This is a genomic window from Ochrobactrum sp. AP1BH01-1 (genome assembly GCF_018066705.1).
Taxonomy (GTDB): Bacteria; Pseudomonadota; Alphaproteobacteria; order Rhizobiales; family Rhizobiaceae; genus Brucella.
In genome coordinates this window covers 461374-518698 of record NZ_JAGPOU010000003.1, presented here as the reverse complement: position 1 = coordinate 518698, position 57325 = coordinate 461374, and the positions used below count along the sequence as shown (strand labels likewise).

Here is a 57325-nt window from a genome sequence, read left to right as displayed (position 1 = left end):
GATTTCTCCCGTTTCGTGCTGGACCTGAAGCGCTGCAAATCCTTCACAGGCGATGATCAGCGTTGCCGGAGAAAACGGATCGTCCTCATGCAGACGGCGCGGCCAGATAATGCGCAGCGGGCGCGAGGTTGCGCCAATGGCGGGACCGACAATGTCTTCCCAGGATTGAAGCAAAGCGAGATTGATACCGGCGCGTTTCTGCAGCATCGGATCGACCAAACCCGAAGCCATATCTGCGAGCGGCCTGAAGCCACGCTTGGACGTTTTTTCGCTCATCGCGCTCCATTGTAGCCGCGAAACCACTCCACGAACAAAGGAATACCCTGATCGAGCGTGGTTTTCGGACTAAAGCCAAGATCGCGGGCAGCGAGCGTGATGTCGGCATAGGTGCGCGGCACATCGGCGGCGGGCATAGGTTCGAGCTTGCGGATCGCTTCCTTTCCGGTCGCCTTTTCGATTGCGGCGATGAAATCGTTGAGCATCACGGGCCGGTTGTTGCCGAGATTATAGACGGGTGCCGTAACTTCCGGTTTGTCAAGTATACGCCGCACCGCGCCGACCACCCCACTGACGATATCGTCCACGAAGGTAAAATCCCGCTGCATCTCGCCATTGTTGAACACGCGGATCGGCTCGCCCTTAAGGATCGCCGAGGTGAACAGCCACGGCGCCATGTCAGGACGTCCATAGGGACCGTAAACCGTGAAGAAGCGCAAACCGGCGGAGTGGAGCTTATGCACGTGACGGTAGGAGTAAGCCAGCAATTCGCCAGAGCGCTTTGTTGCGGCATAGATCGATACAGGATGATCGACGGGATCGCTTTCGGAAAACGGCACCTTTTCGTTGGCACCATACACCGACGACGAACTGGCATAGACTACAGGCGGCCGCTTCTCCAGTCTCAGCGCGGTTTCGAAAACCGTGACCTGTCCCTGAACATTGGCAGAAATATAGGCCGATGGGTTCTCAATGGAATAACGCACACCTGCCTGTGCAGCGAGATGCACGATGACATCCGCATCACGGTCAGTTCCAATCGCAGCACTGAATGCCTCTGCGTCGGAAATATCTGCCTTCGCGAACCGGAACCCGTCACGCATGTGAAGCTTGGAAAGACGGGTTTCCTTCAACGCGACCGGATAATAATCGTTTACATTGTCGATGCCTACAACCTGCCAGCCCTCGTCCAGCAGTCGTTGCGCGGTATGAAAACCGATGAACCCGGCGGCACCCGTTACAATCGCTTTCATGCAGGTGATTTCTTTCCCAAAACATATGAGGTAAGCCCGGCGCGTCGTGCCGCCATGATGCGCCTTGATGCAGCCGCGTTCAGCGCAGCAAGGAAGAACATGGTCGAGGATATCGTCACTTCGTGCAACAACGGATTATGCAACATGCCATAGCTGCCGCACACGAGGGCGAAGTAGATCAAGGCTCGCCGCATTGCCCAGCTATCGGCGGTTCGCCACAAATAGACGAAGATGGAGATAAAGGCACAGGCCATGAAGGTGAGACCGACAATACCGTCGTTCAGCAACTCGTCGAGTACCGTGTTATGAACGTGGCGGAAGCCATCAAGCATTCCGGCCTTGTCTCCCGCTGCGGCCCTCACATAGTCCATCTTTGAATAGGAACCAACACCCGTCAACGGATGTGCCGCGATAACATCAGACGCACTTCTCCACATGACCTCGCGAATATCGGCGGAAACTTTATCCTCCCAATCAGCGGCGTGCCCCGTATCGTAATATTCGATCATTCCAGAAAAACGTTTGGATATGATACTGCCAACCGGCCCCACCACGACGAGAGCGGCTATTGCTGCAAACAGTACCGCATAAGCGGCTCCCTGCTGCTTGATACTGAAACGCTTCAGGAAGACGAGAATTTCCACGGCTGCGAAAATCGGCAACACCACGATGACTGCCCGGGTTTCCGACGTCAGAACCGCCGCGAACCCCAATACCAACCACTGCGGACCGTTCGGCAAGTAACGCGAAGCGTTACGCAAAGGAATGGCAGCGGATATCGCCGCTACCCCGGCCACGAATGCAAAGACGGCCTGATTGCCACCGACACCTATACGGCCACCATCTGTCACAGAAAGATAGAGCGCGACAATAACGGCGAGCAGTGTTCCAACGCGCGCACCAAGGACATAGGCTCGCAGAGGGTCCCGGACAAGCACCATTCCCGAACCGGCGAAAGCGAAAATCGCGATCAGCAGGGTATAACCGATCTGCCGGTTATCGTTGAAAGGCTCTCCCCGAAACAAGATCAGGCCCAGCGACCAGACAGCATATAAAATTATGAACAAATAGAATTTCTTAGCGAACATGCGTGTAGTCGCATGACGTCCGCAGGCGAGATAAATACCGATGCAAGAAAATACGAAAAGTATCAGTGGTCCAAGGCCGACGCGAATGGGCATGGCCGCCGATGCGACGGCAAGTACCCCAGAATCTATCCGGCGCCGCAGGAGAAAAGACTTCTTAAAAAAACTCAACCGTCTGCCTCTTTCAGCCTCTTCTTTTTTAAAGCGTAAGCGATTCGTCGGACATAGTCAGTTGCTCGAAAGACAAGCGTGCTAATCCTTTTGTATATCGGCAAACGCCTCTCGGCATAAGCCGAACGCCCTTGGGCGATTGTCGACTCCGTGGCAAAAAAAGAGACCAACGGAACATTCGTCGTAAATATCTGGTGTCCTCCTGACCATCCTCGTTCGAGCTCAACATCATACGGCAAGCGCATTGTACGGATAGATTTGCTAAGTCTTCTCGCCGCCTGCTTTGTGACCAGATATGCAGCCGCACTTCCCATCGGTCCATGTAGACTACGACCAACAGTAATTTCATCGTTTACCTGCAAGAATGGACGAAAGGCCGAAAGGCGGTGATTGACCAACTTGATCACATCCCAACCCAAAATACGCGTCAATTGGTTTACGGAGGCAATAAAAGCGGGAGGCAACACTACGTCGTCCTCCACAATTACAGCGAAAGGCTCTGGACCGTCTGCTACGGTTTCCAATGCTCGGATATGACTGAAATAACATCCAATTTCGGCCGGCATTGCGATTTTGCCGTGCCAACGACGGAACCTCGCCTCGTCAAAATCTGCAAGTTCTTCCGGAGACAGCAGCTTACCCTCAACGGCTTCCACGCGGCGCAGTTCGACCGAAAGCGCATCCGCATTCGACTTCAACCTGTCCCAACGATCACGGGATCGCGCAAGATTGATGACATAGACAGGTACGGAATGGTCCACTTATTCTCTTTCCAAGGGAGCAGGTTCTGGAGACTCACGGGCAACTTCTAAATGCTGGCCTTTAATATGCACAGCAATGTTTCTATCAATTGTAAAAATAAGGCATTACCGCGGCTCCAGTTAAAACGGAATCGTGGAACCGTTCTATCTCTTTGCTTTACGCATTATCCGACGCAAAACTGCTTCGCACTTTTGCTGGAAATGCTCTAATCAGAATGTTGCCCAACTGTTAGCCGATGCCATTCTCATGCCGAATTCCGCCATTTCCGATCGAAGCTCGAAGCTTCTAAGCTGGTATGACCGGCATCATCGCGTCTTGCCGTGGCGCGTCAGCCCATCCGAACAGGCCTATGGCGTCAGTCCCGATCCCTATCGCGTCTGGCTGTCCGAGATCATGCTGCAGCAGACAACGGTCGAAGCGGTCAAATCCTATTTCACAAAGTTTGTGGAACGCTGGCCTACCGTCCAAGCCATGGCGCAGGCGAGTGAAGACGATATCCTGCGTGCGTGGGCCGGGCTTGGCTACTATTCGCGGGCTCGCAATCTGAAAAAATGCGCAGACGCCATAGCTGGTGAGCATGATGGGAAGTTTCCGGACAATGCCGAGAAGTTGAAGGAACTGCCGGGTATCGGCGACTACACTTCGGCGGCGATCGCTGCAATTGCCTTTGGCGAAGCGGTCGCGGTTGTCGATGGCAATGTGGAACGTGTGATTTCACGGCTTCATACAATCGATACGCCGCTGCCCGCAGCAAAACCGGAGATCCGCGCACTCATGGGTCAGCTGACTCCCATCGACAGGCCCGGAGACTTTGCGCAGGCCATGATGGATCTGGGAGCGACCATATGCACGCCGTGGCGTCCGGCTTGTGCGATCTGTCCGCTTAATGATGACTGCATGGCACTCAAATCGCGCGACCCGGAGGAGTTTCCGGTAAAGGCGCCCAAAGCCGCCAAGCCAGTTCGCACTGGAGCAGCATTCATCGCCATCGCGGAGGATGGTTCAGTTTTCCTCCGCAAGCGGAAAGATGAAGGCCTGCTAGCCGGGATGACAGAGGTTCCGGGCAGCCCATGGACCGCTCGCATTGATGGCGATACGACTATCGATGCGGCTCCGTTCCCCGCACAGTGGACAGCTTCCGGTTCGATTACGCATGTTTTCACGCATTTCGAACTGCGGCTTTCCGTCTATCGTTCGGAAAATGTCAGCAAGGCTGCGTCTACGGATGGCTGGTGGTCCCGCCCAAACGAGCTTCCGGACGAGGCATTGCCAACAGTCATGAAAAAGGCGATCACCGCTGCCATACCAGAAGCTTTCAAAGGGAAGAGGAAAAACCGTTGAGGAGTTCCGTCAGACACATCGTCTTCGACATCGGCAAGGTTCTCATTCATTACGATCCAGAACTCGCCTATCTCGATATCATTCCCGACCCCTCGGAACGACGTTGGTTTCTGGAGAATGTCTGTACAGGTGCATGGAATATTGAACAGGATCGCGGTCGGACCTGGCAGGAGGCCGAAGCGCTGCTGATCAATGCACATCCTGAGAAAAGCGATCACATTCGTGCTTTTCGGAAAAACTGGAACCGCATGGTGCCGCACGCCTATGAGGATAGTGTCGAAATTCTGCGCGGTCTCATCGCGAACGGCCACGATGTCACCATGCTGACGAATTTTGCTTCAGATACTTTCCGCGAAGCGCAGGGCCGGTTTCCGTTTCTCGCCGAAAGCCGGGGCGTCACCGTATCAGGCGACATCCGCATGCTGAAACCGGACCGGGAGATCTACGATCATCACGTCGCATCGTTTGATCTCGATCCGGCGGCTACGCTTTTCATCGATGACACGATGCACAATGTCGAAGGTGCCAGGCAGGCTGGCTGGCAGGCCGTGCATTTTACGGGTGCGAACAAGCTGGGCGCTGATTTGAAAGCGCTGGATCTCACTTTCTGAGCTTAGCTCCGGACCAAAAACAGCGAGGGCGCCCGAAGCCGATGCTTCGAGCGCCTCACTATCAGACTATGCTGGAGGCCGTCCGATAAAGAATAAGAGCGCCGATCAGCCAGATCGAACCGCGCTCTAAGCGCCTGCTGCTGCCATCTGGTCACGAATGACCTTGCGCAAGGCGTCGATTGGCTTCAGCGTGCCGTTTTCCTCATAGTGCCAGAAAGTCCATCCATTGCAGGCGTCAAAGCCCTGGACTTTTGCACCGATACGATGGATCGAACCGGCTTCACCGTTGGCAGCCAGCGTACCATCGGCGCGAACAATGGCAGCAAAACGGCGACGTTCATCAGAAAGTACCGTGCCAGGGCGAAGAAGACCGGCTTCTATAACGCTGGTGAATGCCACGCGCGGTTCGGCCCGCTTGCCGGTCATTACAGTAAGTTCGGCCTTGCCGAGCGGTTCGACAGCATCGATGCGCGCCGTCGCCGCATCGATATAGCTCTGTTCGCGCTCGATGCCGACGAAATGACGTCCCAGACGCTTTGCAACGGCGCCGGTCGTGCCGGAACCGAAGAATGGATCAAGAATGACATCGCCCGGCTTGCTGGATGCCATCATGATGCGGGCAAGCAGTGCTTCCGGCTTTTGGGTTGGATGAACCTTGTCACCATTCTCGTCCTTGAGGCGCTCTGTGCCGGTGCAGATCGGAAACAGCCAGTCCGAGCGCATCTGCACATCATCATTTGCGGCCTTCATCGCTTCATAGTTGAAAGTATAGCCCTTGCCCTTCTGGTCGCGCGAGGCCCAGATCAGCGTTTCATGGGCGTTCTGGAAGCGACGGCCCCGGAAATTCGGCATGGGATTGGTCTTGCGCCAGATGATGTCGTTCAGGAGCCAGAAACCGAGGTCCTGCAACTGCGAGCCGACGCGGAAAATATTGTGGTAGGAACCGATAACCCAGATGGTGCCATTCGGCTTCAGGACACGACGGCACGCCATAAGCCAGGCGCGTGTGAACGCATCATAAGCCTGGAAACTTTCGAACTGGTCCCAATGATCGTCAACCGCGTTCACCATCGACTGGTCGGGACGATGCAGATCGCCGCCAAGCTGGAGGTTATACGGAGGATCGGCAAAAATCACATCCACGGAATGATCCGGCAGGCGTTCCAGAGCCGCGACGCAATCACCTTTGATGATAGAGTCAAGCCAGGCGGTACGCGGCGCCTCGATAGGCAACTCATGGGCAAGACGTACTAGAGACATGGGATACTCGATTACCTGTGGACGCAAAAAACTTGTCCTTATGGTTACCGGGCAGGGTAAATATGCAGTTAACGCCAAGTGATTGAAATCGTAAATCTTTTCTTAAACGAGAGGGAAAGTCCGCAGTTCCGGGCTTTTCATGCCCTGGCGTCCTTCAACATTTTGCCGTCTGTCATCTTAACGCCGTGATCGCTGTGCAATGCTGGTTTCCGACCGCTTGCCCTTGATAAGGCTTGGTTATTCCTTTTTGCCTATAATCGGCAGTCAATTTCTGAATTTGCGCGGCGGGCATGCGTGCCGCCCGCTTGTCCGGTGTTTGTATGATGAATATCGCTGAACTGCGACATAACCGGTATTTGCGGGTTTTATTTGTACCCTTTCGCATGCGTGCACTGGTTCGCGGCAGCGAAATAGGTCTCGTGATTGCCGGTTCCGTGATCGGCATCATTTCAGGGCTGATGGTTGCCGCCATAGGCAGCATTTCGCAATGGATGCACCAGGCGATCTTCGCTCTTGAGCCCGGTGAGAAACTCAGCTCGGCTGCATCGTTGCAATCGAGTGCCTATATTGCCCCGCTCGCGGGCGGCATTTTGATGGGGATAGTGATATGGGTTCTAGCGCGTTGGCGCAAGCGTCCCATCGTTGACCCCATCGAAGCGAATGCACTCCACGGTGGACGCCTGTCGCTCACGGACAGCTTTATTCTGGTGGGTCAAAATCTGATTTCCAACGGTTTCGGTGCATCGGTCGGGCTGGAAGCAGCTTATACGCAGCTTGCGAGCGGCTTCGCCTCCCGCATAGGCCGGGCGCTCAAGCTTCGCCGCGCGGATCTGCGAACCTTGGTCGGCTGCGGTGCGGCGGCCGCCATCGCCAGTGCCTTCAATGCGCCCCTGACGGGGGCATTTTACGCATTCGAACTCATCATCGGCGTCTATTCGATTGCCACGCTGACGCCCGTCGTTGTGGCGGCGATCATCGGCGCTCTGGTGACACAGGCAATCGGCGGCGCGCCCTTCATCATCGATATTGGCCAGATCGATGATATCACGCCGCGGGATTACGTTCCTGCGCTCGTGCTCGGTTTCTTCTCGGCGGGCATTGCCATCCTCATCATGCGCGGTGTGACCTTTGTGGAAAAAGTCGCCCGGCGTAGCGTGGTGCCCAATGTAATGGCACCGGCAATTGGCGGCGCCGTCGTTGGAATGATTGCATTCTTTTCACCGCAGGTTCTGGCCTCGGGTCATGGAGCGCTCCACCTCGACCTGAATGCGAACATCACCATTCCTGCTCTTCTAGTTCTGATCTTCGCCAAATCACTCGCTTCTGCCGTCTCCATCGGGTCGGGCTTTCGCGGTGGCCTGTTCTTCGCGTCACTGTTTCTCGGCGCGCTGACGGGCAAGCTGTTTGCAGCCACGGCCGGCGCGATGCTGCCAGCCGGTCTGGCACTCGCGCCGGAAGTCTACGCCGTCATCGGCATGAGCTCGCTTGCGGTCGCAGTGGTTGGTGGTCCGATGACCATGACCTTCCTTGCGCTGGAACTTACCGGCGACTTTCCCATTTCCATGTTGGTGCTCGGCGCTGTTGTATCGTCCTCGCTGATGGTGCGGAAGACCTTCGGTTACTCCTTCGCAACGTGGCGTTTCCACTTGCGCGGCGAAGCCATCCGGTCCGCCCATGATATCGGGTGGATACGCGATTTGACCGTCGCCAGGATGATGCGCCACGATGTGCGAACCGTGCCAATCGACACCGACATCGAAACATTCCGCCACGATTTCCCACTCGGATCGACCCAGCGGGTGATTGCTGTGGATGCTGACGGGCGTTATGTCGGTATGATCCCGGTGCCTGAAGTATATGCCGACAGCTTCGACACATCCAACGATGAGCACAGCATCAGCGAACTTCTCAAATATCAGGATCAGTTTCTGCTGCCTCAGATGAACGCCAAGGAAGCCGTTGTCCGTTTCGACAGGGCGGAAAGCGAAGCTCTGGCCGTCGTGAACAACGCCCAGGAGCGCAAAGTGCTCGGCCTTCTGAGTGAAGCACACACCCTGCGCCGCTACAGTGAAGAACTGGACCGGCGCCGCCGCGAAGTGTCCGGCGAGGTCTGAGCCGGACATACCGCGATTTGACGGCTCTTCCATAAAGGTGTAGCTCAACGCCGGTGTTCCGGCTGCTGTCGGCGCCCACTCCTCCCAATAAAGAAGGCTATGATCATGGCGGCACCATCCCTCATCATTTTCGATTGCGATGGCGTTTTGGTAGATTCTGAAATCATCGCAGCCGAAGTCGAATCCACTCTTCTGACCGAAGCTGGCTATCAGATTGCCGCCGATGAGATGGCCGAACGTTTTGCCGGTCTGACGTGGCAGGATATTCTTCTGACTGTAGAGCGCGAAGCGGGTATCCCGCTTTCAGCGTCACTTCTCGATAAGTCCGAAAAGATTCTGGACGAGAAACTGAAAAACGAAGTTCAGGCGGTTGAAGATATCGTGGAGGTGGTATCGGCTCTGAAGCTGCCGAAGTGCATCTGCTCCAATTCGACCAGTCATCGGCTGGAAAGCATGTTGCAGCGTGTTGGTCTTTACGAGTTGTTTGCACCCAACATCTTTTCCGCGAAGGAAGTAGGCACCCAAAAGACCAAGCCCGCGCCAGATGTGTTTCTGTATGCGGCCAAGCAATTCGGCGTTGATCCGAAAGACGTCATCGTGATTGAAGATTCTGCGCATGGCATTCAGGGCGCACGCGCTGCCGGCATGCGTGTGATCGGCTTTACGGGCGGCGCTCACACCTATCCGGGACATGCGGACAAGCTCACCGACGCCGGTGCAGAAACCGTCATCCATCGCCACAAGGATTTGCCGAGCGTCATCGAAGCCCTGTCCATCTGGACCGATGCCTGAATGAAATAATCCGACGCCTGGCTTCTGTCAGGCGGCGGATTGCTTGTTGCGCCCCCGGGGTGGAGCGTTGAGAATTGCCAGAAGCTCTTCAGCCTCGCCCTGAGACAGGCCGATCAGCAAACGGGTTCCCATGATGACGGGTTCGCCCGTGGACGTATCGAAGATTGCCCAGGTGTCCGTCGGTTCAAGAATGCGTTCATATTTCTGTTTCATGAGAACACACTAGCGCAAACCTGTTGCCATTCATTTCACGTAGGCAGTTGCATTTAAGTCGAATTTTATCGATCCGAATTATCCACAGCATCGGCAGAATCAGACCGTTCTATATAAAGCTTTGCTGCGTTTCCGGCCGGTGGCGGGCGAGCCGGTCGTTACCAGCGCTATAGCATCGCGTGGGTTCAGAGGCTTGCCATAGAACCAGCCCTGCGCAGTCATCGGAGTCGACATCCTGCGAAAATAATCAGCCTGGGCTTCGGTCTCTATGCCTTCGACCACGATGCCAAGATTATGCTGCCGTGCCATCGATATGATTTGCGGAACAATCGACACCGTATCTCCGTCGGCGCACACCGTACGCGTGAACGCTTTGTCGATCTTGATGGCATCAATCTGCAGTTCACCAAGATAGGAAAGGCTGGAATAGCCCGTTCCAAAATCGTCAATGTAGACCTTGTGCCCCTGCTCACGAAGCTGCCTTATGCCCTCCGACGCCTTGGCGAAATCCACCGCGGTACGCTCGGTCAGTTCAAAACCAATCTGTCCGGGGCTGATGCGGGCGCTGGTCAATTTCCTTCGAATGTCTTGCTGAAAAGCGGGCGCCTGAACGTCGCTTGCAGTAACGTTGACATTAATCTGGATATTCCGGTTGCGGCGCAATAAGTCCCCCATGTCGTCGATAACCCGATCCGCGACATAGGCCGTTACCCGGCCTGCCATGCCTTTCTCCTCCGCCTCGGCGATAAATACGTCGGGCGGTATCATGTCACCAGTATGCAGCTGCCAGCGCAGGAGTGCCTCAAAACCGGTCAGTTTGGCATCCTCCACATTGACCACCGGCTGATAGACCACTTCAAGCTCTCTGGCGTTCAGCGCCTGACGAAGCATGGAAGCCAAAGGCCGTTCGCGATTGTGGTAGGCGAACCAACCCAGGCCGAGGGTCGCTCCCGCGAACAATCCGAGACTTGTCGCAATAAATGATTTCCACCGGGCGGAAGTGCTGGAACTATCCAGTTGCGCCCTGAGAGCGATGCAAATACCCACTTCGTCGTCGCAACGGTATTCCTTGACGACATCGCTGAACACCTCGTATTCACCCCGGTGATTATTGAAATCCGGAACCGGGAAATCGTCTGACCGATAGGCGTACAGGCGCGCGAAGTGCTTGCGTTGGGCATCCCGCATATAGACGGCAAAGCTGTATTGAGGCGTGTGCAGCAGATCGAATGCAGCCGAACTCAAAACAACGTTCGCCGTGCCCCTGCCTATCACGAAACCTCGGCTTCCTGGCGTAATCAGCGGTCTTTCGCCATATACATAAGTGCCGTCGCTCAAATGAACGTCGGCAGGCGAACGCTTTGAGTGCTCATGAACATCGCTGAGAAGCGTCGAGCACATCAGGCGATCATCACGGAGCCGACCTATATCCTTGACATGATACGCAGAAAAAACCAGTTTGCGCAGATAGGCCATATCTTGCGACGAACACATTTCATAAGGTGAGCGGTTGGCTGCTTCTATTGTTTCGCGGGCCGAAACAGCCAGACGATTTGTATGAAGAAGCAATGCGGACATATAGATGTTCATATGCCGCTCCTCATCCATCATCCGAAATCTGTTTCCTATCCACTGGCCGAAAGCTGCACCCAGAAACAGCAAAATAAGCAAAATAAGCGGAATAGGCTTTACTAATTTACTGCGATCAAATCGCATATGATCCTCGCCCTAAATAAATCGCGGCGTCGTTGAGGAGTTATCACTTCTGTCCGATTACGGCGCGACAAACCCGGATGCCAGAAAACCATAACACGAGACAAACATTTGCATGAATACATGTGAAACTGTCATTAATGACATATTAAAAACAAAACCCATCATGAAACTATCTACAATTAAGCGTGGCCTAAAATAAAAACCCGCGCAATTTACATTAATATATAAAAATTACAGATACCAATCAAATAGCGCGCCGGAATATATTCCGACGCGCCGCTTCAGACAAGTCTTCCATCAGAAACCGTCTGCCGACAGGGCTTTACTTGGTATTGTAGGGCCCCTCGTCAAAACCCACGAAAATCTGGATATTCTTCTGATCCGTCAGCGGTACCGTAATCGCCTTGTCGTTGAACACGAACTGCGTCGCGCTACCTGCATTCGCTATCGTCACCGCTTGCTTGTGCAGCTTGGAATAAATCACCTGATCGCCCTGACGGACGGCCACACGGATCGGCATGGTGATGGTTCCGTTCTTGTATTTTGGTCCGGGAACAACCTTGCCGGCTGCGGCGACATCAATCGTCATTGTCCCGGCGCCATACTGGCAGGCGCGGGTGGCGTCTGTCAGCGCCGCCTGATAGATCACACGTGCCGGGTCCTTATCGCCACCTTTTTCATATGTATTGAAGAAGGCGGTGCCGTCGCGGAGCGTGACCGAGGGACAGAAGGCGCGCAGCTCCGATTCCTTGACACGCTGATCGCCGGAAGCAGCGGGCGCGGTCAGCGATGAGCCTGAAGCTCCGTCGGCGGCCTTGTCAGTGCCACTGGTTGTGCAGCCTGCAAGGGCTGCGAGCAAAACCGTTGCAAAGACTGGAAACAACGATGAACGATTCTGTGGTGCTATTTGCATAAACCGGGCTTCCCTGCACTGATCAACCTGTCTTCTACATCACGCATGCGTGTAGCGCGATGACGTTTTCCCGTTTTTTGCTCCCGAGAGCAACCCCCATCCATGCCAACATGCTTTAAAACCTTGCGGCTTTTTTAGGGAGGCTCTATTGCATTACGCGGCTCAAAACCGCGTCGATCTGAAATGAAGGCCCAAGAAATGAAATATGTAAGCACGCGTGGGGAAGCGCCAGTCCTGGGGTTCAGCGATGCATTGCTCGCCGGCCTTGCCCGGGATGGCGGTCTCTATCTGCCGCAGGATTACCCCCAGTTTTCGCTGGAACAGATCCGCGAACTGCGCGGAAAATCCTATGTGGATATTGCGCTGGCGGTGCTCACTCCGTTTGTCGATGGCGAAATTCCGCATTCGGATTTCCGCCGCATGGTGCATGAAGCCTACGGCACTTTCCGTCACGATGCGGTCTGCCCGCTGGTCCAGACAGGCGCAAATGAATTCGTGCTTGAGCTTTTCCATGGTCCGACGCTCGCCTTCAAGGACGTCGCCATGCAGCTTCTTGCTCGCATGATGGATTATGTTCTGGCGCAGCGCGGCGAGCGTGCAACCATCGTCGGCGCAACATCGGGCGATACGGGCGGCGCGGCAATCGAGGCCTTCGGCGGCCGCGACAACACCGATATCTTTATCCTGTTTCCGAACGGCCGCGTTTCGCCGGTGCAGCAGCGCCAGATGACCTCGTCCGGCTTTTCCAACGTCCATGCTCTTTCCATCGAAGGCAATTTCGACGATTGCCAGAACCTGGTGAAAGGCATGTTCAACGACCTCAAGTTCCGTGATGCACTGTCGCTATCGGGTGTGAACTCGATCAACTGGGCGCGCATCATGCCGCAGGTCGTCTATTATTTTACGGCGGCCCTCAGTCTCGGCGCGCCGGATCGTGCCGTATCCTTTACAGTTCCTACCGGCAACTTCGGTGATATTTTCGCTGGCTACGTGGCCAAGCGCATGGGGTTGCCCATCGACCGGCTGGTTATCGCCACCAACGATAACGACATCCTCTCGCGCACCCTCGAAACCGGTGCTTACGAAATGCGCGGCGTCGCACAGACCACCTCTCCCTCGATGGACATCCAGATTTCCTCAAATTTTGAGCGCCTCCTGTTTGAGGCGCATGGACGCGACGCAGCCGCATTGCGCGGCCTGATGTCGGGCTTGAAACAATCGGGCGGTTTCTCGATTTCCGAAAAGCCGCTGTCGGTGATCCGCGGCGAATTCTCTGCGGGCCGTTCAACTGTCGATGAAACTGCGGAAACCATCAAATCCGTGCTTGAGGCAGACGGCTATCTGCTTGATCCGCACTCGGCAATCGGCCTCAAGGTGGCTCGCGAAAACCAGTCCGGTGCAGCGCCAATGGTTGTCCTTGCGACGGCGCATCCAGCCAAATTCCCCGATGCCGTAAAGGCTGCCAGCGGTGTCGAGCCACAGCTTCCGGCATGGCTTTCGGACTTGATGCAGCGAAAAGAAAGCTTCACGGTTCTTCACAACGACCTGAAAATCGTGGAAGAATACGTTCGTCGCCATTCGAGAGCTTAAAAAAACCGGCTCCGAGACGAGAGCCAGAGCGGGAATGCAGGGAGCAGTTTGCTTATGGGTGTTGAAGTAACGCGTCTTTCCAACGGGTTGACGATAGCCACCGATACGATGTCCCACGTGGAAAGCGTAGCGCTTGGAATCTGGGTCAAGGCTGGCGCACGAAACGAAGCGAATGACAGGCACGGCATTGCTCATCTTCTTGAGCATATGGCGTTCAAGGGAACCGAAAACCGCTCTGCCTGGCAAATTGCATCGGATATCGAAAATGTCGGCGGCGAAATCAACGCTGCCACCAGCGTCGAGACCACCTCCTATTACGCGCGCGTTCTGCGCAATGACATGCCGCTGGCCATCGATATTCTTTCCGATATTCTGACCGCTTCCAAGTTCGATGAAGCTGAACTGGAACGCGAGAAACAGGTCATCATGCAGGAGATCGGCGCGGCGCACGACACACCCGACGATATCGTCTTCGACCGTTTTACAGAAACAGCCTATCGCCATCAGCCGATCGGACGCGCCATTCTCGGCGAGCCCGAAACGGTCATGTCTTTTACCTCCGACGACCTGCGTCAATATATGGACGAGCAGTACAGCGCCGACCGTATGGTGGTGACGGCTGCAGGCGGCGTCGATCACGATGCCTTCGTGAAGGAAGTCGAAAAACGTCTTGGCGGTTTCCGCGCCCACAATACGGCGCCTACGCTCGACCTCGCCCATTATGTGGGCGGCGATTTCCGTGAAAATCGCGAACTGATGGATGCTCAGGTCCTGATAGGCTTCGAGGGACGCGCCTACCATGTGCGCGATTTCTATGCTTCGCAGCTTCTTTCCATGGTTCTTGGCGGCGGCATGTCCTCACGTCTTTTCCAGGAAGTACGCGAAAAGCGCGGGCTCTGCTATTCCGTCTACGCTTTTCATTGGGGCTTTTCGGATACGGGCCTGTTCGGCATTCACGCCGCAACGGGCCGCGACGAACTGGTCGAACTCGTCCCGGTTCTGATCGACGAACTGCACAAGGCTGCCGACTCCATCAGCCTGGAAGAAGTGGACCGCGCCCGCGCGCAGTATCGTGCAAGCCTTCTTATGTCACAGGAAAGTGCTGCAAGCCGTGCCGGACAGATCGCACGCCAGTTCCTTCTCTACGGTCGTCCCGTCGAAAACAGCGAACTGATGGACCGTCTCTCATTGATTACACCTCAACGGCTGACCGATCTGGCCGGACGTCTGTTCCTCGACAGCAAGCCCACCATTGCCGGTGTCGGCCCGGTCGGGCGACTGATGAGCTTTGATCGGCTGTCGGATGCTCTTTCGACGAGCGCTCATGCGAGGAAGATCGCTGTTTAATTAAGGCAATAGGGCATTAGGGGAGTAGGGTAGTATGTTTAGCTCGGCGAATGCGTCCGCTCTTCCCTACTGCCCTACTGCCTTACTGCCGTATTGCCTTGTCCTGTCATGATCGGCCTGCCATTCCGTAGAAGCAATCCGAACATACTGCGTGGGCAGCGCATTTATCTGCGCGAGCCGATGATGAGCGATTTTGCAAGCTGGGCCAATTTGCGCGAGCAAAGCCGTGCCTTTCTTACGCCGTGGGAGCCGACCTGGCCCGATGACGACCTTACCAAGAGTGCCTTTCGCCATCGGATGAAGCGCTTTCAGGAGGAAATCGGAGCCGGAACCGGTTATCCGTTTTTTGTGTTCCGCAACTCCGACAACAAGCTGGTCGGTGGCATTACGCTCGGCAATATCCGGCGTGGCGTCGGACAGAACGGCATGATCGGCTACTGGAGTGGCGCCCCCTATGCGGGCAAAGGCTATATGACCGAAGCCCTATCGCTGGTTATCCCCTTCGCATTCGACCGACTGCGGTTGCACCGGATTGAAGCAGCCTGTATCCCTCATAATGTGCGCTCGATACGGCTTCTCGAAAAAGCCGGATTTGAGAGAGAAGGACTGTTGCGTTCCTATCTCAAGATAAACGGCTTCTGGCAGGATCACCTGCTTTTTGCCCTTTTAGAAAGCGACAAACGTATGACGGATAGCCGCATGATCAATGGCAAGGTTGGACGCTCGTGACGGGTTTTGCGGATAAGTGGTTTGTTGCTGGTGCGCGGTTTCTTGCGCTCATGGTTTTTCTGACCGTCTCGGTCGTCCAGGCATCTGCCATTGAACCGATCAAGATTTCCAAGGAAGATACTGCCCTAGACCTGTCTCGCGCTGTCGAACTTCTGCGCAACAAGGGCGAAAGCGTGCAGGTATCGACCGCCCCCGGTCCCGATGGCATTGTTCGCCGCATCGAAGTGCAGGCCGATCAGAACAGCAAGGCATCCGGTGACTGGGCCGCTTTCTCGATTGCCAACCCCACCGACGAACAGATCGACCGCCTGATTGTGGCCCCGCATTTCCGTCTCGTCGGTTCGGGCGTGATCTGGCCCGATCTTGGTTCCCCGCGCATTGCATCGATCACGCCCAGCGAGGGCTTCACGCTCGACCGCCAGCCAAGTGCCGATGCGGATGTTTTCCGCATCACGCTCAATCCGGGCAGCGTCGTGACCTTCGTAGCCGAACTGTCCTCGCACAACCTGCCCCAGCTCTATCTGTGGGAGCCGGAAGCCTACAAGGATGCGGTTAACTCCTACACGCTCTATCGCGGTATCCTGCTTGGTATTTCCGGCCTGCTGGCGCTGTTTCTGACCATCCTTTTCGTCGTCAAGGGCACTTCACTATTTCCAGCCACCGCCGCTCTTGCGTGGGCGGTTCTGGCCTATATCTGCGTCGACTTCGGCTTCTGGAACAAGCTGATGGAGATAACGCCCGGCAATGAGCAAATCTGGCGCGCGGGGACCGAGGTGGCGCTTGCTGCCTCGCTTGTGATTTTCCTGTTTACCTATCTCAATCTCAACCGTTGGCACGATCATTTCAGCTATGGCGCCGTAACCTGGGTATTGGGCCTGCTGGCTCTGGCGGGGGTTGCCGTTTTCGATCCGCCAGTGGCTTCCGGTATTGCGCGCATCTCGCTGGCGCTTACCGTTCTGTCCGGCGTCGCTATCATCGGCTATCTCGCGGTCAAAGGATATGATCGTGCGGTCATGCTGATACCGGCCTGGCTTCTTACCCTCATATGGTTGCTGGGTGCCTGGATGACGGTTTCCGGCAGACTCGATAATGATATCGTTCAGCCCGCTCTTGGTGGCGGTCTTGTCCTTATCGTTCTTCTGATCGGCTTTACCGTCATGCAGCATGCCTTTGCTGGCGGCGCGCTGCAACAGGGGCTTCTGTCCGATATGGAACGGCAGGCTCTCGCCGTCATCGGTGCGGGGGACATCGTATGGGATTGGGACGTGCCGCGTGATCGTGTGGTGACTACGCCCGACATTGCCAATTATCTTGGCAATACGGCCAGCAGCCTGCAAGGCCCCGTGCGCAACTGGCTCCCTGTCATGCATGCCGATGACCGCGACCGCTTCCGTTCCACACTTGATGCCATTCTGGAAAACCGGCGCGGGCGGATCGGCCAGATCTTTCGGCTGCGTGCCAATGACGGCCACTATCACTGGTACGCGCTGCGCGCGCGCCCGGTCATCGGTTCCGATGGCGAAGTGGTGCGCTGTGTTGGTACGCTCGTCAATGTGACGGAGCAGAAAAAGGCAGAAGAGCGCCTGCTGCACGATGCCGTGCACGACAATCTGACCGGCCTTCCAAACCGTGAGTTGTTCCTCGACCGTCTCAGCAATGTCATGAACATGGCCCGCGGCGAAAGCAACCTGCACCCGACGGTGTTCATCATCGACATTGACCGTTTCAAGCAGGTCAACGACAGCCTTGGCATGTCGGCAGGCGACACGATTCTCCTGACGATCTCGCGTCGTCTGGCGCGCCTCATGAAGCCGCAGGATACGCTCTCGCGCCTCTCGTCCGACCAGTTCGGCCTGCTGCTTGCGTCTGAAAGTGACCCGGGGCGCATCGCTTCCTTCGCCGAGGCTCTGCGTCAGGCCGTGCGGGCTCCGATTGCCTATGCAAAGCGCGAAATCGTTCTGACGTCATCCGTGGGCCTGATTACATGGACTAAAACGGCCACAACGGCCGAGGACTTCGTGAAGGATGCCGAACTTGCCATGTATCAGGCAAAGCGTTTTGGCGGTGATCGGATCGAACCATTCCGTCCGGCATTCAGAGCCATCGGCAGCGACAAGTTGCAGCTGGAATCCGATCTGCGGCGTGCGCTTGAACGCGACGAAATCAGCCTTGTCTACCAGCCTATCGTCAAGCTTGATGAAGGTACCATTGCCGGTTTTGAAGCCCTTATGCGCTGGGAACATCCGCGGCGCGGCGCCATTTCACCATCCGAGTTCATTCCGATTGCCGAGAATTCCGGCCTTATCATCCAGCTTGGCCTGTTTGCGATGCAACGGGCTGCGGAAGATCTGTTCGCGTGGCAGGAGCTGTTCCCGAAACTCGACCTTTTCGTTTCGGTCAATCTGTCATCAACGCAACTCATCCGTCAGGATCTCATCAATGATGTTCGCTCGGTGCTTTCCCGCATTCACCTCAATCCGGGCAGCCTCAAGCTCGAACTGACCGAATCCGTCCTCATGGAAAATCCGGAACAGTCCACGCATGTCCTTGCCCGCCTGAAGGCGATGGGCATCGGCTTGTCGCTTGACGATTTCGGAACCGGCTATTCCTCGCTCGCCTATCTGACGCGCTTCCCGTTCGATATCATCAAGATCGACCGGTCCTTCGTAAAAGGGGACCAGCCGCAGAAAGCCACGCTGCTACGCTCGATTGTGAGCATGGCGCATGATCTCGGCCTCGCTGTCGTGACCGAAGGTGTGGAAAGCGAAAGCGACGCGCTTCAACTTCGCCAGATGGGTTGTGAATATGTGCAGAGCTTCATGTTCGGCCAGCCCACGAGCCGGGATGAGGCGACCCGCATGATCCGCGAACAGCTGGACGCGGCAGCGGCTTGATTAAGGCAGTAAGGCAGTAAGGCAGTAAGGGTATGATTGTCGCCTTCATTCGCAATCAAACATATTCCCCTACTCCCCTAAATCACGCATGTCCCGCGTCGGAAACCAGCCGCGCCATATCGATGCCCATATGGAGCATGAGACGCGAATACTTGCCTTCGATATCGCTGTCGAAGAGCATATCGACCGGCGCATCGCAGGTTAGCCAGCCATTTTCAGCAAGTTCCACCTCGATCTGGCCCGGCGCCCAGCCGGAATAACCAAGCGCCATCAGTGCTCGTGATGGCCCCCCGCCTCCGTAAATGGCGCGCAGAATATCGACTGTTGCCGTGAGGCAGACATCCTCCGAAACAGGCATGGTGGAATCGACCATGTAATCGTCGGAGTGCAGCACGAAACCCCGCGTACGGTCCACCGGACCGCCATTGCGCACCATCATATGCTGCGCGCGGTCAGGCAGAATAATCAGTTCATCCTCTTCTATGACCCCGATCTGTCGCAGAAGGTCAGGAAATTCGACCGGCTGAAGCTGGTTGATGATGAAACCCATCGCGCCCTCGTCGGAATGGGCACAGATATAGACCACCGATCGGGCAAAACGCTCGTCGCTCATTCCAGGCATGGCAAGCAGGAATTGCCCGTTCAGAAAACCCTGCTCCTTGTTCGGCGTCTTGAAAATTGTCATGAACATGAAGGTAGCAAGACTGCGTAAAATAACAATGGCCATTTATTTCGTACCCTGGATTGGGAGTCGGGGGCCACAGGGACGAGCCACCGCGACGCAACCAGCCAACCGGTCCAACGGACTCGGCAATATTGGACTTGAAGCGACCATGGTTTCATTCCATCTTTGGTCCATGAACATCCGCACTCTCGCCCTCGCACCGCTTCTGCTGAGCTCGCTGGCGCTTCCGGCACCGGCTTCCACGTCCGACTGGACCGAGACGCCCGGCGGGCGCGTGCGTGTCATCATCGAAGATAAAGGCACCGGCAACGCGACCGGCGAAGAGCGGCGCGGCGCCCTGCAGATTGAGTTGCAGCCTGGCTGGAAAACCTACTGGCGTAATCCCGGCGATGCGGGCGTTCCGCCCCAGATCAACATTGACGGCGACACAAAAGCGCAGATCGATTTCCCTGCACCGGTCCGGTTCGGTGGCGAGGATGAAGGCGGTATCGGATATAAACAGCCCGTTTCGCTGCCGATCATGTTTCACTTGGGCCCCGCCGACACGCGGTTGAAAGGTCATGTTTTTCTCGGTGTTTGCGAGAAAATCTGCATTCCGGTGCAGGCTACCTTCGACTTTCCTCTTGATGAAAACGGAGAACAGGCATCGCCCCAAGCGATAGCTGCCCGCACGATAATTGAGACCGCATTCGACCGGCTGCCTAAACCGGCAACAGCCGTGTTCGGCATAAGCGATGCAAAGCGTGAAGGCGACAAAGCCATCTTTCATCTCACCGTTCCCGACCCCACCGCGCCTGCCGAACTGTTTGTTGCCAGCGATAAGATCAGGCTTTCCGAGCCCGTTGCATTGGAAAAAGGCCGCTTCGCAGCAAAGGTGCATGGGAAGGCAGACAATGCCGCCATCGACTACACCATTGTGCAGAATGGAAGAGCCGTTTCGGGTCAGGTGACGCTGGATTAGCTCTTTGCTCCGGTTTTGAAATTGTCCGGCGATCTGTTATCGGTTTAATTATGCGCCCGCCCTTTCGCGGAGAAGCTTAGAATCTGACAATAGGCAGCGGAACAAACGCCCCTGCCCCGAGGAGAGATTAAATGACGATCAAAGTTGGCGACAAGCTGCCCACAGCGACTTTCAAGGTAAAGACCGCAGATGGCGTCAAGGAAATGACGACCGATGAGGTCTTCAAGGGCAAGAAAGTCGTTCTCTTTGCCGTTCCCGGTGCCTTCACGCCGACCTGCAGCCTCAACCATCTGCCTGGCTATCTCGATAACCGCGACGCGATCCTCGCCAAGGGCGTCGATCAGATCGCTGTTGTTGCCGTGAACGACGCCTTCGTCATGGGCGCATGGGCGCAGAGCACGGGCGGCGAAGGCAAAATCCTTTATCTGGCCGACGGTTCTGCGACTTTCACTAAGGCAGCAGGTCTTGAGCTCGACGCCACTGCTGGCGGGCTCGGCATTCGATCCAAGCGTTATTCAGCAATTGTGGAAGACGGTGTCGTCAAGACCCTCAACATCGAAGAACAGGCTGGCCAAGCTGTAACATCAGCTGCATCGGCCATTCTCGAACAGCTTTGATCTGGAGCATCGGCTCGAAAACCTTAATAAATTTCGGGCCGATGCAAATACTTAATGAGCTACAGTCTATAAATATTACTTTAAGTTATTTTATTCACACATGTATTTAAATAGGAATAATCATGATGATTGCATTTCGTCATGCATTAACCGCAATAACGATCCTTATAAATACGTCAACTATATTTGCCGCGGATACTTTCAACGGCGGCTCGGTACAGCGTGAGACCATCGATTCTATATGCTCGATCCTGCGGACGGAATATTTTGATCCGGAAATGGCCGGGCTCGATTGGGACAAGGTGTGCCAGGAAGCCAACGTTAAAGCGCGAAATGCCAAAGATGAGAAAGAATTTCGGGCCATCGCAGCGAGCCTTCCCGCGGCGCTGAAAACATCCCACACCGCTTACTACGCACAGAACGAATCCAATTTCGCTATCCTCTATTCGGTGTACGGCAATCTCGATCGCTTCAAGAAGGTCACTGCACAGCACGGTGGACCACCGCTCCTGCGCGGAGCAGGCATTTTCGCAAAGGAGATAGACGGCCGCATATTCATCGACAATATCCTTAACGGCAGCCCGGCAGAGAATGCAGGGCTCAAGGAAGGCGACGAGCTTTTAGGGCCAAGTGACGCTATATTTGCGGCCCGCTGGCCGGATAACAAGACTGTAGATGAGGCAAACACAGCGATTGTGCGGTACCGCCGGACGCCCAGTGGGCCCGTCGAAAGCCGCATGGTGGAACTGGTCAGTGGCGATGCCCTGCGCATTTTGAACACTGCCACCGGAAAAAGCTTGCGAGTTATTGAACGCAATGGTGTCAAGATCGGCTATTTGCGTGGCTGGGCCATGCTGACACGTAATGCGACCGGTGGGCCGGCAGATGTCTTGAGATCGGCTTTGAATGGTGAGTTCGGGGACGTCAGCGCAGTTGTTTTCGATGCGCGGGGACGCGTCGGCGGAGGCGGCCTCGATATTCTCGAAACCTATTATGGACCGCGTGTAGCCGTCAGCTTCAAAGGACAAAAGAACCAGCGGTGGACTGACCAACCGGTCATGCGGGCTCGCACGCCGCTTATCATCGTCGTTGACGAGCATACGCGAAGTGCAGCAGAGATCATGGCCTACGTCGCCAAACGGGATAAATTGGCATTGCTGGTGGGAAGCCGGACGGCCGGGGCGGTAGCTGGCGGATCGCTCTTTCCGCTTCCAGACGGGGGCGGTCTCTATGTCGCTGTTGAGGCACTCCGCGTCGACGGGCATGTTTTGGAAGGGCAAGGCGTCATGCCCGACGTGGTAGTCGAGCGTTCTCTGCCCTATGCCAATGGAGTTGATCCGCAGTTGGACCGGGCACTCGACGAAGCGGAGAGAAAAGCACGGGAGCGGTGATCGGATCGAGGCGCGGGGCGCTGGAGCGGCTCCGCTTAAAACGGAGTCGCCGGAACCGCTCTATCCATTTGTTTTTCCGCGCATCTTGTTCCCAAAACCGCTTCGCACTTTTCTGGATGCGCTCTAGACGGCCCTGCGTAAATTTACTGCACTTTCAGCGATTTATGTCCGGCATATTTGAATGGTTCCATGCCTGCCCTGGCAAGTTCGTCAGCGCGTTCGTTTTCCGGATGCCCGGCGTGCCCCTTGATCCAATGCCAGTTGACCTTGTGCGGCTTGCGCGCTTCATCAAGCGCCTGCCACAGTTCGGCATTCTTGACCGGCTTCTTGGCTGCGGTTTTCCAGCCATTGCGCTTCCAGCCCTCGATCCAGCCGGAAATGCCGTCGCGCACATAGACGGAGTCCGTATAGAGATCGACTTCACACGGTTCCTTCAGTGCCGAAAGCGCCGAGATGGCCGCCATCAGTTCCATGCGGTTGTTGGTCGTGTCGGCTTCGCCGCCCTTCAGTTCCTTGACATTGCCATTCCAGCGCAGGATTGCACCCCAGCCGCCGGGGCCAGGATTGCCGGAGCACGCACCGTCCGTAAAAGCCTCAATCCGCTTCACGCCGCGGCTCCCTGTTGTTCAAGGCCATATTCAGCGGCGGTCTCGATCTGCCGGTGGAAGCGCATCTTACGCACGTATTCCATCGGGTCCTTCTTGACCACGAAGCTGCCTTCAGGAACGTTCAGCCAATCGTAAAGCCGGGTGAGCATGAAACGAATAGCCGCGCCGCGTGCCAGGACCGGCAGCGCATTAGCTTCCGGCACAGAAAGTGGCCGAACGGCATTGTAGCCACGCAGAAGTGCCGCGCCCTTGGTGCGATTATAGGAAAAATCCTTCTCAAAGCACCATGCGTTCAGACAGACGGCGACGTCATAAGCCAGAATATCGGTGCAGGCGAAATAGAAGTCGATAAATCCAGAAAGCCTGTCGCCCAGGAAAAAGACATTATCCGGGAAAAGATCGGCATGGATCACGCCCTGCGGCAGATCGGCTGGCCAGTTCTTCTCCAGAAAATCCAGATCAGCTTCCGCCTCGCGAACAAGGCCGGGCTCCACCGTATCCGCGCGTTCACACGAGAGGCTCCACAAAGGACGCCAATCCGAAAGCGTCAGGCCATTGCGGCGGCGCAGTGAAAAATCAGCACCCGCCAGATGCATATGAGCCAGTCCTTCGCCAACCGCTTCGCAATGCTCGACCGTTGGGCGGCGCATCCACATGCCTTCAAGGAAAGTAACGATCGCAGCAGGCCGTCCGGCGAGTTCGCCGATGGTCGAGCCGTCGCGACGGACCACCGGCTGCGGACATTCAAGGCCGCGGCTTGCCAGATGCTGCATCAAGCCGAGAAAGAACGGCAGGTCTTCCCGATTGGTGCGCTTTTCATAAAGCGTCAGGATGAACGAACCTGAAGAGGTGTGCAGAAGATAGTTGGAGTTCTCCACCCCTTCCGCAATGCCTTTGTAAGATGTCAGTGTGCCAATATCGTACTGCTGCAGGAAGGCGCCGAGTTCGATTTCATTGATATCCGTATAGACGGCCATGCCGCTTATTTTCCTTATATGTCCTTGGGCATCAATTTCGGAATGCCGGCCACCCGATGTTCCCCGTTGACGAATGCCATATCCTGCACCGTCAGCTCTACATCGCGAATTTCGCGATTGACGAGAAAGTTCTCCGTTTCGACCGTGGTTTCAGCCAATTCGATCTTCACATCGTAGCGGGCCTTGAAGGCATCGATAATTTCATCGACGATGATTTCAGGTGCAGAAGCCCCCGCCGACAGTCCCACGACCGACACATTGCCGATCCGGTCCCATTCGATGTCGGCCGCGCGCTGGACAAGCATCGACATATGCGCCCCAGCCTTCTCCGCAACTTCAACCAGACGCTTGGAATTGGAAGAGTTCGGCGCGCCGACGATCAGAAACAGATCACAACCCGGAGCTGCAGACCGCACCGCATCCTGCCGGTTGGTCGTGGCATAACAGATCGATTCCGCCGCGGGAGCCGAAAGGTTCGGAAAGCGCGCCTGCAATTCCTCAATAATGCCTGCCGTATCATCCACCGAAAGCGTCGTCTGCGTCACGAAACCGAGATTGTCCTCGTCATCGAAATGACAGTTCCGCGCATCCTCGACCGTTTCAATGAGTGTTACCGCACCGTCCGGCAATTGCCCCATGGTGCCGATCACTTCCGGGTGGCCGGAATGTCCGATCAAAATGACATGGCGGCCAAGGCGCTGATGACGCATGGCCTGTTTGTGCACCTTGGAAACCAGAGGACAGGTAGCGTCGAGATAAAAAAGGTTCTTGGCCTCGGCATCGGCGGGCACCGATTTCGGCACGCCATGAGCGGAAAATACAACAGGCTGGTCGCGGTGTTCTGCGGGAATCTCGTCCAACTCCTCGACAAAGATTGCGCCGCGAGACTGCAAGCCCTCGACCACATAGCGGTTATGTACGATTTCATGGCGCACATAGACCGGAGCGCCATATTTCTTCAGCGCCAGCACGACGATCTGGATTGCCCGATCCACACCGGCGCAAAAGCCGCGTGGGCCGCAAAGGCGGATTTCCAGTGGTGGTCGCTGATCGGTCATGAAGTATGCTCGCTAGGTTCGGCGTGGCTTAACATCTAGTCTCGGAGTTGGGCTGCAACGAGGCCAATGTCAACCCCTGCTGGACTTTCGATAACGCCACAGCCACGTCCCGACAACCCCTATCAGGGCCAGGGCAAGACCGTACCATGTCGCGGCATATTGCAGATGGTTGTTGGGAAAATCGATGATCGTCACACCGCCGATCGGCAGTCCACCCGGATTGGGCTTGCTGTCGGCGTCGATAAAGAAAGGCACGACCTCGTCCAGATTTGGCAGGTCTGCGCTTTCCGCCATGGCTCCCCAATCTTTCCAGTAGAAAATATTCTTGGACGGATCATTGTCGGGAAGAAAGAAGCCGGGCTTCGCCGACAAGGGATCGCGCGCCAGCCCGGTCACATTTACCGGACCGTCAACCTGTCCCTCGGCACGCGTCGACGGGTCTTTCTTCTCATAGGGAACGAAGCCGCGATTGACGAGAACGAAACGCCCGTCTTCCAGCATCAGCGGCGTATAGACATTATAGCCCGCAGCCCCCTCATATGTTGCCAGAAAATGCCGTTCGCCCTGATGCATGAAAGTGCCGGAGACCGTTACCGGACGATATTCGACAGAACCTTCCTGCTTGTAGACCTTTTCCATCTCCGACAACGGCAATGGCGGCTCATGAATGCGCTGCTCGGTCGATGCAATCAGTGCTTCCTTCCACTGCAAACGCTCTACCTGCCATGTGCCGAGCGCCAGCAGAATGACGAGCGCTATGGCGGATGCAATCACTACACCCCAGGGAAAGCGGCGTGACTGTTGTACTGTCGTCATTTGCCGTCATCCTGTCGGCTGTCTATGCGGCCCGGAGCTGCCTTGTTGCGGTATTGCATGTTGATAAGGATACCCTTCGCCCATCGCATGGCGACAAGGCTGAGAATGATCGCAAGCGGCACCCACAGAACGAAATGCACCCAGAGCGGCGGTCCAAAGTTGACTTCCATCCATAGTGCAAGACCGACGACGATGAAGCCGATGATGAGAATCACGAAGGCCGCCGGGCCGTCGCCGGAATCGGCAAAAGAATAATCCAGCCCACAACTCGAGCAGCGCGGAGCCACTTTCAGGAAACCGTCGAAAAGCTTCCCCTCGCCGCAACGCGGGCAGCGGCCCGCGATACCGCTCTTTATGGGATCGACCATAGGATAAGCATTCTGGTCCGGCATCCGATTTCCCCCTGCTTCATTCGATAAACAAAAGGCGGCCATGTTGCCAGGGCCGCCTCCAAAACAGATGAATCCTACGGATTAACCGCCGTGCATCGGCGCGCCCCAGCCACCCCATACGTAGATGGCAAAGAACAGGAACAGCCAGACTACGTCAACGAAGTGCCAGTACCAGGCAGCAGCCTCAAAACCGAAATGCTGCTTCGGCGTGAAGTCACCCCCGATAGCGCGGAAAAGGCAGACCAGAAGGAAGATCGTGCCGATGATAACGTGGAAACCGTGGAAACCAGTCGCCATGAAGAACGTCGCGCCGTAGATCGAGTCCTTGAACGCAAACGGTGCGTGAATGTACTCATATGCCTGCACGAAGGAGAACAAGACACCGAGAGCAACAGTAATCGCCAGACCGGTAATCATGCCCTTGCGATCGTTGTGCAGCAGCGCATGATGCGCCCAGGTCAAGGTCGTGCCCGACAGAAGCAGGATCACGGTGTTATACAGCGGCAGATGGAGCGGATCGAGAACTTCGATGCCCTTCGGAGGCCAGACGCCGCCGGTGAAGGTGGCGCGGGCAACCTGATGTACTTCGTTCGGGAAGAGGCTCGCATCGAAGAATGCCCAGAACCAGGCGACGAAGAACATGACTTCCGAAGCGATGAACATGATCATGCCGTAACGCAGATGCAGCGACACGACACGGGTATGGTGCCCCTCATGCCCTTCCTTGATCGTATCGGACCACCAGCCATACATGCAGTAAAGCACGATCGCGAGCCCGATGAAGAAAATCCATGGCGTCACCACGTTGAGGCCAAAGAATGGCAGCTCGCCGGCATTGATGTAACGCATCCAGGCAATACCGCCGACGGCAAGCACGAATGCACCCACGGAGCTCAGGAACGGCCAAGGGCTGGGCGCGATGATATGATAGTCGTGATTTTTCTGATGAACGTCGGCCATGTCTCTCCCCGTAAATCCCCTTAGGGGCTCCTCTCTCGTACCTTCATGCTTAAACCCCTAAAGAGGTGTCATGCAAGTCTGTCTGCCACAAGCGGTATCTCGTATCAGAATAAAACCGCTTCATCCTTTTGTCTTTGCGGCATTGTGTGCCGCCAGAGCATCGTATTCATGCATGTCTTTATCCCGAAACCGGCATCCACTTTCGGGAGACATGCGCTAGGCTTCAGCTTCCGTTGGTTGGCGTCTCGGCCTTGGCATTCGCCACCGGCTTCGGCTTCTCGATCGGAAAAAATGTATAGGACAGCGTGATCGTCTTCACGTCTTTCAGATCGGGATCATTGACGATCTCGGGATCGACAAAGAACACCACCGGCATTTCCATATCCTCGCCCGGCTTCAGGGTCGTGTCGGTAAAGCAGAAGCATTCAACCTTATTGAAATATGCACCTGCCCGGCCCGGCGCGACGTTGAAGCTTGCGCGGCCATAGGTTGGCTCATCGAACAGGTTGCGTGCTTCATACTTGATCATCGTCGTTTCGCCGATGCGAACCGTGACCTCGCGCTGCACGGGCTTGAAATCCCATGGCAACCCGTTGGCCGTATTCGCGTCGAAACGCACCTTGATGGTCTTATCGAGAATAGTATCGGAGTATTGTTCGACGCGCTGTGTCGTTCCGCCATAGCCTGTCACCTGACAGAAAATGCGGTATAGCGGCACGGAGGCGTAGGCTGCACCGATCATACAGACAAAGAAAGACAGACAAGCAAAAGCAATCGTCGCGTTCGAACGCTGTTGCTTTCTCAACTTTTGATCCTTCTGATGCAGATCAGCCATTTTCTCCTCCAATTCCCTCCCCGGAACAGCTTCAGATGGGCCGTACCAGAATATTGGCACCCAGTTTCGCAATCGTGCCCACATAAACAAGGAGCACGAACAGCGCCAACGCGATGGCCAGCCCCCATGAGCGATTGCGCTGGGCTTTTTTTTGCTGTTCCGTGGGAACGACCAGTTCCAATTCGCTGTTCACAGGCTTCTGTACGGCTTTATCCATTAGAGCACTCCAAAGGCGGCCAGCGCCTTCATGGCCAGTGTTTCAACAAGCAGCACCGCAAACAGTCCCGACAGGTAAAGCAGCGAGAAGCGAAACAGCTTGCGGGCGGCCGCCAGCATTGCGGTCTGCGATCCCGCAGCCCACAAGCGCCATGCGTAATAAACGAAAGCCAGGCCCAGCAGCGTGGAAACCGCACCGTAGACAGGACCGGCGAAGCCAAGCACCCAGGGAAGAACGCCGACGGGAGCCATGATGACCGAATAGAACAGCGCCTGACGGCGGGTCGAAAGTTCACCCCTGACGTTCGGCATCATTGGAATGCGTGCCGCTTCATAATCGTTGGCTGAGAACAGTGAAAGCGCCCAGAAATGCGGCGGCGTCCACAGGAAGATAATCATGAACAGAACGGCACTGTCCAAAGTGATTTCGCCCGTCGCGGCGGCCCAGCCGATCATTGGAGGAAATGCGCCGGCGGCACCGCCAATTACGATGTTCTGCGGCGTCGAGCGTTTCAACCACATCGTGTAGATGACAGCATAGAAGAAGATCGTGAACGCCAGCAATGCAGCTGCCAGCCAGTTGACCATGAGGCCGAGCGTAATGACGGAGAATGCGGACAGCGTGAGGCCAAATGCCAGCACCTGATTGGGTGCAATAACGCCCGCCGGAATAGGCCGGTTGCGGGTACGCTTCATCACCGCATCGATATCGGCGTCGTACCACATGTTCAGCGCACCGGACGCACCGGCACCGACCGCGATGCACAGGATGCTGATGGCCGCAAGGACAGGATTCATATGTCCCGGCGCGACCACAAGACCGACCAGCCCGGTGAAGACCACGAGGGACATCACGCGGGGTTTCAAAAGAACAAGGTAATCGCGCGCTGTCGCTTCAGAGAGAGCGAGTGCGTCATCGGTACCTGCGTTTTTTTCCACCAGAGACATTTTAACTTCAAAAACCTCGAGTTCACCGGTCCGAAACCCGCGCCCCTACAGCGCAGATCCGCACCATCACAACAATGTCCTCCCGGAAACCGATCTGTTCCCGCCGGAATGCCTTGCTTGACGGCCGACTTTTTCAGCTACCGGCGACGGGCGGAACAGAATGCCGCCCGCCCATAGCACATTTTGTAAAGAAGGGCGAAGTCTTTTCCCGACCCCGCCCATCGCACGATTACTTGATGCGCGGCAATTGCTCCCACTGGTGGAACGGAGGCGGCGAAGACAGCTGCCATTCCAGCGTGGTTGCACCCTCGCCCCACGGATTCGCACCTGCTTCCCGCTTCTTCGCGAACGCCTCGAAGACATTGTAGAGGAAGATCAGGACCGCAAAGCCCGAAATATAAGAGCCGTAGGATGAGACCATGTTCCAGCCTGCATAGGCATCCGGATAGTCGATATAACGACGCGGCATGCCAGCAAGACCAAGGAAGTGCTGCGGGAAGAAGACCAGATTCACACCAACGAAGGTGACCCAGAAATGCAGCTTCGCGGTGAACTCGTTGTACATGTAGCCGCTCATCTTCGGGAACCAGTAGTACCAGCCCGCGAAGATCGCAAACACCGCACCCAGCGACAGCACGTAATGGAAGTGAGCCACGACGTAGTAGGTATCATGCAGCGCGCGGTCGAGACCGGCATTGGCGAGCTGAACGCCCGTCACACCACCGACCGTGAACAGGAAGATGAAGCCGATCGCCCACAGCATCGGCGCGCGGAAGGTGATCGAGCCACCCCACATCGTCGCGATCCAGGAGAAGATCTTGATACCTGTCGGGACCGCGATGACCATCGTAGCGAACACGAAGTAACGCTGCGTGTCGAGCGAAAGGCCGACCGTATACATGTGGTGCGCCCACACAACGAAGCCGACGACACCGATGGCGACCATGGCATAGGCCATGCCGAGGTAACCGAAGATCGGCTTGCGCGAGAAGGTCGATACGATGTGGCTGACGATGCCGAAGCCCGGCAGGATCAGAATGTATACTTCCGGATGACCAAAGAACCAGAACAGGTGCTGGTAGAGGATCGGATCACCGCCGCCATCAGGCGTGAAGAAGGTCGTTCCGAAGTTGCGGTCGGTCAGCAGCATGGTGATGCCACCCGCCAGAACCGGCAGCGAAAGCAGAAGCAGGAACGCCGTCACCAGCACAGCCCATGCAAAGAGCGGCATCTTGTGCAGCGTCATGCCCGGAGCGCGCATGTTGAGGATCGTGGTGATGAAATTGATCGCGCCAAGGATCGAGGATGCACCGGAGATGTGGATTGCCAAAATGGCGAAGTCCACAGCCGGTCCGGGCTGGCCGGAAGTCGACAGAGGCGGATAGAGCGTCCAGCCGCCGCCAGGACCCCAACCGCCTGCCGGACCCGGCATGAAGAGCGAGATCAGGAGCAAGAGCAGCGCAGGCGGCAGCAGCCAGAACGAAATATTGTTCATGCGCGGGAAAGCCATGTCCGGCGCGCCGATCATCAGCGGCACCATCCAGTTGGCGAAACCGCCGATCAGCGCAGGCATGACCATGAAGAAGATCATGACCAGGGCGTGCGCCGAGGTGAACACGTTGAACATGTGCTTGCCAGCGTCGAGGGCTGCATCACCTTCAACGCCGTAAACCATCTGCGCCAGACCATGGAAAATCTGGATGCCCGGCTCCTGGAGTTCGGCGCGCATCGCGATGGAGAGCGCGCCGCCGATGATGCCGGCGATGATTGCAAAAATCAGGTACAGGGTACCGATGTCTTTATGATTGGTCGAGTATACCCAACGAACCCAGCCGTGCGGCTTGTGGTCGTCGTGGGCACCATGCTCGTGAGCTGCTGTGCCAGCCATGGAATTCGCTCCCGTTTTTCAACAGTCTTGGCGTTCGGGATCTTAAAGACCCGCCGCAGCCACCTTATCGTTTGCGCCACCTTCAATAGCGGCCTGAAGCGCCTTGTTCGCGCCGTTCAGATCCGATCCCGCAGCGGCGATCCAGGTCTGATACTGCTCCTTGGAGACAACGCGCACGGCGATCGGCATGAAGCCGTGATCCTTGCCGCAGAGCTCCGAGCACTGACCGTAGTAAAGGCCTTCCTTGTCCGCTTTGAACCAAGCTTCGTTGATACGGCCCGGAACCGCGTCCATCTTCACGCCGAAAGCCGGGATCGTCCACGAATGGATGACGTCGGCAGCGGTAACGAGAAGGCGTACCGTTTCGCCGACCGGAACCACGACTTCATTATCGACCGCGAGAAGACGCGGATAGCGGGCCTTGTCTTCCTTGCCGGCAGCGGCGCGATCACCATCCTTCAGAAGAAGGGAATCAAAGCTCACCGGATTATCGACCTGATACTCGTAGCCCCAATACCACTGGTAACCCGTTGCCTTGACCGTCAGCGTTGGATCTTCCGGCGAATATTGCGCCGTCAGCAGCTGGAAGGACGGAACCGCAAGGAACAGAAGAATGATCACAGGCCCGATGGTCCAGATCACTTCAATAGCGGTGTTGTGGCTGGTTTTGGACGGCTCAGGATTTGCGCTTGCGCGAAAGCGAAGCACAACCCAGACCAGCAAAAACAGAACCAGCAGGGTAATTGGAATAATGAACCAGAGCGTATAACGCTCAAACCAATGAATCTGTTCGGCAATTCCAGTCGCTGCGTCCTGAAATCTCCATTCCCAGGGACGGGGCTGATCCGCAAAAGCGGCACCAGTCGTCCACAGCACTGCAAGAGCGCCGCCGAAGGCGCCCTTCGTTGTGGCAACAATCTTATCCACCAGAACTCTCTCCCTTTTCGCCCTTTCGAGCTGGACGCCGGACGTTAAAGACGGCCGCATCCCCCGTCGGCGTTCAAACCACACCTTAGCGCACACCGCAAGGAAGGCGAATATGTTCCTGTGCGGCATTTTTGCGCGCAGCCGCGCTAAGAAGTGCGAACGTCCCGGATTATTCGGCATGGTGGAGTTGTTCGCCTCCACCACGAAAACTTTGGAAAACCGTACGAAACCCTTAATGAAGCCATGATTTGACAAGACGTTTCTTTTAACGTGCCGCGTGACAATCGATGCAACAGACGGTATCACCGTTGCTATGATGGCCAGGATAAAGAAACGCCGGTCGCGGCGCTTTTCATGGCCAATGCAGCGCGTTAACGTCCCGGTGATTCGATCTGGAGATTTCATGACTTTTCGCATGCTTGCCCGCCGCACGATCAGCCAACGCCTCGCAACACTAGCAACGGGCGCCTGCATGGCGCTTGCCATTGCTACGCTTCCTTCGCTTGCGCAGCAGGCACCGGCGCAGCTACCAACCCCACAAGAGGCGCCGGCTGCGCAGTCGCAGGCGGCTCCGGCCAGCCCGCAGCAGAGCGGCAAGCTCAAGTCGCAGCACGGCGCTTGGTCCGTCCTCTGTGACACGCCTGCTGGCGCAAAGACGGAGCAGTGCGCGCTGATCCAGAACGTGGTTGCCGCAAAGCGCCCTGAACTCGGCCTTTCGGTTGTCGTTCTCAAGACGGCAGACAACAAGGCCCGCATTCTTCGTGTTCTGGCGCCGCTTGGTGTCCTGCTTCCCAACGGCCTTGGCCTCAATGTCGACGGCAAGGATATTGGCCGCGCCTATTTCGTCCGCTGCTTCGAAGATGGCTGCTACGCCGAAGTGATCCTCGAGGACGATCTTCTGAAGACATTGCGTTCCGGAAAGGCTGCCACCTTCATCGTCTTCCAGACACCGGAAGAGGGCGTCGGCATCCCCGTTGACCTGAAGGGGTTTGGTGAAGGCTTCGACGCCCTGCCGTGATGCACGCTTAGTGGCCCGCAAATGGCGTTTTTCTGTGCTGCCGTTGCTTACGTACATTTAGGTACGCTGCGCTCCGGTTCTCGAAAACCACCATTTTCGGCTCACTATAGCCTGAATCTCCCAGCTCACCGCTGACACGTGGTTGTTCTTAACCGCTTTAAGGCTTACATCCTGCAGCAAACAATGCTGCGGGATTTATTTTTATGAAAAGCCTGATCGACAGTTTCGACGCCAGCCGCGACAGTATCGAACGCCTTGTCGCTGCCAGCCTCAAGGGCAGCGACGATGGCGAACTCTTCGTGGAATACCGCGAAGCTGAAGCGCTCGTTTTCGATAATGGTCGTCTCAAGACCGGCTCTTTCAATCAGGATCAGGGATTCGGGTTGCGATCAGTCGCAGGGGAAGCCATCGGTTACGCCCATGCAGGCGATCTGTCGATGGCCGCGCTGAAGCGCGCCTCCGATGCAGTTTCCGCAACTATCAAGGGCTACGGCGGTACATATGCTGCCGCGCCTGCGGGCACCAATCGTCATCTTTACACGGACGAAAACCCGATCGGCTCCCCGACCTTCGATGCAAAAGTTCAGCTTTTGCAGCAGATCGATGGTTATCTGCGCGCCAAGGACCCGAAAGTCCGTCAGGTTTCCGTTTCGCTCGCCGGTTCCTGGCAGCAGGTCGAAATCCTGCGCGCCGACGGGCATTTCGTCCGCGATATTCGCCCCATGGTGCGGCTCACCGTTTCGGCCGTGGCAGGCAGCGGCGACCGGCAGGAATCCGGCTCGCATACGTTGGGCGGGCGAAAGGGTTTTGGTGAGTTTATTACTGTTGAAAGCTGGCAGCACGCGGCCGATGAGGCTTTGCGGCAAGCCCTGGTCAATCTGGAAGCCATCCCTGCGCCGGCAGGCACGTTCGACATTGTTCTGGCCAATGGCTGGCCGGGCGTCATGCTGCATGAAGCGGTCGGGCACGGGCTTGAAGGCGACTTCAACCGCAAGAAAACCTCTGCCTTTGCCGGGCTTCTCGGCCAGCAGGTGGCATCCAAGGGCGTGACGGTGGTGGATGACGGCACGATCGCCGAGCGTCGCGGCTCGCTGACCATCGATGACGAAGGCACGCCGACCAATCGCACAGTGCTGATCGACGACGGCAAGCTGGTCAATTATATGCAGGACCGCCAGAATGCGCGCCTGATGGGCATGGAGGCGACAGGGAATGGACGGCGCGAATCCTATGCCCATGCACCCATGCCACGCATGACCAACACCTACATGCTTTCGGGCGACAAGACGCCGGAAGAGATCATCGCGTCCATGAAAAAAGGCATCTACGCTGTTTCCTTCGGGGGCGGTCAGGTGGACATTACATCCGGGAAGTTCGTGTTCGGCTGTACGGAGGCCTATATGATCGAAGACGGCAAGATCGCCGCGCCGATCAAGGGCGCGATGCTGATCGGCAACGGACCGGATGCCATGCAGCGCATCGCGATGATCGGCAATGACATGAAGCTCGATACCGGCAGCGGCAATTGCGGCAAGGGCGGCCAGTGGGTTCCCGTCGGCGTCGGCCAGCCGCATCTGCGTATGAATCAGGTAACGGTGGGCGGCACGGCTGTATAGCCCTGCCGTCACGGACACCTCGGCGGATGTGCATTTATCAGCTCCATCTTACTTGCAGATAAAGGCGGTAAAGTGCAGGTTACGGACATGGCTGCTTGGCAACTTTCAATGCAGCGCCGACCTGGAGAGAAAAATGCCCCAATCGCCCTACGACTGGACGGGCAAGCAAACGCAAAAGCGTGACCGGCAAAGGCGTATGCTGGTCCTGACGGCCATCACCATGGGTGCGCTCATTCTCGCCCTTGGCATGGTGGACGGCCTGCTGATCCTGCTAGGCTGATATGCTGCCGGTCTACAAAATTGATTGCACAGGAATAGAGAGCACTGACGAGCTTTGGCGGCGTTATCTTTCCGCTGTTCCTGCGGAAGATCCTGAAGCCTTCGGCTATACACTCGACTCGTTCTGGGACGCAGTGCAATGGCAAGGTCCCGGCTGGCCCGGAGAATGCGAACTCGTTTTCCAGAATGTCGATGCGCTCGCCAAGTTGAAAACACGCGGCGGCCAACCGTTTCTCGAAGCGTTCAAACGGCTTGCAAGCGAAACGGACAGAATAACCATCAGATTTTCGTAAAAGCCGGATCGCGTCTTACACGCCCGGCTCTTCTTCCAGCAAACCGGTCACGAAATCGAAGAGGCCCGGGCGGCGGTCGCGGCGTAGACGCTCGGCCTCGATGATCGACTTGATCGCGGCAAAGGAGCGGTCAAGGTCCTCATTGATGACGATGTAATCGTATTTCACCCATTTCTGGATCTCAAAGCGGGCATTCTGCAAACGCGTCTCGATGACATCCGCCGTGTCTTCCGCGCGGCGGTTCAAGCGCTGCTGCAATTCGCGCATCGTCGGCGGCAGGATGAAGATCGAGACCACATCGGCGGGCATCTTGGCCTGCAGCTGGTCTGCGCCCTGCCAGTCGATGTCGAAGAGCATGTCCTGGCCGTCGGCCAGCGCAATCTCAGCGGTTTCACGGAGCGTACCGTAGAAATTGCCGTGAACTTCGGCCCATTCGATCAGTTCGTCATTGTCACGCAGACGCTCGAATTCCCGGATCGTCTTGAAATGATAATGGACCCCTTCAATCTCGCTCGGGCGGCGCTGACGCGTCGTCACGCTGATCGAAAGCGAGAGATTCATCTTCTTGTCTTCCAGCAACAGCCGGGCAATCGTTGACTTTCCGGCCCCGGATGGCGACGAGATCACCACCATCAAGCCTCTGCGCGCGACGCCATTTTCAACCGAAGAGATGGCCATGATACCTTTTACTCCAGATTTTGTACTTGCTCGCGAAACTGATCCACGACCGCCTTCAGTTCCAGACCGATGGCTGTGATCGACGCCGCATTCGATTTGGAACACAATGTATTGGCTTCACGATTAAATTCCTGTGAAAGAAAATCGAGCTTGCGTCCCACGGGCCCACCATCCGCCAGTAGCTTGCGGGCGGATGCCACATGGGTCTCCAGCCGGTCAAGCTCTTCCTGAATATCGGCCTTGGTCGCCAGAAAAGCCGCTTCCTGATAGAGCCGCGCTTCATCGAGTTCACGTGCGGCATTCAACAGCAGAGCCACCTGCCCGGCGAGACGGGCCTTGATCGCATCGGTACTGCGCGACGGGTCGCGGCGGGCACTCTCGGTCAGGCGTTCGATGGTATCGACATGCGCGGCCAGAATGGTGAAAAGAGCCTTGCCTTCCTGCTTTCGGGCACCGGCAATGGCCTTGAGCGCCTCCTCAAAGCTTGAGACGATGGCAGCTTCCAGCCCGCCGCGTTCATCTTCGTTGTCAGCCACCTGCGCCTGATCGATAATGCCGCGCAGCGAAAGAATGCCGTCAACACTCGCAGGCGCGAGACCGTGCCTGGCCTGCAAATCCGCGCCGAGTTTCAGCACTTCGGCGAGCATGGCCTGATTGATGCTGAAACCGGCCTGCGCTTCATTGCGTTCCACGCTGAGGCTCGCCTGAAAATTCCCGCGCGAAAAATGGCGCGCCAGCATCGACCGCACCGGATGTTCGGTCGCTTCTAGACCTTGCGGCAATCGCAGTCGAAGATCGAGCCCCTTGCCGTTGACAGAACGCACTTCCCAGACAATGCGTACTTCTCCGCCATCAACGGCGTGTTGCACGGCATGGCGTGCAAATCCGGTCATGCTTTGGAGCGCCATGCGTTCCATCCCCTCAATTCTTATCCGCAGAAGCGCGGACTTACTCTAAAAACCGAACCGAAGCCGGCGACAAACACTGGCTTCGGTTACATAGTCTCCAGCTCATCAAAAGTCATAGCGAAGCGTTATTGGCCTGCGCTCTGCCCCTTGGTTTGGTTCGCATCGCCGCTATTATTCTGTTGCTCGATATTCTTCTGCTGTTCCACGGAACGCCACTTGCGAACATTGGCATTGTGCTCCTGCAGCGTCTTTGAAAACACATGGCCACCAGTACCATCGGCAACAAAGTAAAGGTCCTCCGTATCCAGAGGGTTGGCGACAGCTTCAAGTGCCGCCTTGCCCGGATTGGCAATCGGCGTCGGTGGCAGACCGTTGATCACATAAGTGTTGTAGGGTGTTGGCTTTTCGATGTCCGACTTGAAGATCGGGCGATCAGAAGGTTTGCCAGCCCCACCGAACAGTCCATAGATAATGGTTGGATCGGACTGAATGCGCATGCCCTTCTTCAAGCGGTTGACGAAGACCGACGCCACATGCGGGCGCTCGGAGGCGATACCGGTTTCCTTTTCCACGATGGAAGCCAGCGTCACGAATTCGTTCTTGTCCTTGACCGGCAGATCGGGATTACGCTTTGCCCAGGCTTCGTCCACGAGCTTCTTCTGCGAGGCAACCATGCGATCGATGATTTCCGCACGCGTCGTTCCACGCGTGAAATTCAGCGTATCGGTGAAGAGCGAGCCTTCCGGGGGCATATCCTTCGGCATATCACCGACAAGAATCGGATCAACCGAAATACGGTCGAAAATCTGCTTCACCGTCAGACCTTCGGGAATGGTCAGCGGATACATGATGGACTTGCCGCTGATGAGAATATTCATCACATCGCGCATCGTCGCGCCGGCAGGGATGGCGTATTCGCCTGCCTTCAAATCGTTTTCATGTCCAAGCGTGCGCATACCATAGCGGAAGATGCGCGCATCGCTGACGATCTCGCGGTTTTCCAGGCTGTTAGAGACCTCGGCGATACCTGCGCCGCGCTTGACGAGAAATGTCGTTTCGGCCGTGAGCGGGCCCGGAGCATCGAACTGCATCTTGCCGAAATAGAACAAGGCGGAAGCGCCGAGCAGAACCAGCACCACAAGCGACAGCATGAAGTTCATGAAAACCACGATCTGGCTGCGCGCATGGCGTGAACGCTTGCGCGGCGGCGGCGTTCCCGGCTCGGGGCGCAGAGCTTCAGACGCAGATTTCGGCACGAACGGCTTTGACGTCGCGGTCGTTTCCTGCGTCGCGTCCGTGGGCTGCTCGTCTGCAAGGGGTGTTCCGGATGGTGCCTCTGAATTCACTCAATCACCTCGGTCCAGAGCTTTGCATAGTTAAGCTAACCATACGAAAAGCTCCGTCTATCTATTTTTGGCGCAGCTCCCGACATCCGCGTCGAATGCCCGCCCAGAACGGCTTATGCACTTATTTTCGTCAGAGCGGATAAAACTCTTCGGAGTTGCGACTACACTAACCGCTGTTCACGATTTTAAACATCGCATCCGGTTATATTTTGGCAAAAACGCGGAGAAATCCCCGCGTTTTTTAAATCCGAGATTTTATTTCAGCGATACCGATCAGGAATATCGGCGCAGGATCAGCGAAGCGTTGGTTCCGCCGAACCCAAAGGAGTTCGACAGGGCCACATCGATCTTGCGTTCACGGGCCTTGTGCGGAACCAGATCGATCTTCGTGGAGACCGCAGGATTGTCGAGATTGAGCGTCGCAGGCGCGATGTTATCGCGGATGGCAAGCGTCGAGAAAATGGCTTCGGCGGCACCGGCGGCACCCAGCAGGTGACCGATGGACGACTTGGTCGAGGACATGGAAACCTTCGATGCGGCATCGCCGACCACGCGCTCGACAGCGCCCAGTTCGATGGTGTCAGCCATGGTCGATGTGCCATGCGCATTGATGTAGTCGATCTGTTCCGGCGTGATGCCGGCGCGCTTGATGGCCATTTCCATGCAGCGCTGGGCGCCCTCGCCGTTCTCACTTGGAGCGGTGATGTGATAGGCATCGCCGGAAAGACCATAACCGATGACTTCGGCATAGATCTTCGCGCCACGCGCCAATGCGTGTTCGAGTTCCTCAAGAACCACGACGCCCGCGCCTTCGCCCATGACAAAGCCGTCGCGGTCTTCATCATATGGACGGGATGCTGCGGTCGGGTCATCATTGCGCTTCGTGGAGAGCGCCTTGCAGGCGGCAAAACCTGCAAGCGAAATGCGGCTGACCGGGGATTCCGTACCACCCGCGACCATCACATCCGCGTCGCCGAAAGCGATCAGGCGGGCAGCATCGCCAATGGCGTGTGCGCCGGTCGAGCAGGCGGTGACGACCGCATGGTTCGGACCGCGCAACTTGTGCTTGATCGACACATGTCCGGAAGCCAGATTGATCAGGCGACCCGGAATGAAGAAGGGAGAGATGCGGCGTGGGCCCTTGTCGCGTAGCGTATAGCCTGCCTCGACAATGCCCTCGATACCGCCGATGCCCGAACCGATCAGAACGCCGGTGCGAATTTGATCTTCGTCGCTTTCGGGATGCCAGTCGGCATCGTCCAGCGCCTGATCGGCAGCGCCGACGGCGTAAACGATGAAAGGATCAACCTTGCGCTGTTCCTTGGGCTCCATATGGAGGTCGGCGTTGAATGTGCCATTGGTGCCGTCACCGACGGGAACGCGGCAGGCAATCTGGCAGGCCAGATCGTCAACTTCAAATTCCGTGATGCGGCGAGCACCGCTTTCACCGGCAATAAGACGCTTCCAGGTCTCTTCGACACCGCTGGCAAGCGGCGACACCAGACCAAGACCGGTGATGACGACACGCCTCATATCCACCCCTTAAAACTCTGTTATGTCCCGAGCACCGCGCCCCGCAGGCTTTAACCGGCAGAACATATGTCCGGGCCTGACTGGAAGGGATGATGCTCCAATTGTTAAAACCGGAGCCTGCCACATTGAACGGATTGTCCGATCAGCGTTCCGGCAGATGCAGGCCGTTGAAGGGCCTTCATTCATGTGCGTCCCGATCGTGAAGACGAAAGGCACGACCAAAGACAAGCAGGGCCGGGATTCGCGAGAACCCCAGCCCAATGCTCAAGTTCAAATTAGGCGGAAGCCTTGTCGATGAACTTCACAGCGTCGCCGACCGTGAGGATCGTTTCGGCAGCGTCGTCAGGAATTTCAACGCCGAATTCTTCTTCGAAAGCCATGACCAGCTCGACCGTGTCGAGGCTGTCTGCGCCGAGGTCATCGATGAAGCTTGCGCCTTCCGTGACCTTGTCGGCATCTACGCCCAGATGTTCAACAACGATTTTCTTGACGCGCTCTGCGGTATCGCTCATGTCGGAACCTCGACCTGTGTGTTTGTTGCTCTGCCTTGGTTAGCGGCATGCAGGATTGTAATCAAGTTATAAGATGTCTGCCAAGTTTCGAGCGATGCCGCCCGGACAGTCATCCTGTGGATATTCCTTTCGGAACAGGATCGCAGCGCTTCTGCTCAGAATGCCGCAATTCTCGATGGGCGCATTACCACGCTTCTTGAGCAAGGCAAAGCGCCTTTTCCTTCTCCACCCCCCGTATTAAGGCATTTTATACCATAATTGAGGGGAGAAGGAGGGTTAGATCATGGCCATGCCGCCATTAATGTGCAGGGTCTGGCCGGTCACATAAGCTGCCTCATCGCTTGCCAGATAGACCACCGCCGCAGCAATATCACCGCCAACGCCCATGCGCTTCATGGGGATATTGCTCATGATCGCATCCTTCTGCTTTTCGTTCAGCTTGTCGGTCATGGCCGATTCGATGAAGCCCGGAGCGATGCAGTTCACGGTCACATTGCGGCTGGCGATTTCCTGCGCCAGCGACTTGGAAAAGCCGATCAGCCCCGCCTTGGAAGCGCAGTAATTCGCCTGCCCCGGATTGCCGGTCACGCCCACGATGGAGGTGATATTGATGATACGGCCATTGCGGCGGCGCATCATCGGATGGGTCAACTCACGCGTGAGGTTGAAAACCGAGGTGAGATTGACGTTGAGAACGGCATCCCAGTCTTCGTCGCTCATGCGCACAAACAGGCCGTCGCGGGTGATGCCGGCATTGTTGACCAGAATATCGACGCCGCCCATTTCCTCTTCCGCCTTCTGGCCGAGCGCCTTGACGGCTTCACGGTCCGACAGGTTGGCCGGGAAGATGAAAGTACGGTCGCCGAGTTCGGCAGCCAGTTCCTTCAGCTTTTCTTCGCGCGTGCCGTGCAGGCCGACATTGGCGCCCTGTGCATGAAGTGCGCGGGCAATCGCTTCACCCAGACCGCCGGTCGCACCGGTTACGAGAGCCTTGCGGCCAGTCAGATCAAACATATCGGATCCTTTTAGCTAATGAGCTTTTATGCCAGCGCTGCAAGCGCAGCTTCGATTTCTTCGGCCGAACCGACGGATGCGCCCGACACATCCTTGGAGATGCGCCGCGCCAGACCGGTCAGAACCTTGCCCGAACCTACTTCATAAAGCGAAGTCACGCCATTGGCCGCAAACCATTCCACGGTTTCGCGCCAGCGCACCTGACCCGTCACCTGCTCGACCAGCAGATCGGTGATTTCATTAGCGTCCGTCACGGGCGCTGCGCGCACATTGGCGATGAGCGGCACCACCGGGCTGTGCTTTTCGACAGAGGCAAGCGCTTCGCGCATTGCATCGGCGGCAGGAGCCATCAAGGTCGAATGGAAGGGAGCGGAAACCGGCAGCATGATCGCGCGCTTGGCGCCCTTTTCCGAAGCAAGCTTCGCCGCCAGCTCAACCGCCGCCTTCGAGCCGGAAATCACCAGCTGACCGCCGCCATTGTCATTGGCGACCTGGACCGCACCGGAAGCCCTTGCTTCCGCGCAGACCGCTTCCACATCGCCATGCTCAAGGCCGATGATTGCAGCCATCGCCCCTTCACCCACCGGAACGGCTTTCTGCATAGCGTTGCCGCGAATGCGCAGGAGTCGTGCCGTATCGGCAAGCGAGAACGTGCCGGCAGCACAAAGGGCCGAATATTCGCCCAGCGAATGTCCGGCAACGTAGGAAACCTTGTCCTTCAACGAGAAGCCGCGCGCCTCCATGACGCGCAGGACGGCCATCGACACGGCCATCAGCGCAGGCTGCGCATTGGCAGTGAGCGTCAGAACGTCTTCCGGGCCTTCGAACATGGTGGCGGACAGCTTTTCGCCGAGCGCTGCGTCCACTTCGTCAAAGACGGCGCGGGCTTCCGCGAACTGTTCGGCCAGGGCCTTGCCCATGCCTACCGCCTGGCTGCCCTGTCCGGGAAAGGTAAATGCTACCGCCATTGATGCCTCGTTCTGGTTCTATGCATATGATAATGGTGAAACCGGTATCCATTTTCACCGCCATACCTGCAATGAAATGCACAATTTGGCGCGATGTGCCTTAGCCTTGGGCGAAAAGTCAAGCATTTGTCGGTTTTTCGGGGATATCGCGCTTGCAAACAAGGGGAAAAACACGTAATAGCCGCCCGTTCATTGTTTGGCACCAGCTGGGGGCTGAACGGAGGGCCGTGTCGTTAACTAGTTATTCAGTTAGAAATACGTTGGAAGTCATAAGCGCTTCTGCCTCCCGTGTCTCCGCTCTCGACCGTCTCAAATACGCGTCCTTTCTTCACCGGTTTCCGGCAAAAGAGAAGTCGCAGGGGCTTAGCCGCTGGTGTCGGCGTGATATAACGAAGAAAGGCAAAGCCAATGGCTCTTTATGAACATGTGCTTCTTGCCCGCCAGGACATTTCCCAGCAGCAGGTCGACGCTCTCGTCGAACAGTACAAGGGTGTCCTCGAAGCTAATGGCGGCAAGGTCGGTAAGGTCGAAAGCTGGGGTCTGCGTCCCCTCACCTACCGTATCAAGAAGAATCGCAAGGCGTATTACACGCTCGTAAACATTGACGCTCCGGCTGCAGCCGTTGCCGAAATGGAACGCCAGATGCGCATCAACGAAGACGTTCTTCGTTTCCTCACCGTTCGCGTTGAAGAACACGAAGAAGGCCAGTCGGCCATGCTCACCCGCCGTGACGACCGTCGCGAACGCGATGGTGATGATCGTCCGCGCCGCCGTGAAGGCGGTTTCGATCGTGGTGATCGCGGCGACCGTGGTGATCGCGGTCCGCGCCGTCCGCGCGACAACGAAGCTGGTGAAGGAGCATAATCATGGTTGATATCAATCAGATCCCGACCCGCCGTCCTTTCCATCGCCGTCGCAAGACGTGCCCGTTCTCCGGCGCAAACGCGCCGAAGATCGACTACAAGGACATCAAGCTTCTGCAGCGTTACATTTCCGAACGCGGCAAGATCGTTCCTTCCCGTATTACGGCTGTCAGCCAGAAGAAGCAGCGTGAACTCGCCAAGGCGATCAAGCGCGCCCGTTTCCTCGGCCTGCTGCCTTACGTTGTGAAGTAAGAACTAAAATTCGGGAGGTGGTTCGCTACCTCCCGTATTCTCCGTTGCGATGGGCGTAGCGGACGTACCAAAAACCCAAGTTGGGGCAGAGTCCTCTAACTGCACGAACCGGCAAGACCGGAGCAGGACAGCGAAACTGATGAAATTCAATGGAACCATTATAGGTATCGGCATATTGGCGGGGCTTGCCTCGGCCTTGATGTCGTCCGGCGTCATCGTCCAGGATGGCGCGATGGCCGCTATGGCCATGGTTCTCTATTTCCTGACACCGCTTCCAATCTTCGTTGTCGCCCTTGGCTGGGGTTCAAGCGCCGGCATCATTGCCGCTGCCACAGCCACGGTTGCCGTCGGCGTTGTCGCCGTCCCGCTTGCAGCCCTCCTGATGGCGTTGACGAGCTTCGTTCCTGCAGCGACAGGCGCTTATCTTTCCGGCCTCGCGCGGCCAGCCGAAGAACTCGGCGGACCGAAGGATATACTGGTCTGGTACCCGCTGTCGGACATCGTCTTCCGACTGGCCCTGATGGTGACGCTCAGCTTCATCGTCATTGGCGCAATTCTCGGTTTCGGCCCGGACATGGCGCGTGAACTCGCAACTACGCTTATCGAGCGAGTTGCAGAAGCCGACCCCCAGTTCACAGCCAGCGACGACATTCGCGACAATGTGACCTCGCTGCTGATGGTCGCCTTGCCCGCAATCCAGCCGGCAACCTGCCTCGCTATACTGGTAGGCAATCTTTATCTGGCACAGCGCCTGATCTCGATGTCGGGTCGCCTGCGCCGTCCGCGCGACGACTGGCCCGCGACGCTGCGTATGCCACGCCCGGCCCTGCTTGTCTTCGCGGTCGCTCTTGCGGTTGCCTTTCTTCCCGGCGGCGCCGGATTGATCGCAACCGTCGTGGCTGGCGCTCTCAGCGCAGGCTTCATGATGTCAGGCCTTGCCATCATGCATTTCCGCACACGCGGCAAGGTTTGGCGCCCGGTGGCGCTCTGGCTCGCCTACTTTGCGATCATACTCTTCGCATTCCTGCTTTTCATCTTCATGGTTCTTGGACTTTTCGACACTTCGCGCGGCGCGCCGGTTTCGAAAATGCCGGGCACCGACAGTCAATAACCAAATCAGAAACTTGAAAGGAAACTCCAATGGAAGTCATTCTTCTGGAACGCATTGGCCGCCTCGGCCAGATGGGCGAAACCGTCAAGGTCAAGGACGGCTATGCCCGTAACTTCCTGCTCCCGCAGGGCAAGGCTCTTCGTGCCAACGAAGCCAACAAGAAGAAGTTCGAAGGCCAGCGCGCCCAGCTCGAAGCCCAGAACCTGGAACGCAAGAACGAAGCCAGCGCCGTTGCTGAAAAGCTCAATGGCGAAAGCTTCATCGTCGTGCGTTCGGCTGGTGAAACCGGCCAGCTCTACGGTTCCGTTTCGACCCGTGACATCGCCGAAATCATTTCCGCCAACGGCTTCACCCTGCACCGCAACCAGGTTGAACTGAACCACCCGATCAAGACGATCGGCCTGCACGAAGTCTCGATTTCGCTGCATCCGGAAGTTCAGGTTCAGGTCACCGTCAACATCGCCCGTTCGACCGAAGAAGCCGAACGCCAGGCAAAGGGTGAAGACCTGACCTCGATCGAAGCCATCTACGGCATCGAAGAACAGCCTCTGTCGGAAGAAGTTTTCGACGACGAAGACAAAGCTGAAGATCAGGCTTAATTAGCCACCTATTATCCGTGGGAATGCCCGGCCAACCGGCGCTCATTCCCATCGTGGTAAACTTTATATGATCGTGCCCGGCGGCCTCCGCCGGGCATTTTCTCTTTTCAGATCGATAAAACTCCCTATTCTGTTCATTAGTATTGGATTGCAGAGGGTGCCGACGGAAACGTCTGCGTTGCTCGGGCGCTCCCAAGGCCGATTGACCGAGTGGGATATTGCCTGAAATCTGATGACAGAGCGGCTCTGATGTCATGCACCGCCGCCTGCCATGCAAACGCATGGACGTGCACTCGCTTCGATCCTGGAGAGGAGATGGGGCCGATGTATGGAATGATGCGTACTGTTCTTTCGCATATGATTAAAACCGGAGACCTGACCGTCACCGATTCTAGTGGTGCGCGTTCGCGGTATGGCGACAAGACCGGAGTGCCGGTTCATATACACTTCAAGACAAAACACGCCGAGCGCGCCGTAGCGCTCGACCCCGAATTGAAACTCGCCGAATGTTTCATGGACGGCGAGATCGATTTTCTGGACGGGGATATCTACACGCTGCTTCAGATCGTATTCGAAAACACCGGACCGACAGCTGCGACAGAACCGTGGATGAAGGCGCTGGCAAAGCTGCGCATTTTGTTCCGCCGCTTCCAGCAGATGAACACGATTTCGCGGTCATCGAGCAATATCAAAAGTCATTATGATCTCTCTGGCGAGCTTTACGACCTGTTTCTCGATCCCGACAAGCAGTATTCCTGCGCCTATTTCGATCCGCCGAACGCCACACTTGCCGAGGCACAGCTTGCCAAGAAACGCCACATCGCCGCCAAGATGCTGGTGAAGGAAGGTGACAAGGTGCTCGATATCGGCTGCGGCTGGGGGGGCATGGGGCTTTATCTTGCCCGCCACCTCAAGGCCAATGTCACCGGCGTAACCTTATCCGAAGAGCAGCACGCTATCGCCAACCAGCGCGCCGCCGACGAGGGGCTTTCGGATCGCGCCAAGTTCGAGCTGACGGATTACCGCAATATCGACGACAAGTTCGACCGGCTGGTTTCGGTCGGCATGTTCGAGCATGTCGGCGTCGGCCATTTTGCGGAATATTTCCAGCATGTGGCGCGACTGATGAAGCCGGACGGCGTTTTCCTGCTCCATGCCATCGGCCGGTCCGACGGGCCGGGCGCAACCAATCCGTTCATCCGCAAGTATATCTTCCCGGGCGGCTACATCCCGGCCCTGTCGGAAGTGCTGCCGCATATCGAAAAGGCCGGACTTTATGTCACCGACATAGAAATCCTGCGGCTGCATTATGCGGAAACGCTGAAAGCGTGGCGCCAAGCATTTATGGCCAACCGCGACAAGGCCAAGGCGCTTTATGACGAACGCTTCTGCCGCATGTGGGAATTTTATCTGGCCGCATCGGAAAGCGCGTTCCGCTGGCAGAACATGATGGTGTTCCACATCCAGATCGCCCACAAGCAGGAATCCGTTCCGCTTACCCGCAACTATATCGAGGCCGAGGAAAAGCGTCTCAAACGTCTCGACAGTGCACCAAAAGGGGCCAATAGCGAGGTGCGGGCAGTCAAGAAAAGCATGAACGCTTGAGATAAAGCCGTTTGCCTTGAATAAGCGGGCTGCTCCGATGGAGCAGCCCGCTTATTCTGATCTTATTGCGACTTGGGGACGCCATCCTTCCACTTGTCCCAATGGGTAACGATGTCGCTCACGACCGGAGCACCGACAAGATAAATGTTCTCGACCGTTTCAGCGAACCCGCCAGCCGTTTCCCCTGGCGCCGGATCCAGATGCTGCAGCGTGGTTTCATTGGGATTTCCCTGATCGAAGTTCACGGAGCCGCGCAGGCTGAGGACACGGTCTGTGCCATGCTGACGCTTGATAACGAGCGCAAGCGCCGCAGCTTCCATCTCGGTGGCGAGATAGTCGTCGGCCCCGTAGAGCTTGGCAATATACTGAGCCTCTTTCGACAGTCCCGGACCGTGGAAGAATGTATCTCCGGTCATATGCGTGCCCGTCTTCAAGGCTGGCTTGGCTTGTGCGGCCGCGTCCGGATAGCGCTTGCGATAAGCCTGGGCCTCCGGCGAATCGCGAAGTTCCACAGCGGAGCCCAGACGAACCGCTGCGGCGACCAGTTCAGGATTGAGCTTGAAAACGCGATATTCCTCATAGCCCTTCCGCGGCATGAATACCGGCTCACCGGGCTTGCCTTCCTCCGGCGCCCAACGATGGCCCAGATCGTAATCGACGAGCCACGTGGCCCAGCTCACGTCGCCGATCGTGCCGCGAGAAGGCGGTGTTCCGGCGACACCCGAGAGGATGTAGTAGGCTTTGGAAAAGTCGAAAGCGGGGTCGAGCAAAATAGCCTGCATACTGGCTGAGGAGTTCACCTTCCCCATACCGAGAACGGAGCCGCAGACGCCATTTTCGTTGCAATAGACGGGCTTCAAGGCGCCCTTCACCTCAATGGGTTTGGCATCCTTCCAATAATGCTCATACCACTGTTGAAACTCACCGGCACGATCGCCGCTATTCTGCCCGATCTCGAACATGGCGGCGATGAACACTTTGACCTCGATCGGTTCCGACGCGGCCAGCGAAACGGCTGGTGAAGAAAAGAGCGCCAGCGCTGTCAGAAGCCAGGCTGCAATGGTGCGGTGTCGCATGAATATTCCTCGTGAATGTAAGCCGGGCTTTGCGATAGTGCCCGCACAGGTCATAGATTATCGGGTCGGGAGAAGATTAGTATCGCCGATCGCTCACCACAATCTCCGTCAACAGGAAGTGCAAAAAGGCGACGCCTGAACTGTGGATCAGTGTGAATCATGGTATAGCTTTTCTCTTCCAGCAGGAATCATCCGAAGCCTCGTTGCGTTTGGCATCGCTTGAGGGCTAGCTGGTTGCATCAGGGACAGGAATTGGAATCATGGCGGAAGCGGCGGTACGCAAACTCGACGACGCGCGAGAGCAGAAAGACGCGCTCTATCGCGAAGCACCCCACAATATTGAGGCGGAACAGGCGCTACTCGGCGCCATTCTGATCAATAACGATGCGTTTTACCGGGTATCGGACTTCCTCAAGCCTACCCATTTCTTCGAGCCGCTGCATCGCCGCATCTACGAGATCACCACCGACCTCATCCGCGTCGGCAAGATGGCCAATCCGGTGACGATGAAGACCTTCCTGCCCACCGAAGGCAAGGTGGGCGATCTCACCATCTTCCAGTATGTGACACGCCTCGCTACCGAAGCCGTCACCATCATCAACGCCGAAGATTACGGCCGTGCCATCTACGATCTTGCGACACGTCGCGCTTTGATCGGCATCGGCGAAGACATGGTGAATGTTGCCTATGACGCGCCTGTCGACATGGCGCCGCAGGAACAGATTGAGGATGCCGAACGCCGCCTGTTCGAGCTGGCTGAAACCGGCCGTTACGATGGCGGCTTCCTGCCATTCAAGGATGCCGTCACCACCGCCGTGGACATGGCCAATGCGGCTTTCATGCGCGATGGCCATCTTTCCGGCATTTCGACCGGCATCCATTCGCTGGATGCCAAGATGGGTGGCTTGCAGCCTTCCGACTTGATCATCCTTGCCGGCCGTCCCGGTATGGGCAAGACCTCGCTTGCCACCAATATCGCCTTCAACATCGCCAACGCCTATGAAGGCGAACAGCAGGCCGATGGATCGATGAAGGCGGTCAATGGCGGCGTCGTCGGGTTCTTCTCGCTCGAAATGTCGGCGGAACAGCTCGCAACCCGTATCATTTCCGAGCAGACGGAAGTTTCCTCGTCAAAAATTCGCCGCGGTGACATCACCGAGACCGACTTTGAGAAGCTCGTCGCCTGCTCGCAGGTTATGCAGAAAATCCCGCTCTATATCGACCAGACCGGTGGTATCTCCATTGCGCAGCTCGCCGCTCGTGCCCGTCGCCTCAAGCGCCAGCGCGGCCTCGACGTTCTCGTCATCGACTACGTACAGCTGATGACCGGCTCATCGAAAGCCTCTGCACAGAACCGCGTGCAGGAAATCACCGAAATCACCACCGGCCTCAAGGCGCTCGGCAAGGAACTCAACGTTCCCATCATTGCGCTTTCACAGCTCTCCCGTCAGGTGGAAAGCCGCGACGACAAGCGCCCGCAGCTCTCCGACCTTCGCGAATCGGGCTCCATCGAGCAGGATGCCGACGTCGTGCTCTTCGTGTTCCGCGAGGAATATTACGTGAAGAATCTCGAGCCACGTGATGAGTTCGATCCGAAATACGAGGAATGGAAACAGCATTTTGAAAAAGTCCGCGGCACTGCCGATGTCATCATCGCCAAACAGCGTCACGGGCCTACCGGGACCGTCAAGCTCGCCTTCCAGTCTGAGTTCACGCGATTTGCAGATCTGGCCGAAGGTTCCTATCTCCCGGAACAGTATGAATAGTTTTTCCGATCTTAAAGGGCGCGTCTGATGGCCAAGGCGCGCGTTCAGTTCGTCTGTCAGAATTGCGGCACGATTCATTCGCGCTGGGCGGGCAAGTGCGACTCCTGCGGCGAGTGGAACACGCTTGTCGAGGAAGGCACCAATAGCGGCATCGGCTCCGGCCCCGGTGCCATGCTGTCCAAGCGCAAGGGGCGCGCCGTCGCCCTCACCTCGCTCTCCGGCGACATAGAGGATGCGCCTCGTATCATTTCCGGCATCAGCGAGCTTGACCGCGTGACTGGCGGCGGTTTCGTGCGCGGTTCCGCGCTTCTCATCGGCGGCGATCCGGGTATCGGCAAATCCACGCTTTTGACACAGGCAGCGGCAGCCCTTTCCAATCGCGGCCATCGCATCGTCTATGTTTCGGGCGAAGAAGCCGTCGCACAGATCCGGCTGCGCGCGCAGCGCCTGGGTGTGGCGTCGTCAGCGGTGGAGCTTGCCGCCGAAACCAATGTCGAAGACATTATCGCCACTATTTCAGACGCCAAACGGCCCGATCTTGTCATCATCGATTCGATCCAGACGCTGTGGACCGATATGGCGGATTCGGCACCGGGAACCGTGACACAGGTTCGATCTTCCGCGCAGGCGTTGATCCGCTATGCCAAGCAGACCGGCGCCGCTGTGGTGCTTGTCGGCCATGTCACCAAGGAAGGTCAGATTGCTGGCCCCCGCGTGGTCGAACACATGGTTGACGGCGTTCTCTATTTCGAGGGCGAAGGCGGACACCATTATCGCATCCTGCGTACCGTGAAGAACCGTTTCGGTCCGACTGACGAGATCGGCGTCTTCGAAATGTCCGACGGCGGCCTGCGCGAGGTTTCAAATCCGTCCGAGCTTTTCCTTGGTGAGCGCAATGCCAAGGCTCCCGGCGCCGCCGTCTTCGCCGGCATGGAAGGCACGCGCCCTGTTCTGGTAGAAATACAGGCGCTCGTCGCGCCCTCCTCGCTCGGCACGCCGCGTCGTGCGGTGGTCGGCTGGGACGGCGGACGGCTTGCGATGATCCTCGCCGTTCTCGAATCGCATTGCGGCGTTCGTTTCGGCCAGCACGATGTCTATCTGAATGTTGCAGGCGGTTATCGCATCAGCGAGCCTGCTGCCGATATAGCTGTGGCTGCCGCACTGGTTTCATCCATGGCCGGTATTGCCCTTCCGCCAGATTGTGTTTATTTCGGCGAAATCAGCCTTTCCGGTGCTGTTCGTGCGGTAACGCATGCGGTACAGAGGCTCAAGGAAGCGGAGAAACTCGGCTTCCGGCAGGCAGAAGTGCCCGGCGGCAGTGGCGAACTCTGGAAAGATCGCAGCTTCCGTTTGATGGAAACTTCGGCTCTGCCCGATCTGGTGGCACGCATCGCGGCTTCGGGCTCCGGAAAGAAGCAATAAATCTGGAAATTGCTCACTGGAAGAATCTGTCAACCTTCCGGTGATAAGCTCCAGCATCTTTGACTGCCCTGCGCACTGAAATGATTGCGCAAAATAACTGAGGACAGGCCAGAATGCCGATAACCATGCTTGATGGAATTCTACTCGGGATAACGCTGGTTTCAGCCGTTCTGGCGATGGTTCGCGGGTTCTCCCGCGAAGTGCTGTCGCTGGTATCATGGGCTGCAGCTGCCGCTGCAGCGGTACTTTTTTATAAGCCGGTACTGCCTTTTTTGAAGCCCTACATCAGCAATGAGACCATTGCGATGATAGCAGCGATGGCTGCTGTATTCCTTGTCGTATTGATTGTCGTTTCGCTAATTACCATGAAGATCGCCGACTTCATCATCGATAGCCGTATCGGTGCGCTCGACCGAACGCTCGGCTTCCTCTTCGGGGCCGCGCGCGGCGTTCTTATCGTGGTCGTGTCCATGTTGATTGTGAACTGGCTCGTGCCAAGCAACCAGCCTACTTGGATAACAAACGCGAAGTCGAAGCCAATGCTCGATTCCTTTGGTGTAGAAATCATGGGAATTGCGGAGAAACTTGCTTCCCTCATGCCCAATGATCCGGGCGCGGTGGTAGATCGATTCAAATCTCAACAGACTGCTCCCGCTTCGGGTGAGCAGGAAGAAGCGCCGGTTCCGGACGATACGCCTGCGCAGCAGTAAGCCGTTTCGAACATCGGGAAGCCGTCAGCCTTGCTGGCGGCTTTTCCAATTCTGGAAGCGAAGACGGACCCGCGAAAAATAGCCAAATTGACGGCCAGACATTGAGGTTCCGGTTCCGCGATCATATTTCTGGCTGGAATTTGCGAGATTATTCGTGGGCATCGTGCGATACTGGTGTTCACGGGACTATATCGACGCAGCGGTGAACTCTTCGCTTTTAACAAAAAGCCATCTTGTGATAGAGAGGCGCTTTAGTTGCCTCTGCAATCGAAAGGCCTTGCGGCAATGACCAGCCATTCTTCTGAAAATGCCTCCTTTATGCTGGATGAAGACACCCTGCATGAAGAGTGCGGCGTATTTGGCATACTTGGCCATGAAGACGCCGCCGCACTGACAGCATTGGGCCTGCATGCCCTTCAGCATCGCGGGCAGGAGGCCGCCGGCATTGTTTCCTACCATAATCGCCGTTTCCATTCCGAACGCCATATGGGCCTCGTCGGTGACCATTTCACCGATGCGGCGACGCTGAACCGTCTGCCGGGCGACCGCGCCATCGGCCATGTGCGCTACTCCACCACCGGCGAGACGATCCTGCGAAACGTGCAGCCTTTGTTCGCGGAACTGGAAGTCGGCGGCATCGCCATTGCCCACAACGGCAACTTCACCAACGGCATCACGCTGCGCAAGCAACTCATTGCTTCGGGCGCGATCTTTCAGGCGACATCCGACACGGAAGTCGTGCTGCATATGATTGCCCGCTCGCGCCACTCGTCCTCTTCCGACCGTTTCGTCGATGCCATCCGGCAGGTCGAAGGCGGCTATGCCATGCTGGCGCTGACCCGCACGAAACTGATCGCTGCGCGCGATCCTATCGGCATCCGTCCGCTCGTCATGGGCGAGCTGGACGGCAAGCCAATCTTCTGCTCGGAAACTTGCGCCCTCGACATTATCGGCGCGAAATATATTCGCGATGTTGAAAACGGCGAAGTTGTTATCTGCGAGATCCAGAAAGACGGCTCCATCACCACCGAATCCATCAAGGCTGAAAATCCGCAGCCGGAACGGCTCTGCCTGTTTGAATATGTCTATTTCGCCCGTCCCGACTCCGTCGTCGGCGGTCGCAGCGTCTATGTCGCGCGCAAGAATATGGGCGTGGAGCTTGCCAAGGAAGCCGGTATCGAAGCCGATGTTATCGTGCCCGTACCCGATGGCGGCACGCCTGCCGCTCTCGGCTTCGCGCAGGCCAGCGGCATTCCGTTTGAATATGGCATCATCCGTAATCACTATGTCGGTCGCACCTTCATCGAGCCCACGCAGCAAATTCGCGCGCTTGGGGTCAAGCTGAAGCATTCAGCCAATCGCGCCATGATCGAAGGCAAGCGCGTGGTGCTGGTTGACGATTCCATCGTGCGCGGCACCACTTCCGTCAAGATCGTGCAAATGATCCGCGATGCAGGCGCAAAGGAAGTGCATATTCGTGTGGCAAGTCCAATGATTTATCACCCGGATTTTTATGGCATCGACACCCCCCATGCCGATAAGCTGCTGGCAAACCAGCATGAAGACCTCGAATCCATGTGCCGCTATATCGGCGCGGATTCACTGGCGTTCCTGTCCATCGACGGGCTGTACAAGGCTGTCGGCGGAAAACCACGTGATCCGAAAGCACCGGCTTTCACCGATCACTACTTCACGGGCGAGTATCCGACTCGTCTTCTCGATCAGGAAGGCGAGAGCAACGTGCATACGCTGTCGCTGCTCGCCAGCAACGGCTGATCGCCCAAATCCTTAACGCAGGCGGCCCCAAAAGGCCGCCTGTTTCTTGTGTTTGAATGACATATGGGGACTAGATGAGCATCGACCTTACGGGCCGCATCGCACTGGTAACAGGCGCATCGCGTGGTATTGGCTATTTTCTTTCGCTTGAACTGGCAAAACGCGGCGCGCATGTCATCGCTGTCGCACGCACGGTCGGCGGACTGGAAGAGCTGGACGACGATATCCGCAAACTCGGTGGCAGCGCCACGCTGGTCCCTCTCGACATTACCGACATGGAAGCGATCGATCGCCTGGGCGGCTCCATTCATGAGCGCTGGGGCAAACTCGACATCATGGTCGCCAATGCGGGCGTTCTCGGCACGATATCGCCCATCGGCCATGTCGAAGCCAAGACCTTCGAAAAAGTCATGAACGTCAACGTCACCAGCGTCTGGCGCCTCATCCGTTCCACCGATCCCCTTCTGCGCGCTTCCGACGCCGGACGTGCGATTCTGCTCTCTTCCGGTGTGGCGCATACGTGCCGGGCTTTCTGGGGGCCTTATGCTGCCTCGAAAGCTGCCGTCGAGGTCATGGCTCGCAGCTGGGCGGAAGAAACGAAGCAGATGAAGCTGAAGATCAACTCGGTCAACCCGGGAGCAACCCGCACGGCAATGCGCGCGCAGGCCATGCCGGGTGAAGATCCGGAAACGTTGCCGAAGCCGCAGTCGGTCGCGGAAAAGATCGTCAAACTTGCAGATCCGAAACTTGAAGTTAGCGGCAAGCTCTTCGACGTCCGACAAGACCGCTTCCTCGACTATCATCTGCCGAGCTGATTTTTTTCTTCCGGCCTTGCCTGTAAGCAAGGCCGGTTCTATTTATTGAACTATCTTCCGCCCCTTGCCGTCCGACGGCTCTTTTTTCAGCGGACATTTCTCCCCTCTCAGACCCTTCATCACGTGCTGCCAGTTTGGTGCGCGTTCCCTTTGCTATTGGAGGACTTATGATCAAAGATCGCCAACGTTTCATCGTCATCAGCGGCGGGCCAGGATCAGGCAAAAGCACACTGATCGACGCGCTTGAAAAGAACGGCTTTACCCGTACCGTTGAAGCCGGACGCGCCATTATTCAGGATCAGGTCGCTATTGGCGGCAACGCCCTGCCATGGAAGGACCGCGCGCTTTTTGCGGAGCTGATGCTTTGCTGGGAAATGCGCTCGCACGCCATGGCACAACACCAGCCAGGCACTGTTTTCTTCGACCGCGGCGTTCCCGATGTGATCGGCTATCTGACGCTATGCGGCCTGCCCGTCCGGCGGCATATGGAAGAAGCTGCGCGGCAGATCGGATATAACAGAATGGTCTTCCTGGCGCCGCCATGGGCGGAAATCTTCGGGCAGGATGCCGAGCGCAAGCAGAACTTCAATGAAGCCGTGCGCACATTCGAAGCGATGGACAAAACCTACAGGCGGCTCGGATATGAAATCGCGCTCCTGCCGAAATCTTCGGTCGAGGAGCGCGTCCGTTTCATCAGACAGGCGTTGCCTTCAGTTTTCGTCTGACGGCGCAGTTTCTTCGCTGTTGGTTTCTTTTTCCGCCTTTCGATCGGCGGCTTCGCGCCGGTTCCAGGCGGCGAGGCTGAACGGAAGAAATGCGAGATAAGCGAGCGCTGTGAGGCTCAATGTCTGCCAGGTGAAGCTCATCAGGAACGCGACGTAAACCACCACGAACAGGATCAACGGCATGACAATATCGCGCCGGACAAGGCTGCCTGCCGATTTGCCGTTATAGACCGGCAGGCGGCTTACCAGCAGAAACGCTATCGCCACAGTATAGACCGCCACACCGAAAGCGAGCGCCCGCGTCGGGGTCAGGCCGAGAAAACCAAGATAGACCGGCAGCAGGACGAGCATCGCACCGGCGGGTGCAGGCACGCCGATGAAATAATTGCTTTGCCATGCCGGGCGGTTCGGGTCTTCCAGCATGACATTGAAACGTGCCAGACGCAGGCAGCAGGCAATGGCATAGAGCAGTGCCGCGATCCAGCCGAAGGAACGTGCCTGATCCAGCATGAAGGCATAGAGCACCAAGGCAGGCGCAACGCCGAAATTGACGATATCGGCGAGCGAATCCATCTGGGCGCCGAACTTCGACGATCCCTTCATCATGCGTGCGACACGCCCATCAATGCCGTCCAGAAAGGCAGCGACAAGCACCATCACAACGGCGAGCTCGAAACGGTTTTCAAAAGCCAAGCGGATACCGGTGAGGCCGGCACAGATGGCGAGAACCGTTATGACGTTAGGAACGACGATACGCAGGGGTATCTGTGACAGCTTCGGGCCGCGCGATGAATCCACGCGGCCGTTAGGCTCAAAAGGCGGAAAAGGCGTTTCCATCGGCTCAGCCGATCCGCACCACTGGTTCGCCGCGCCCGCTGCCATAATCGGCCAGCACGGTTTCACCGGCGATTGCTGTCTGGCCAACCGCCACACGAACGGTGGCATCTGCGGGCAGATAGACGTCAACACGCGATCCGAAACGGATCAGGCCGAACCGCTCACCCACGGACAGATCGTCATCCTCGTTGGACCAGCAGACGATGCGGCGAGCTACCAGACCGGCGATCTGAACGACGCCGATCTTCCCGTGCGGGCTTTCGATCAGGACGCCGTTGCGTTCATTTTCCGTGCTGGCCTTGTCCAGTTCGGCATTCAGGAATTTGCCCGGACGATGCACCACCTTTTCGATCTTGCCCCGCACAGGGGAGCGGTTGATGTGGACCGAGAAGACATTCATGAAGACCGATACACGCATGCGCGGCTCTGCACCAAGATCCAGCTCGGCTGGAGGTACAGCCGGACCGACGAAGGAAACCTTGCCATCAGCGGGACTGATGACCAGATCGTCGTCCATCGGTGTCACACGCTCCGGATCGCGATAGAAATAGATGCACCAGATGGTCAGTACCAAGCCGATCCAGAACAGCGGGTCCCACAGCCAGCCCAGAATGAGCGAAACCACGAAAAAGCCCGCGATAAACGGATAGCCTTCCCGATGGATCGGCACGAAAGTATTGCGGATGGTGTCAGTAAGGCTCATCGCTCTTCCTTTGAGTTTGGCCGTTATTTACCTCATCCTGTTCAGAATCAAAATCCATTTCGCAAATTATTCACGGCTGTTAGGGCACGTGATCGTACCCTAATATAACCAGCCGCCGATAAACCGGCTATTCCGCCGCCGGAACGCCGCGCGTGACGATCCCAAGTTCGTCGCTTTCGCGCACCTGACGCAGACGCTCTTCGGCCTCGTCAGCCTCGCGCTGGCGGGCCCACATGGATGCATAAAGCCCCTTGTGCTTGAGCAGCATGCGGTGCGTGCCTCTTTCGGCAATCAGACCATCCTTCAGGACAATGATTTCGTCTGCACCGATAACGGTCGACAGACGATGCGCGATGACAAGCGTCGTGCGACCCCGGCTGACGACATCGAGCGCCGATTGGATTTCCTGCTCGGTGGCCGTATCGAGCGCCGAGGTCGCCTCATCAAGAATGAGGATCGGCGGAGCCTTGAGAATGGTGCGGGCAATGGCCACGCGCTGCTTCTCGCCGCCCGAAAGCTTCAGACCGCGTTCGCCAACCATGGACTGGTAGCCCTCCGGCAGATGCTGGATGAAGCCGGCAATCTGCGCCAGCTCGGCAGCCTTCTGCACCTCTTCCTCGGTCGCATCGGTGCGACCGTAGCGAATATTATAGGCAATCGTATCGTTGAACAGCACCGTGTCCTGCGGAACCATGCCGATGACCTTGCGCAGGCTTTCCTGCGTGACATCGCGCACATCCTGCCCGTCAATCGTCACGGAACCGGACTGTATGTCGTAGAAACGGAACAAAAGACGCGAAATAGTGGACTTGCCCGCGCCCGAAGGCCCGACG

At 56.9% G+C, this 57325-nt stretch carries 57 protein-coding genes (2 of these 57 running past the window's edge); 26 read left to right on the top strand and 31 right to left on the bottom strand.

Features of this window, described 5'->3' with window-relative positions:
- From J9800_RS13110 to J9800_RS13095, 4 genes are all read right to left on the bottom strand, one after another.
- Positions 1-276, bottom strand: the 5' portion of a protein-coding gene (locus tag J9800_RS13110) for a DUF721 domain-containing protein (protein WP_112590279.1). Its footprint begins 252 nt before the window's first position; the window shows 276 of its 528 coding nt (coding positions 1-276); the start codon lies at positions 274-276; the stop codon falls past the left edge of the window.
- Positions 273-1250 (bottom strand): SDR family NAD(P)-dependent oxidoreductase, encoded by a 978-nt coding sequence (locus J9800_RS13105; RefSeq protein WP_112590282.1) that lies wholly within the window; start codon positions 1248-1250, stop codon positions 273-275. Before J9800_RS13105 ends, J9800_RS13110 begins: the two co-directional genes overlap by 4 nt.
- Complete coding sequence (locus tag J9800_RS13100; RefSeq protein ID WP_286191716.1) at positions 1247-2317, bottom strand: O-antigen ligase family protein; 1071 nt, start codon at positions 2315-2317, stop codon at positions 1247-1249. The genes J9800_RS13105 and J9800_RS13100 overlap by 4 nt, the downstream gene beginning before the upstream one ends.
- A gap of 185 nt (positions 2318-2502) precedes the next feature.
- Positions 2503-3267, bottom strand: coding sequence for a glycosyltransferase family 25 protein (locus J9800_RS13095; RefSeq protein ID WP_112590288.1), 765 nt, complete (start codon positions 3265-3267; stop codon positions 2503-2505).
- Positions 3268-3514: 247 nt separating this feature from the next.
- Here J9800_RS13095 and mutY point away from each other — a divergent pair, with 247 nt between their 5' ends.
- Together mutY and J9800_RS13085 are read left to right on the top strand one after the other, a co-directional pair.
- Positions 3515-4609, top strand: a complete 1095-nt coding sequence (mutY, locus tag J9800_RS13090; RefSeq protein WP_112590290.1) for an A/G-specific adenine glycosylase — start codon at positions 3515-3517, stop codon at positions 4607-4609.
- A complete protein-coding gene (locus J9800_RS13085; RefSeq protein ID WP_112590294.1) occupies positions 4606-5220 on the top strand; it encodes an HAD family hydrolase in 615 nt (204 codons plus the stop codon). Before mutY ends, J9800_RS13085 begins: the two co-directional genes overlap by 4 nt.
- A gap of 126 nt (positions 5221-5346) precedes the next feature.
- Here J9800_RS13085 and J9800_RS13080 read toward each other — a convergent pair whose 3' ends face one another.
- Complete coding sequence (locus J9800_RS13080; RefSeq protein WP_112590297.1) at positions 5347-6480, bottom strand: site-specific DNA-methyltransferase; 1134 nt, start codon at positions 6478-6480, stop codon at positions 5347-5349.
- 323 nt (positions 6481-6803) lie between these two features.
- Here J9800_RS13080 and J9800_RS13075 point away from each other — a divergent pair, with 323 nt between their 5' ends.
- Both J9800_RS13075 and J9800_RS22095 read left to right on the top strand, forming a co-directional pair.
- A complete protein-coding gene (locus J9800_RS13075; RefSeq protein ID WP_112590581.1) occupies positions 6804-8594 on the top strand; it encodes a chloride channel protein in 1791 nt (596 codons plus the stop codon).
- Positions 8595-8699: 105 nt separating this feature from the next.
- A complete protein-coding gene (locus J9800_RS22095; RefSeq protein WP_112590579.1) occupies positions 8700-9386 on the top strand; it encodes an HAD family hydrolase in 687 nt (228 codons plus the stop codon).
- A 27-nt stretch (positions 9387-9413) separates the two neighbouring features.
- Here the strand turns inward: J9800_RS22095 and J9800_RS13070 are convergent, their stop codons facing one another.
- From J9800_RS13070 to J9800_RS13060, 3 genes are all read right to left on the bottom strand, one after another.
- The gene (locus J9800_RS13070; RefSeq protein WP_112590300.1) at positions 9414-9599 is read right to left on the bottom strand and encodes a hypothetical protein; all 186 of its coding nucleotides are present in this window, start codon (positions 9597-9599) and stop codon (positions 9414-9416) included.
- 99 nt (positions 9600-9698) lie between these two features.
- Positions 9699-11315, bottom strand: coding sequence for an EAL domain-containing protein (locus tag J9800_RS13065; protein ID WP_112590303.1), 1617 nt, complete (start codon positions 11313-11315; stop codon positions 9699-9701).
- 322 nt (positions 11316-11637) lie between these two features.
- The gene (locus J9800_RS13060) at positions 11638-12228 is read right to left on the bottom strand and encodes a hypothetical protein (protein WP_112590306.1); all 591 of its coding nucleotides are present in this window, start codon (positions 12226-12228) and stop codon (positions 11638-11640) included.
- 198 nt (positions 12229-12426) lie between these two features.
- Between J9800_RS13060 and thrC the strand changes: the two genes are divergently transcribed.
- From thrC to pdeA, 4 genes are all read left to right on the top strand, one after another.
- Positions 12427-13818, top strand: a complete 1392-nt coding sequence (thrC, locus tag J9800_RS13055; RefSeq protein ID WP_112590309.1) for a threonine synthase — start codon at positions 12427-12429, stop codon at positions 13816-13818.
- 54 nt (positions 13819-13872) lie between these two features.
- The gene (locus J9800_RS13050; protein WP_112590312.1) at positions 13873-15165 is read left to right on the top strand and encodes a M16 family metallopeptidase; all 1293 of its coding nucleotides are present in this window, start codon (positions 13873-13875) and stop codon (positions 15163-15165) included.
- 108 nt (positions 15166-15273) lie between these two features.
- Complete coding sequence (locus tag J9800_RS13045) at positions 15274-15894, top strand: GNAT family N-acetyltransferase (RefSeq protein ID WP_112590315.1); 621 nt, start codon at positions 15274-15276, stop codon at positions 15892-15894.
- A 50-nt stretch (positions 15895-15944) separates the two neighbouring features.
- Complete coding sequence (pdeA, locus tag J9800_RS13040; protein ID WP_286191766.1) at positions 15945-18788, top strand: phosphodiesterase PdeA; 2844 nt, start codon at positions 15945-15947, stop codon at positions 18786-18788.
- A gap of 82 nt (positions 18789-18870) precedes the next feature.
- Here the strand turns inward: pdeA and J9800_RS13035 are convergent, their stop codons facing one another.
- Positions 18871-19473 carry a YqgE/AlgH family protein gene (locus J9800_RS13035; protein WP_112590582.1) on the bottom strand — a complete coding sequence of 201 codons (603 nt, stop codon included), beginning with the start codon at positions 19471-19473 and terminating at the stop codon, positions 18871-18873.
- A gap of 172 nt (positions 19474-19645) precedes the next feature.
- Here J9800_RS13035 and J9800_RS13030 point away from each other — a divergent pair, with 172 nt between their 5' ends.
- The 3 genes from J9800_RS13030 (at position 19646) to J9800_RS13020 (ending at position 22442) form a co-directional block, all read left to right on the top strand.
- Complete coding sequence (locus J9800_RS13030; RefSeq protein ID WP_112590584.1) at positions 19646-20434, top strand: protein-disulfide reductase DsbD domain-containing protein; 789 nt, start codon at positions 19646-19648, stop codon at positions 20432-20434.
- 131 nt (positions 20435-20565) lie between these two features.
- The gene (locus tag J9800_RS13025) at positions 20566-21051 is read left to right on the top strand and encodes a peroxiredoxin (protein WP_112590324.1); all 486 of its coding nucleotides are present in this window, start codon (positions 20566-20568) and stop codon (positions 21049-21051) included.
- A 122-nt stretch (positions 21052-21173) separates the two neighbouring features.
- The gene (locus tag J9800_RS13020) at positions 21174-22442 is read left to right on the top strand and encodes a S41 family peptidase (protein WP_112590327.1); all 1269 of its coding nucleotides are present in this window, start codon (positions 21174-21176) and stop codon (positions 22440-22442) included.
- A gap of 143 nt (positions 22443-22585) precedes the next feature.
- On the opposite strand, the gene rnhA is transcribed toward J9800_RS13020, so the two are convergent.
- The 11 genes from rnhA to coxB form a co-directional block, all read right to left on the bottom strand.
- Complete coding sequence (gene rnhA, locus J9800_RS13015; protein ID WP_112590330.1) at positions 22586-23050, bottom strand: ribonuclease HI; 465 nt, start codon at positions 23048-23050, stop codon at positions 22586-22588.
- Positions 23047-24027: a homoserine kinase gene (locus J9800_RS13010; RefSeq protein WP_112590332.1), complete on the bottom strand. Its 981-nt coding sequence runs from the start codon at positions 24025-24027 to the stop codon at positions 23047-23049. The genes rnhA and J9800_RS13010 overlap by 4 nt, the downstream gene beginning before the upstream one ends.
- 14 nt (positions 24028-24041) lie before the next feature.
- On the bottom strand, positions 24042-25085 hold the full coding sequence (gene ispH / locus J9800_RS13005; protein ID WP_112590335.1) for a 4-hydroxy-3-methylbut-2-enyl diphosphate reductase: 1044 nt from the start codon (positions 25083-25085) through the stop codon (positions 24042-24044).
- Between the two features lie 69 nt (positions 25086-25154).
- Complete coding sequence (locus tag J9800_RS13000; protein ID WP_112590337.1) at positions 25155-25901, bottom strand: SURF1 family protein; 747 nt, start codon at positions 25899-25901, stop codon at positions 25155-25157.
- Positions 25898-26293, bottom strand: coding sequence for a DUF983 domain-containing protein (locus J9800_RS12995; protein ID WP_112590340.1), 396 nt, complete (start codon positions 26291-26293; stop codon positions 25898-25900). Before J9800_RS12995 ends, J9800_RS13000 begins: the two co-directional genes overlap by 4 nt.
- An 81-nt stretch (positions 26294-26374) precedes the next feature.
- Entirely contained in the window at positions 26375-27253 is an 879-nt protein-coding gene (locus J9800_RS12990; protein ID WP_112590342.1) for a cytochrome c oxidase subunit 3, read from the bottom strand.
- 223 nt (positions 27254-27476) lie between these two features.
- Complete coding sequence (locus J9800_RS12985) at positions 27477-28088, bottom strand: cytochrome c oxidase assembly protein (protein WP_112590345.1); 612 nt, start codon at positions 28086-28088, stop codon at positions 27477-27479.
- A gap of 31 nt (positions 28089-28119) precedes the next feature.
- Positions 28120-28305 carry a cytochrome c oxidase system small membrane protein gene (locus J9800_RS12980; protein ID WP_112590347.1) on the bottom strand — a complete coding sequence of 62 codons (186 nt, stop codon included), beginning with the start codon at positions 28303-28305 and terminating at the stop codon, positions 28120-28122.
- The gene (locus J9800_RS12975) at positions 28305-29252 is read right to left on the bottom strand and encodes a heme o synthase (RefSeq protein ID WP_112590350.1); all 948 of its coding nucleotides are present in this window, start codon (positions 29250-29252) and stop codon (positions 28305-28307) included. The genes J9800_RS12980 and J9800_RS12975 overlap by 1 nt, the downstream gene beginning before the upstream one ends.
- Before the next feature lie 229 nt (positions 29253-29481).
- On the bottom strand, positions 29482-31140 hold the full coding sequence (gene ctaD / locus J9800_RS12970) for a cytochrome c oxidase subunit I (protein WP_006466231.1): 1659 nt from the start codon (positions 31138-31140) through the stop codon (positions 29482-29484).
- 42 nt (positions 31141-31182) lie between these two features.
- Positions 31183-32067 carry a cytochrome c oxidase subunit II gene (coxB, locus tag J9800_RS12965; protein WP_112590353.1) on the bottom strand — a complete coding sequence of 295 codons (885 nt, stop codon included), beginning with the start codon at positions 32065-32067 and terminating at the stop codon, positions 31183-31185.
- Between the two features lie 403 nt (positions 32068-32470).
- Here coxB and J9800_RS12960 point away from each other — a divergent pair, with 403 nt between their 5' ends.
- The 4 genes from J9800_RS12960 (at position 32471) to J9800_RS22205 (ending at position 35273) form a co-directional block, all read left to right on the top strand.
- Positions 32471-33085: an invasion associated locus B family protein gene (locus J9800_RS12960; RefSeq protein WP_112590356.1), complete on the top strand. Its 615-nt coding sequence runs from the start codon at positions 32471-32473 to the stop codon at positions 33083-33085.
- A 203-nt stretch (positions 33086-33288) separates the two neighbouring features.
- On the top strand, positions 33289-34701 hold the full coding sequence (gene tldD / locus J9800_RS12955) for a metalloprotease TldD (protein WP_112590359.1): 1413 nt from the start codon (positions 33289-33291) through the stop codon (positions 34699-34701).
- A gap of 133 nt (positions 34702-34834) precedes the next feature.
- A complete protein-coding gene (locus J9800_RS12950; protein WP_162707480.1) occupies positions 34835-34981 on the top strand; it encodes a hypothetical protein in 147 nt (48 codons plus the stop codon).
- A gap of 1 nt (position 34982) precedes the next feature.
- Complete coding sequence (locus J9800_RS22205) at positions 34983-35273, top strand: barstar family protein (RefSeq protein WP_112590362.1); 291 nt, start codon at positions 34983-34985, stop codon at positions 35271-35273.
- A 15-nt stretch (positions 35274-35288) separates the two neighbouring features.
- Here the strand turns inward: J9800_RS22205 and gmk are convergent, their stop codons facing one another.
- From gmk to fabD, 7 genes are all read right to left on the bottom strand, one after another.
- Positions 35289-35951, bottom strand: a complete 663-nt coding sequence (gene gmk / locus J9800_RS12940; RefSeq protein WP_006466226.1) for a guanylate kinase — start codon at positions 35949-35951, stop codon at positions 35289-35291.
- 8 nt (positions 35952-35959) lie between these two features.
- Complete coding sequence (locus tag J9800_RS12935) at positions 35960-36859, bottom strand: YicC/YloC family endoribonuclease (RefSeq protein ID WP_112590585.1); 900 nt, start codon at positions 36857-36859, stop codon at positions 35960-35962.
- A 125-nt stretch (positions 36860-36984) separates the two neighbouring features.
- The gene (mltG, locus tag J9800_RS12930; RefSeq protein WP_112590365.1) at positions 36985-38205 is read right to left on the bottom strand and encodes an endolytic transglycosylase MltG; all 1221 of its coding nucleotides are present in this window, start codon (positions 38203-38205) and stop codon (positions 36985-36987) included.
- Positions 38206-38478: 273 nt separating this feature from the next.
- Entirely contained in the window at positions 38479-39738 is a 1260-nt protein-coding gene (gene fabF, locus J9800_RS12925) for a beta-ketoacyl-ACP synthase II (protein ID WP_112590368.1), read from the bottom strand.
- Positions 39739-40013: 275 nt separating this feature from the next.
- Positions 40014-40250, bottom strand: coding sequence for an acyl carrier protein (locus J9800_RS12920; protein WP_002963616.1), 237 nt, complete (start codon positions 40248-40250; stop codon positions 40014-40016).
- A gap of 276 nt (positions 40251-40526) precedes the next feature.
- Positions 40527-41264: a 3-oxoacyl-[acyl-carrier-protein] reductase gene (fabG, locus tag J9800_RS12915; protein ID WP_112590370.1), complete on the bottom strand. Its 738-nt coding sequence runs from the start codon at positions 41262-41264 to the stop codon at positions 40527-40529.
- 26 nt (positions 41265-41290) lie between these two features.
- Positions 41291-42232 (bottom strand): ACP S-malonyltransferase, encoded by a 942-nt coding sequence (fabD, locus tag J9800_RS12910; protein ID WP_112590373.1) that lies wholly within the window; start codon positions 42230-42232, stop codon positions 41291-41293.
- A gap of 408 nt (positions 42233-42640) precedes the next feature.
- Between fabD and rpsF the strand changes: the two genes are divergently transcribed.
- The 5 genes from rpsF to J9800_RS12885 all read left to right on the top strand — a co-directional run bounded on the left by rpsF (position 42641) and on the right by J9800_RS12885 (position 46662).
- Positions 42641-43096: a 30S ribosomal protein S6 gene (gene rpsF / locus J9800_RS12905; protein WP_010658387.1), complete on the top strand. Its 456-nt coding sequence runs from the start codon at positions 42641-42643 to the stop codon at positions 43094-43096.
- Positions 43097-43098: 2 nt separating this feature from the next.
- Positions 43099-43347, top strand: a complete 249-nt coding sequence (gene rpsR, locus J9800_RS12900) for a 30S ribosomal protein S18 (protein ID WP_006466219.1) — start codon at positions 43099-43101, stop codon at positions 43345-43347.
- A gap of 139 nt (positions 43348-43486) precedes the next feature.
- Positions 43487-44458: a DUF2232 domain-containing protein gene (locus tag J9800_RS12895; protein WP_112590375.1), complete on the top strand. Its 972-nt coding sequence runs from the start codon at positions 43487-43489 to the stop codon at positions 44456-44458.
- A 29-nt stretch (positions 44459-44487) separates the two neighbouring features.
- A complete protein-coding gene (rplI, locus tag J9800_RS12890; protein WP_112590378.1) occupies positions 44488-45057 on the top strand; it encodes a 50S ribosomal protein L9 in 570 nt (189 codons plus the stop codon).
- 324 nt (positions 45058-45381) lie between these two features.
- Positions 45382-46662, top strand: a complete 1281-nt coding sequence (locus J9800_RS12885) for a cyclopropane fatty acid synthase (protein ID WP_112590381.1) — start codon at positions 45382-45384, stop codon at positions 46660-46662.
- A 62-nt stretch (positions 46663-46724) separates the two neighbouring features.
- Here the strand turns inward: J9800_RS12885 and J9800_RS12880 are convergent, their stop codons facing one another.
- The gene (locus tag J9800_RS12880) at positions 46725-47738 is read right to left on the bottom strand and encodes a purine-nucleoside phosphorylase (RefSeq protein WP_112590383.1); all 1014 of its coding nucleotides are present in this window, start codon (positions 47736-47738) and stop codon (positions 46725-46727) included.
- 260 nt (positions 47739-47998) lie between these two features.
- On the opposite strand from J9800_RS12880, the gene J9800_RS12875 reads away from it, so the two are divergent.
- The 6 genes from J9800_RS12875 to J9800_RS12850 all read left to right on the top strand — a co-directional run bounded on the left by J9800_RS12875 (position 47999) and on the right by J9800_RS12850 (position 54952).
- On the top strand, positions 47999-49504 hold the full coding sequence (locus J9800_RS12875) for a replicative DNA helicase (protein ID WP_112590386.1): 1506 nt from the start codon (positions 47999-48001) through the stop codon (positions 49502-49504).
- Positions 49505-49531: 27 nt separating this feature from the next.
- Positions 49532-50926, top strand: a complete 1395-nt coding sequence (gene radA, locus J9800_RS12870) for a DNA repair protein RadA (protein ID WP_112590388.1) — start codon at positions 49532-49534, stop codon at positions 50924-50926.
- 113 nt (positions 50927-51039) lie between these two features.
- Entirely contained in the window at positions 51040-51636 is a 597-nt protein-coding gene (locus J9800_RS12865; protein ID WP_112590390.1) for a CvpA family protein, read from the top strand.
- 285 nt (positions 51637-51921) lie between these two features.
- Complete coding sequence (gene purF, locus J9800_RS12860; RefSeq protein WP_112590393.1) at positions 51922-53412, top strand: amidophosphoribosyltransferase; 1491 nt, start codon at positions 51922-51924, stop codon at positions 53410-53412.
- 74 nt (positions 53413-53486) lie between these two features.
- Positions 53487-54227 (top strand): SDR family NAD(P)-dependent oxidoreductase, encoded by a 741-nt coding sequence (locus J9800_RS12855; RefSeq protein ID WP_112590396.1) that lies wholly within the window; start codon positions 53487-53489, stop codon positions 54225-54227.
- A gap of 167 nt (positions 54228-54394) precedes the next feature.
- Positions 54395-54952 (top strand): AAA family ATPase, encoded by a 558-nt coding sequence (locus tag J9800_RS12850; protein ID WP_112590399.1) that lies wholly within the window; start codon positions 54395-54397, stop codon positions 54950-54952.
- On the opposite strand, the gene pssA is transcribed toward J9800_RS12850, so the two are convergent.
- The 3 genes from pssA to J9800_RS12835 all read right to left on the bottom strand — a co-directional run.
- Positions 54938-55789: a CDP-diacylglycerol--serine O-phosphatidyltransferase gene (gene pssA / locus J9800_RS12845; RefSeq protein ID WP_112590401.1), complete on the bottom strand. Its 852-nt coding sequence runs from the start codon at positions 55787-55789 to the stop codon at positions 54938-54940. The two genes, J9800_RS12850 and pssA, sit on opposite strands and share 15 nt — an antisense overlap.
- Positions 55790-55793: 4 nt before the next feature.
- On the bottom strand, positions 55794-56492 hold the full coding sequence (locus tag J9800_RS12840) for a phosphatidylserine decarboxylase (protein ID WP_112590404.1): 699 nt from the start codon (positions 56490-56492) through the stop codon (positions 55794-55796).
- A 127-nt stretch (positions 56493-56619) separates the two neighbouring features.
- Positions 56620-57325, bottom strand: the 3' end of a protein-coding gene (locus tag J9800_RS12835) for an ABCB family ABC transporter ATP-binding protein/permease (RefSeq protein ID WP_112590406.1). Its footprint extends 1181 nt past the window's final position; the window shows 706 of its 1887 coding nt (coding positions 1182-1887); the start codon falls outside the window, past its right edge — the gene reads right to left on this strand; the stop codon is at positions 56620-56622.

Coding starts and splice junctions, on each gene's coding strand:
- J9800_RS12985 (WP_112590345.1), bottom strand. CDS start 28,088: ATGGCTGATCTGCATCAGAAGGATCAAAAGTTGAGAAAGCAACAGCGT.
- J9800_RS13025 (WP_112590324.1), top strand. CDS start 20,566: ATGACGATCAAAGTTGGCGACAAGCTGCCCACAGCGACTTTCAAGGTA.
- fabD (WP_112590373.1), bottom strand. CDS start 42,232: ATGGCGGTAGCATTTACCTTTCCCGGACAGGGCAGCCAGGCGGTAGGC.
- J9800_RS12880 (WP_112590383.1), bottom strand. CDS start 47,738: ATGCGACACCGCACCATTGCAGCCTGGCTTCTGACAGCGCTGGCGCTC.
- J9800_RS12920 (WP_002963616.1), bottom strand. CDS start 40,250: ATGAGCGATACCGCAGAGCGCGTCAAGAAAATCGTTGTTGAACATCTG.
- J9800_RS12995 (WP_112590340.1), bottom strand. CDS start 26,293: ATGCCGGACCAGAATGCTTATCCTATGGTCGATCCCATAAAGAGCGGT.
- J9800_RS22205 (WP_112590362.1), top strand. CDS start 34,983: ATGCTGCCGGTCTACAAAATTGATTGCACAGGAATAGAGAGCACTGAC.
- J9800_RS22095 (WP_112590579.1), top strand. CDS start 8,700: ATGGCGGCACCATCCCTCATCATTTTCGATTGCGATGGCGTTTTGGTA.
- J9800_RS12895 (WP_112590375.1), top strand. CDS start 43,487: ATGAAATTCAATGGAACCATTATAGGTATCGGCATATTGGCGGGGCTT.
- J9800_RS13045 (WP_112590315.1), top strand. CDS start 15,274: ATGATCGGCCTGCCATTCCGTAGAAGCAATCCGAACATACTGCGTGGG.
- J9800_RS12990 (WP_112590342.1), bottom strand. CDS start 27,253: ATGGCCGACGTTCATCAGAAAAATCACGACTATCATATCATCGCGCCC.
- J9800_RS13075 (WP_112590581.1), top strand. CDS start 6,804: ATGAATATCGCTGAACTGCGACATAACCGGTATTTGCGGGTTTTATTT.
- J9800_RS13080 (WP_112590297.1), bottom strand. CDS start 6,480: ATGTCTCTAGTACGTCTTGCCCATGAGTTGCCTATCGAGGCGCCGCGT.
- J9800_RS13000 (WP_112590337.1), bottom strand. CDS start 25,901: ATGACGACAGTACAACAGTCACGCCGCTTTCCCTGGGGTGTAGTGATT.
- J9800_RS12885 (WP_112590381.1), top strand. CDS start 45,382: ATGTATGGAATGATGCGTACTGTTCTTTCGCATATGATTAAAACCGGA.
- J9800_RS12950 (WP_162707480.1), top strand. CDS start 34,835: ATGCCCCAATCGCCCTACGACTGGACGGGCAAGCAAACGCAAAAGCGT.
- J9800_RS13105 (WP_112590282.1), bottom strand. CDS start 1,250: ATGAAAGCGATTGTAACGGGTGCCGCCGGGTTCATCGGTTTTCATACC.
- J9800_RS12865 (WP_112590390.1), top strand. CDS start 51,040: ATGCCGATAACCATGCTTGATGGAATTCTACTCGGGATAACGCTGGTT.
- fabF (WP_112590368.1), bottom strand. CDS start 39,738: ATGAGGCGTGTCGTCATCACCGGTCTTGGTCTGGTGTCGCCGCTTGCC.
- J9800_RS13010 (WP_112590332.1), bottom strand. CDS start 24,027: ATGGCCGTCTATACGGATATCAATGAAATCGAACTCGGCGCCTTCCTG.
- J9800_RS12840 (WP_112590404.1), bottom strand. CDS start 56,492: ATGAGCCTTACTGACACCATCCGCAATACTTTCGTGCCGATCCATCGG.
- rpsF (WP_010658387.1), top strand. CDS start 42,641: ATGGCTCTTTATGAACATGTGCTTCTTGCCCGCCAGGACATTTCCCAG.
- ctaD (WP_006466231.1), bottom strand. CDS start 31,140: ATGGCTGGCACAGCAGCTCACGAGCATGGTGCCCACGACGACCACAAG.
- tldD (WP_112590359.1), top strand. CDS start 33,289: ATGAAAAGCCTGATCGACAGTTTCGACGCCAGCCGCGACAGTATCGAA.
- rplI (WP_112590378.1), top strand. CDS start 44,488: ATGGAAGTCATTCTTCTGGAACGCATTGGCCGCCTCGGCCAGATGGGC.
- J9800_RS12850 (WP_112590399.1), top strand. CDS start 54,395: ATGATCAAAGATCGCCAACGTTTCATCGTCATCAGCGGCGGGCCAGGA.
- J9800_RS13050 (WP_112590312.1), top strand. CDS start 13,873: ATGGGTGTTGAAGTAACGCGTCTTTCCAACGGGTTGACGATAGCCACC.
- pssA (WP_112590401.1), bottom strand. CDS start 55,789: ATGGAAACGCCTTTTCCGCCTTTTGAGCCTAACGGCCGCGTGGATTCA.
- radA (WP_112590388.1), top strand. CDS start 49,532: ATGGCCAAGGCGCGCGTTCAGTTCGTCTGTCAGAATTGCGGCACGATT.
- mutY (WP_112590290.1), top strand. CDS start 3,515: ATGCCGAATTCCGCCATTTCCGATCGAAGCTCGAAGCTTCTAAGCTGG.
- J9800_RS13030 (WP_112590584.1), top strand. CDS start 19,646: ATGAACATCCGCACTCTCGCCCTCGCACCGCTTCTGCTGAGCTCGCTG.
- ispH (WP_112590335.1), bottom strand. CDS start 25,085: ATGACCGATCAGCGACCACCACTGGAAATCCGCCTTTGCGGCCCACGC.
- purF (WP_112590393.1), top strand. CDS start 51,922: ATGACCAGCCATTCTTCTGAAAATGCCTCCTTTATGCTGGATGAAGAC.
- pdeA (WP_286191766.1), top strand. CDS start 15,945: ATGGTTTTTCTGACCGTCTCGGTCGTCCAGGCATCTGCCATTGAACCG.
- J9800_RS13060 (WP_112590306.1), bottom strand. CDS start 12,228: ATGCAAATAGCACCACAGAATCGTTCATCGTTGTTTCCAGTCTTTGCA.
- J9800_RS13070 (WP_112590300.1), bottom strand. CDS start 9,599: ATGAAACAGAAATATGAACGCATTCTTGAACCGACGGACACCTGGGCA.
- J9800_RS13035 (WP_112590582.1), bottom strand. CDS start 19,473: ATGACAATTTTCAAGACGCCGAACAAGGAGCAGGGTTTTCTGAACGGG.
- J9800_RS13065 (WP_112590303.1), bottom strand. CDS start 11,315: ATGCGATTTGATCGCAGTAAATTAGTAAAGCCTATTCCGCTTATTTTG.
- J9800_RS12855 (WP_112590396.1), top strand. CDS start 53,487: ATGAGCATCGACCTTACGGGCCGCATCGCACTGGTAACAGGCGCATCG.
- J9800_RS12960 (WP_112590356.1), top strand. CDS start 32,471: ATGACTTTTCGCATGCTTGCCCGCCGCACGATCAGCCAACGCCTCGCA.
- gmk (WP_006466226.1), bottom strand. CDS start 35,951: ATGGCCATCTCTTCGGTTGAAAATGGCGTCGCGCGCAGAGGCTTGATG.
- fabG (WP_112590370.1), bottom strand. CDS start 41,264: ATGTTTGATCTGACTGGCCGCAAGGCTCTCGTAACCGGTGCGACCGGC.
- rpsR (WP_006466219.1), top strand. CDS start 43,099: ATGGTTGATATCAATCAGATCCCGACCCGCCGTCCTTTCCATCGCCGT.
- J9800_RS13020 (WP_112590327.1), top strand. CDS start 21,174: ATGATGATTGCATTTCGTCATGCATTAACCGCAATAACGATCCTTATA.
- thrC (WP_112590309.1), top strand. CDS start 12,427: ATGAAATATGTAAGCACGCGTGGGGAAGCGCCAGTCCTGGGGTTCAGC.
- J9800_RS12980 (WP_112590347.1), bottom strand. CDS start 28,305: ATGGATAAAGCCGTACAGAAGCCTGTGAACAGCGAATTGGAACTGGTC.
- J9800_RS12875 (WP_112590386.1), top strand. CDS start 47,999: ATGGCGGAAGCGGCGGTACGCAAACTCGACGACGCGCGAGAGCAGAAA.
- J9800_RS12975 (WP_112590350.1), bottom strand. CDS start 29,252: ATGTCTCTGGTGGAAAAAAACGCAGGTACCGATGACGCACTCGCTCTC.
- J9800_RS12935 (WP_112590585.1), bottom strand. CDS start 36,859: ATGGCGCTCCAAAGCATGACCGGATTTGCACGCCATGCCGTGCAACAC.